Origin of the sequence: Pontibacter locisalis (assembly GCF_042684605.1) — a bacterium.
GTDB lineage: Bacteria > Bacteroidota > Bacteroidia > Cytophagales > Hymenobacteraceae > Pontibacter > Pontibacter locisalis.
The window spans coordinates 1-56,389 of the sequence record NZ_JBHULU010000027.1 but is presented as its reverse complement, the minus strand read 5'-3'; the positions used below and the strand labels follow the sequence as shown (position 1 = coordinate 56,389).

At 47.0% G+C, this 56,389-nt stretch carries 58 protein-coding genes (1 of these 58 cut by a window edge); 31 read left to right on the top strand and 27 right to left on the bottom strand.

All coding sequences use genetic code 11. The features are described from left to right. A protein-coding gene (locus tag ACFSRY_RS18955) for a hypothetical protein (RefSeq protein WP_377511812.1) crosses the window boundary here: on the bottom strand, positions 1-454 show its 5' end (the start). Its footprint begins 1,142 nt before the window's first position; the window shows 454 of its 1,596 coding nt (coding positions 1-454); it begins with the start codon at positions 452-454; its stop codon lies off the left edge, out of view. A gap of 442 nt (positions 455-896) precedes the next feature. On the opposite strand from ACFSRY_RS18955, the gene ACFSRY_RS18950 reads away from it, so the two are divergent. The 9 genes from ACFSRY_RS18950 (at position 897) to ACFSRY_RS18910 (ending at position 6,337) form a co-directional block, all read left to right on the top strand. Continuing rightward, the gene (locus ACFSRY_RS18950) at positions 897-1,439 is read left to right on the top strand and encodes a hypothetical protein (protein WP_377511809.1); all 543 of its coding nucleotides are present in this window, start codon (positions 897-899) and stop codon (positions 1,437-1,439) included. Positions 1,440-1,445: 6 nt separating this feature from the next. Next, positions 1,446-1,826: a hypothetical protein gene (locus tag ACFSRY_RS18945; protein WP_377511806.1), complete on the top strand. Its 381-nt coding sequence runs from the start codon at positions 1,446-1,448 to the stop codon at positions 1,824-1,826. A gap of 494 nt (positions 1,827-2,320) precedes the next feature. Then, complete coding sequence (locus ACFSRY_RS18940; RefSeq protein ID WP_377511803.1) at positions 2,321-2,497, top strand: hypothetical protein; 177 nt, start codon at positions 2,321-2,323, stop codon at positions 2,495-2,497. A gap of 61 nt (positions 2,498-2,558) precedes the next feature. After that, on the top strand, positions 2,559-2,750 hold the full coding sequence (locus ACFSRY_RS18935) for a hypothetical protein (RefSeq protein ID WP_377511800.1): 192 nt from the start codon (positions 2,559-2,561) through the stop codon (positions 2,748-2,750). Positions 2,751-2,976: 226 nt separating this feature from the next. After that, positions 2,977-3,267 carry a transposase gene (locus tag ACFSRY_RS18930; protein ID WP_377511796.1) on the top strand — a complete coding sequence of 97 codons (291 nt, stop codon included), beginning with the start codon at positions 2,977-2,979 and terminating at the stop codon, positions 3,265-3,267. 179 nt (positions 3,268-3,446) lie between these two features. Continuing rightward, positions 3,447-4,130, top strand: a complete 684-nt coding sequence (locus tag ACFSRY_RS18925; protein WP_377511903.1) for an IS3 family transposase — start codon at positions 3,447-3,449, stop codon at positions 4,128-4,130. Next, entirely contained in the window at positions 4,093-4,350 is a 258-nt protein-coding gene (locus tag ACFSRY_RS18920; RefSeq protein WP_377511793.1) for a hypothetical protein, read from the top strand. Before ACFSRY_RS18925 ends, ACFSRY_RS18920 begins: the two co-directional genes overlap by 38 nt. A gap of 237 nt (positions 4,351-4,587) precedes the next feature. Next, a complete protein-coding gene (locus ACFSRY_RS18915) occupies positions 4,588-5,082 on the top strand; it encodes a hypothetical protein (RefSeq protein ID WP_377511790.1) in 495 nt (164 codons plus the stop codon). A gap of 802 nt (positions 5,083-5,884) precedes the next feature. Further along, positions 5,885-6,337 carry a mechanosensitive ion channel domain-containing protein gene (locus ACFSRY_RS18910; RefSeq protein ID WP_377511787.1) on the top strand — a complete coding sequence of 151 codons (453 nt, stop codon included), beginning with the start codon at positions 5,885-5,887 and terminating at the stop codon, positions 6,335-6,337. Positions 6,338-7,046: 709 nt separating this feature from the next. Here ACFSRY_RS18910 and ACFSRY_RS18905 read toward each other — a convergent pair. Further along, a complete protein-coding gene (locus ACFSRY_RS18905; protein WP_377511784.1) occupies positions 7,047-8,060 on the bottom strand; it encodes a hypothetical protein in 1,014 nt (337 codons plus the stop codon). A 223-nt stretch (positions 8,061-8,283) separates the two neighbouring features. On the opposite strand from ACFSRY_RS18905, the gene ACFSRY_RS18900 reads away from it, so the two are divergent. Beyond that, positions 8,284-8,442, top strand: a complete 159-nt coding sequence (locus ACFSRY_RS18900; protein WP_377511781.1) for a hypothetical protein — start codon at positions 8,284-8,286, stop codon at positions 8,440-8,442. Between the two features lie 153 nt (positions 8,443-8,595). Next, positions 8,596-8,904: a hypothetical protein gene (locus tag ACFSRY_RS18895; protein ID WP_377511778.1), complete on the top strand. Its 309-nt coding sequence runs from the start codon at positions 8,596-8,598 to the stop codon at positions 8,902-8,904. A 356-nt stretch (positions 8,905-9,260) separates the two neighbouring features. Here the strand turns inward: ACFSRY_RS18895 and ACFSRY_RS18890 are convergent, their stop codons facing one another. After that, positions 9,261-10,883, bottom strand: a complete 1,623-nt coding sequence (locus tag ACFSRY_RS18890; RefSeq protein ID WP_377511774.1) for an alpha/beta hydrolase family protein — start codon at positions 10,881-10,883, stop codon at positions 9,261-9,263. A gap of 1,229 nt (positions 10,884-12,112) precedes the next feature. Here ACFSRY_RS18890 and ACFSRY_RS18885 point away from each other — a divergent pair. Together ACFSRY_RS18885 and ACFSRY_RS18880 are read left to right on the top strand one after the other, a co-directional pair. Further along, positions 12,113-12,616, top strand: coding sequence for a PAS domain S-box protein (locus ACFSRY_RS18885; protein ID WP_377511771.1), 504 nt, complete (start codon positions 12,113-12,115; stop codon positions 12,614-12,616). 86 nt (positions 12,617-12,702) lie between these two features. Next, on the top strand, positions 12,703-13,290 hold the full coding sequence (locus ACFSRY_RS18880; protein WP_377511767.1) for a sensor histidine kinase: 588 nt from the start codon (positions 12,703-12,705) through the stop codon (positions 13,288-13,290). A gap of 211 nt (positions 13,291-13,501) precedes the next feature. Here the strand turns inward: ACFSRY_RS18880 and ACFSRY_RS18875 are convergent, their stop codons facing one another. The 3 genes from ACFSRY_RS18875 to ACFSRY_RS18865 are packed head-to-tail and all read right to left on the bottom strand — an operon-like array spanning position 13,502 to position 17,377. Continuing rightward, the gene (locus ACFSRY_RS18875; protein WP_377511764.1) at positions 13,502-14,023 is read right to left on the bottom strand and encodes a GAF domain-containing protein; all 522 of its coding nucleotides are present in this window, start codon (positions 14,021-14,023) and stop codon (positions 13,502-13,504) included. Positions 14,024-14,052: 29 nt separating this feature from the next. Further along, entirely contained in the window at positions 14,053-14,466 is a 414-nt protein-coding gene (locus ACFSRY_RS18870; protein ID WP_377511761.1) for a response regulator, read from the bottom strand. A gap of 1 nt (position 14,467) precedes the next feature. Further along, positions 14,468-17,377 (bottom strand): PAS domain S-box protein, encoded by a 2,910-nt coding sequence (locus ACFSRY_RS18865; RefSeq protein WP_377511758.1) that lies wholly within the window; start codon positions 17,375-17,377, stop codon positions 14,468-14,470. 1,709 nt (positions 17,378-19,086) lie between these two features. Here ACFSRY_RS18865 and ACFSRY_RS18860 point away from each other — a divergent pair. Further along, the gene (locus ACFSRY_RS18860; protein WP_377511755.1) at positions 19,087-19,521 is read left to right on the top strand and encodes an STAS/SEC14 domain-containing protein; all 435 of its coding nucleotides are present in this window, start codon (positions 19,087-19,089) and stop codon (positions 19,519-19,521) included. A 194-nt stretch (positions 19,522-19,715) separates the two neighbouring features. Here ACFSRY_RS18860 and ACFSRY_RS18855 read toward each other — a convergent pair whose 3' ends face one another. Continuing rightward, positions 19,716-20,657, bottom strand: a complete 942-nt coding sequence (locus ACFSRY_RS18855) for a bestrophin family protein (protein WP_377511752.1) — start codon at positions 20,655-20,657, stop codon at positions 19,716-19,718. A 206-nt stretch (positions 20,658-20,863) separates the two neighbouring features. On the opposite strand from ACFSRY_RS18855, the gene ACFSRY_RS18850 reads away from it, so the two are divergent. Both ACFSRY_RS18850 and ACFSRY_RS18845 read left to right on the top strand, forming a co-directional pair. Continuing rightward, the gene (locus ACFSRY_RS18850) at positions 20,864-21,256 is read left to right on the top strand and encodes a hypothetical protein (RefSeq protein ID WP_377511749.1); all 393 of its coding nucleotides are present in this window, start codon (positions 20,864-20,866) and stop codon (positions 21,254-21,256) included. Between the two features lie 94 nt (positions 21,257-21,350). Further along, entirely contained in the window at positions 21,351-21,611 is a 261-nt protein-coding gene (locus ACFSRY_RS18845; RefSeq protein WP_377511746.1) for a hypothetical protein, read from the top strand. 395 nt (positions 21,612-22,006) lie between these two features. Here the strand turns inward: ACFSRY_RS18845 and nhaA are convergent, their stop codons facing one another. The 4 genes from nhaA to ACFSRY_RS18825 form a co-directional block, all read right to left on the bottom strand. Further along, positions 22,007-23,311 carry a Na+/H+ antiporter NhaA gene (gene nhaA / locus ACFSRY_RS18840; protein ID WP_377511742.1) on the bottom strand — a complete coding sequence of 435 codons (1,305 nt, stop codon included), beginning with the start codon at positions 23,309-23,311 and terminating at the stop codon, positions 22,007-22,009. A 323-nt stretch (positions 23,312-23,634) separates the two neighbouring features. Beyond that, complete coding sequence (locus ACFSRY_RS18835) at positions 23,635-23,865, bottom strand: transposase (RefSeq protein ID WP_377511739.1); 231 nt, start codon at positions 23,863-23,865, stop codon at positions 23,635-23,637. 32 nt (positions 23,866-23,897) lie between these two features. Next, entirely contained in the window at positions 23,898-24,575 is a 678-nt protein-coding gene (locus ACFSRY_RS18830; RefSeq protein WP_377511736.1) for an IS3 family transposase, read from the bottom strand. 764 nt (positions 24,576-25,339) lie between these two features. After that, positions 25,340-25,861: a hypothetical protein gene (locus tag ACFSRY_RS18825; protein ID WP_377511733.1), complete on the bottom strand. Its 522-nt coding sequence runs from the start codon at positions 25,859-25,861 to the stop codon at positions 25,340-25,342. Positions 25,862-26,697: 836 nt separating this feature from the next. Between ACFSRY_RS18825 and ACFSRY_RS18820 the strand changes: the two genes are divergently transcribed. Both ACFSRY_RS18820 and ACFSRY_RS18815 read left to right on the top strand, forming a co-directional pair. Continuing rightward, positions 26,698-27,864 carry a pyridoxal phosphate-dependent aminotransferase gene (locus ACFSRY_RS18820; protein WP_377511730.1) on the top strand — a complete coding sequence of 389 codons (1,167 nt, stop codon included), beginning with the start codon at positions 26,698-26,700 and terminating at the stop codon, positions 27,862-27,864. A gap of 6 nt (positions 27,865-27,870) precedes the next feature. Then, positions 27,871-29,856 carry a prephenate dehydrogenase gene (locus tag ACFSRY_RS18815; protein WP_377511727.1) on the top strand — a complete coding sequence of 662 codons (1,986 nt, stop codon included), beginning with the start codon at positions 27,871-27,873 and terminating at the stop codon, positions 29,854-29,856. Between the two features lie 253 nt (positions 29,857-30,109). Here the strand turns inward: ACFSRY_RS18815 and ACFSRY_RS18810 are convergent, their stop codons facing one another. From ACFSRY_RS18810 to ACFSRY_RS18800, 3 genes are all read right to left on the bottom strand, one after another. After that, positions 30,110-30,943, bottom strand: coding sequence for a DUF5602 domain-containing protein (locus tag ACFSRY_RS18810; RefSeq protein WP_377511724.1), 834 nt, complete (start codon positions 30,941-30,943; stop codon positions 30,110-30,112). Positions 30,944-31,160: 217 nt separating this feature from the next. Continuing rightward, entirely contained in the window at positions 31,161-31,700 is a 540-nt protein-coding gene (locus ACFSRY_RS18805; protein WP_377511721.1) for a cupin domain-containing protein, read from the bottom strand. A 76-nt stretch (positions 31,701-31,776) separates the two neighbouring features. Continuing rightward, on the bottom strand, positions 31,777-32,346 hold the full coding sequence (locus ACFSRY_RS18800; protein WP_377511719.1) for a helix-turn-helix domain-containing protein: 570 nt from the start codon (positions 32,344-32,346) through the stop codon (positions 31,777-31,779). A gap of 599 nt (positions 32,347-32,945) precedes the next feature. Here ACFSRY_RS18800 and ACFSRY_RS18795 point away from each other — a divergent pair. From ACFSRY_RS18795 to ACFSRY_RS18785, 3 genes are all read left to right on the top strand, one after another. Beyond that, positions 32,946-33,773, top strand: a complete 828-nt coding sequence (locus tag ACFSRY_RS18795) for a helix-turn-helix domain-containing protein (protein ID WP_377511716.1) — start codon at positions 32,946-32,948, stop codon at positions 33,771-33,773. A 61-nt stretch (positions 33,774-33,834) separates the two neighbouring features. Further along, positions 33,835-34,368 carry a cupin domain-containing protein gene (locus ACFSRY_RS18790; protein ID WP_377511713.1) on the top strand — a complete coding sequence of 178 codons (534 nt, stop codon included), beginning with the start codon at positions 33,835-33,837 and terminating at the stop codon, positions 34,366-34,368. Between the two features lie 287 nt (positions 34,369-34,655). Further along, entirely contained in the window at positions 34,656-35,729 is a 1,074-nt protein-coding gene (locus ACFSRY_RS18785; protein WP_377511710.1) for a DUF5694 domain-containing protein, read from the top strand. 242 nt (positions 35,730-35,971) lie between these two features. On the opposite strand, the gene ACFSRY_RS18780 is transcribed toward ACFSRY_RS18785, so the two are convergent. Then, positions 35,972-36,373, bottom strand: coding sequence for a hypothetical protein (locus ACFSRY_RS18780; protein ID WP_377511707.1), 402 nt, complete (start codon positions 36,371-36,373; stop codon positions 35,972-35,974). A 115-nt stretch (positions 36,374-36,488) separates the two neighbouring features. Between ACFSRY_RS18780 and ACFSRY_RS18775 the strand changes: the two genes are divergently transcribed. Then, the gene (locus ACFSRY_RS18775; RefSeq protein WP_377511704.1) at positions 36,489-36,728 is read left to right on the top strand and encodes a hypothetical protein; all 240 of its coding nucleotides are present in this window, start codon (positions 36,489-36,491) and stop codon (positions 36,726-36,728) included. On the opposite strand, the gene ACFSRY_RS18770 is transcribed toward ACFSRY_RS18775, so the two are convergent. The 3 genes from ACFSRY_RS18770 to ACFSRY_RS18760 all read right to left on the bottom strand — a co-directional run bounded on the left by ACFSRY_RS18770 (position 36,725) and on the right by ACFSRY_RS18760 (position 38,886). Continuing rightward, the gene (locus tag ACFSRY_RS18770) at positions 36,725-37,072 is read right to left on the bottom strand and encodes a hypothetical protein (RefSeq protein WP_377511700.1); all 348 of its coding nucleotides are present in this window, start codon (positions 37,070-37,072) and stop codon (positions 36,725-36,727) included. The genes ACFSRY_RS18775 and ACFSRY_RS18770 overlap by 4 nt on opposite strands. A 191-nt stretch (positions 37,073-37,263) precedes the next feature. After that, positions 37,264-37,392 (bottom strand): hypothetical protein, encoded by a 129-nt coding sequence (locus tag ACFSRY_RS18765; RefSeq protein WP_377511697.1) that lies wholly within the window; start codon positions 37,390-37,392, stop codon positions 37,264-37,266. An 807-nt stretch (positions 37,393-38,199) separates the two neighbouring features. Continuing rightward, entirely contained in the window at positions 38,200-38,886 is a 687-nt protein-coding gene (locus tag ACFSRY_RS18760) for a hypothetical protein (protein ID WP_377511694.1), read from the bottom strand. Between the two features lie 513 nt (positions 38,887-39,399). Here ACFSRY_RS18760 and ACFSRY_RS18755 point away from each other — a divergent pair. The 3 genes from ACFSRY_RS18755 (at position 39,400) to ACFSRY_RS18745 (ending at position 42,277) form a co-directional block, all read left to right on the top strand. After that, positions 39,400-39,978, top strand: a complete 579-nt coding sequence (locus tag ACFSRY_RS18755; protein ID WP_377511691.1) for an RNA polymerase sigma factor — start codon at positions 39,400-39,402, stop codon at positions 39,976-39,978. A gap of 95 nt (positions 39,979-40,073) precedes the next feature. After that, positions 40,074-40,778, top strand: coding sequence for a hypothetical protein (locus ACFSRY_RS18750; protein ID WP_377511688.1), 705 nt, complete (start codon positions 40,074-40,076; stop codon positions 40,776-40,778). Positions 40,779-40,810: 32 nt separating this feature from the next. After that, positions 40,811-42,277: a hypothetical protein gene (locus ACFSRY_RS18745; RefSeq protein ID WP_377511685.1), complete on the top strand. Its 1,467-nt coding sequence runs from the start codon at positions 40,811-40,813 to the stop codon at positions 42,275-42,277. Between the two features lie 295 nt (positions 42,278-42,572). On the opposite strand, the gene ACFSRY_RS18740 is transcribed toward ACFSRY_RS18745, so the two are convergent. The 4 genes from ACFSRY_RS18740 to ACFSRY_RS18725 form a co-directional block, all read right to left on the bottom strand. Then, positions 42,573-42,704 carry a hypothetical protein gene (locus tag ACFSRY_RS18740; RefSeq protein WP_377511682.1) on the bottom strand — a complete coding sequence of 44 codons (132 nt, stop codon included), beginning with the start codon at positions 42,702-42,704 and terminating at the stop codon, positions 42,573-42,575. 218 nt (positions 42,705-42,922) lie between these two features. After that, complete coding sequence (locus ACFSRY_RS18735; protein ID WP_377511679.1) at positions 42,923-43,759, bottom strand: DUF6671 family protein; 837 nt, start codon at positions 43,757-43,759, stop codon at positions 42,923-42,925. Beyond that, on the bottom strand, positions 43,719-44,045 hold the full coding sequence (locus ACFSRY_RS18730; RefSeq protein WP_377511676.1) for a hypothetical protein: 327 nt from the start codon (positions 44,043-44,045) through the stop codon (positions 43,719-43,721). Before ACFSRY_RS18730 ends, ACFSRY_RS18735 begins: the two co-directional genes overlap by 41 nt. Positions 44,046-44,062: 17 nt before the next feature. Then, positions 44,063-44,344 carry a hypothetical protein gene (locus ACFSRY_RS18725; RefSeq protein WP_377511673.1) on the bottom strand — a complete coding sequence of 94 codons (282 nt, stop codon included), beginning with the start codon at positions 44,342-44,344 and terminating at the stop codon, positions 44,063-44,065. Between the two features lie 138 nt (positions 44,345-44,482). Here ACFSRY_RS18725 and ACFSRY_RS18720 point away from each other — a divergent pair, with 138 nt between their 5' ends. Then, the gene (locus tag ACFSRY_RS18720; RefSeq protein ID WP_377511670.1) at positions 44,483-45,406 is read left to right on the top strand and encodes a LysR family transcriptional regulator; all 924 of its coding nucleotides are present in this window, start codon (positions 44,483-44,485) and stop codon (positions 45,404-45,406) included. A 94-nt stretch (positions 45,407-45,500) separates the two neighbouring features. On the opposite strand, the gene ACFSRY_RS18715 is transcribed toward ACFSRY_RS18720, so the two are convergent. Continuing rightward, the gene (locus ACFSRY_RS18715; protein ID WP_377511667.1) at positions 45,501-46,466 is read right to left on the bottom strand and encodes a sodium-dependent bicarbonate transport family permease; all 966 of its coding nucleotides are present in this window, start codon (positions 46,464-46,466) and stop codon (positions 45,501-45,503) included. A 108-nt stretch (positions 46,467-46,574) separates the two neighbouring features. Continuing rightward, the gene (locus ACFSRY_RS18710; protein WP_377511665.1) at positions 46,575-47,573 is read right to left on the bottom strand and encodes an L-threonylcarbamoyladenylate synthase; all 999 of its coding nucleotides are present in this window, start codon (positions 47,571-47,573) and stop codon (positions 46,575-46,577) included. Positions 47,574-47,962: 389 nt separating this feature from the next. Between ACFSRY_RS18710 and ACFSRY_RS18705 the strand changes: the two genes are divergently transcribed. Then, positions 47,963-49,402 (top strand): NADP-dependent isocitrate dehydrogenase, encoded by a 1,440-nt coding sequence (locus tag ACFSRY_RS18705; protein ID WP_377511662.1) that lies wholly within the window; start codon positions 47,963-47,965, stop codon positions 49,400-49,402. A gap of 138 nt (positions 49,403-49,540) precedes the next feature. Continuing rightward, complete coding sequence (locus ACFSRY_RS18700) at positions 49,541-50,893, top strand: dihydroorotase (RefSeq protein ID WP_377511659.1); 1,353 nt, start codon at positions 49,541-49,543, stop codon at positions 50,891-50,893. 110 nt (positions 50,894-51,003) lie between these two features. Here ACFSRY_RS18700 and ACFSRY_RS18695 read toward each other — a convergent pair whose 3' ends face one another. Beyond that, on the bottom strand, positions 51,004-51,201 hold the full coding sequence (locus ACFSRY_RS18695; RefSeq protein ID WP_377511656.1) for a hypothetical protein: 198 nt from the start codon (positions 51,199-51,201) through the stop codon (positions 51,004-51,006). A gap of 653 nt (positions 51,202-51,854) precedes the next feature. Between ACFSRY_RS18695 and ACFSRY_RS18690 the strand changes: the two genes are divergently transcribed. Continuing rightward, positions 51,855-52,046 (top strand): hypothetical protein, encoded by a 192-nt coding sequence (locus ACFSRY_RS18690; protein ID WP_377511653.1) that lies wholly within the window; start codon positions 51,855-51,857, stop codon positions 52,044-52,046. A 386-nt stretch (positions 52,047-52,432) separates the two neighbouring features. Here the strand turns inward: ACFSRY_RS18690 and ACFSRY_RS18685 are convergent, their stop codons facing one another. Beyond that, complete coding sequence (locus ACFSRY_RS18685; RefSeq protein ID WP_377511650.1) at positions 52,433-53,269, bottom strand: carbonic anhydrase; 837 nt, start codon at positions 53,267-53,269, stop codon at positions 52,433-52,435. Between the two features lie 950 nt (positions 53,270-54,219). On the opposite strand from ACFSRY_RS18685, the gene ACFSRY_RS18680 reads away from it, so the two are divergent. After that, complete coding sequence (locus ACFSRY_RS18680; protein ID WP_377511647.1) at positions 54,220-54,420, top strand: hypothetical protein; 201 nt, start codon at positions 54,220-54,222, stop codon at positions 54,418-54,420. A gap of 193 nt (positions 54,421-54,613) precedes the next feature. Then, positions 54,614-56,059: a hypothetical protein gene (locus ACFSRY_RS18675; protein ID WP_377511644.1), complete on the top strand. Its 1,446-nt coding sequence runs from the start codon at positions 54,614-54,616 to the stop codon at positions 56,057-56,059. 18 nt (positions 56,060-56,077) lie between these two features. Here ACFSRY_RS18675 and ACFSRY_RS18670 read toward each other — a convergent pair. Then, on the bottom strand, positions 56,078-56,389 hold a 312-nt coding region (locus ACFSRY_RS18670; protein WP_377511641.1), incomplete at its 5' end, for a hypothetical protein.

The window sequence follows — 56,389 nt, the reverse complement described above, 5'->3', positions numbered from 1 at the left end:
CAGGACTGTAGGCAAGTAGCACCCCCACATGGATCTCTGCAGCCGGTGTCTCCCCTTGCGCATCCTTTAGCTCATTCAGAAAGCGCCTGGAGGAGGTGAGCCCTCTGACGAAGGTAGTCGTAGTGGCAACCCGGCTCAGCTGCAGTACTCTAACAGCCCTCAGTAGGCGGAATGCCCTGAAAGCAGGGATGAAAAGGGCCACTATTGTCAGCCAATTTCTTTTCATGTAATCTACCTTACTGGCGGAGAGCACCAGCTTTATGCTAAACTCCAGCACAAATAGAATCCATATCAGCACCACCAGCTTTTCCTGTACGGGAGACAGGCCCCCTGTCAACTCCACGATGAAAAGGTACAGCCACACGATGGAGAGCAGGAACATCGGCCCCTCCAGCCAAGCCTCGAGCTTGTAGAGTATTCGGAATCTTTTTTGCTGAGTGTTCTCTGAGTTCATGCTGCCTGAGAATGGGTGAAGAAACAAAGCGCCCGCTGCAGGCTTTAGCTCACAGCAAAAAGGCTTTCTGATATTCCTGCTATACCTGAAGTCAAGGTGCTTTGTTGGGATGTCGCGGCTGAAGGCTTACCACCCTGGGTTTACACGATGAAGCACCTGCTTTGATAGCACCTTTTTACCGATACGCTTATTGGGGTATGCTACTGTACCCAGGCAAGAGTCGATGGCGGGTCCTGCGCGAAATGACATTGTACCCGGAGTAGGAGCTGGTGACCTTCGTCTTGTTCAGTAGAACGGATAAGGGGTGATCGCTTTCTGAACAAGGCTTTGAGGCTTGCGCGAGAACACTGAACATGTCAGCTCAGAGGAGAGTATACCAAAGAAAGGATACACCAAAGCAAATACTTTTTTTGAACGCCCTGAAAAAACTATCACCGCAGCTATGATACCACTCCTAGCTGGTTGTGGCCCGTACACGCACACAGTCCGGCAGGTGCCGGTTGCCGCCCAGGAGAAGGAGCAGATGCTAAACGACAGCACCATCCTGCTGGCGGCAGGCAAGCATTACCAGACCGGAAAGCTGCACACTTTCTTGTTTGGCAAACACTACCGTGATACGTGGGCCACGCCGGTGCCGGTCATGGTGCTGGACCTGGAAAGGGAGAAGGGCGGGCTCACCCCGGTAAAGCAGGGGGGGAGTAGGCAGACGCTCAACCGGAGCGGGCGTAACTTGGATGAGCTGCTGCTGGCGGAGTTCCCCCGGGAGGCATGGTTAACAGAGGCTAAGACTTTCAAGGCACTGTTGACGGACGAAATAATCGAGAACGCGTTCCGAGAGCTGCCAGACACCATCTACGCCCTGACAGCAGATCGAATCATAGAAAAGCTAAAGAGCCGAAGGGAGCAGTTGCCCCGGGTGGCAGAGGCTTACTTCGAGTCACTGTCCCGAGAAGCCGACATCGTCGGGTCGGACAAGCATGAGTAGTTCGCGGTGGAGTTTCTGGATGGAGGTCGCTTAGAGGTCACGGCTCACAAGCTGAAAGACGGTGTAAGGGAAAAGGTGATTTTCCGGCGCATCTTTTATCCGGAGAAAACAAAGCAAATCAGCATCTACGGGTTAGATGGGGAAGACAGGTTCCTCTTCACAGGAAAGGGAAAGAGTCGAATTAAGATAGATGTATTCGGCGGGGCAGGAGAGGATCTTTATGCCTTCAAAAGTATCAGAGGCAAAAAGAATAAGGTCCATATTCATGACTCTACCTATGGCAATGAATATCCTGCGGAAGACATGGTAAAAGTCAAGAAAGATGACAATCCGCCTGCGCAGACACTTGACTCGAACGGCAAGCTATTAAAATACTACCTTGATTAACAGGCATAGGATGGTCAAGCTGAAAGAAAGAGAACAGAAACCCAAAAAAATAACAGTTGCTTAGCACATGGTCCCAACCCTTCTTTTCATGGGCCTGGTCATAGGTTCGAACAACTTGGCTGCGGCGCTCATGCTCGGGACGCTGGAGCTGGGGTTGAGCCTGGACAACCGCTGGCCGGTTTTGATATTGGGTTGGGACCTGCAAACTTGCCGCCGGTGCTGCTTTTTGCCACCACTGCGGCCTTCTCTGTGCTGTATACCTGGCTAGGGCTGACTGTGGGCAGGAAGGTGGCTGTCAAGTGGCAGAACTACGCGGAGGCCAGGACAGGCGTGCTGCTTTGCGTGCGACGTTGAGTTGGTTTGACCTTGTCTGATGGAGATTTATGCGAAAGCAGGAAAGTGGCCGGCCTGCTGCTTTGTAACTTCCGCGCCCTGTAACGGGTACTCTTAAAGGTGGCATGAGCACTTCCATGTTTAATTTAAAGAAATGACCTATGAAAACTATCAACATACCTTGGCTACTTAACCTGCTGTTTATCTTGTTTGCCTTCACCCTCTCTGGCTGCGATTTGGTCGGAGATGTGCTTGAGTTCGGCTTCTGGACGGCCATCATCATCATAGCTGTCATTGTGCTGATTGTTTACTTCATCGCCAGGCTCTTTAAAAAGTGAGAAGAACAGTACTCTGCTCAGGCAACGTCATTGGATGTCTGCCCTGCACTAATTTGCCCATATGCTAGACTATGTCAAGACAGTGCTCAAGAAGGTGAGCATCAGCAGGGAAATGTTTGAGAAGGAGCTACACAAAGCCTTCAGGTTCCTCAGTGCCGAGGAGATAGGGCAACTGAGGCGCTGGTGCTATGCCCCCTTCAGAGGGAAGCTTCTACCGGTCCTGGACAGAGTATTTTCAGGGGCGCTCTCATAGGGCCCGTATGCGCGGCAGGGCCTTGAGTCCCGATGGGGACAACAGATGCGCGGCCTCGTCTTGTGACATGTGTTTTCCTTTGATGCCTGTTTGTCTATGCGCTGTGGTTGATCTCCCCCTGAGTTGACCACCGGCACTTACCGCTCGAGCACTTGACTGAAGTTGCTACCTTTGACTGGAGGGTTTTTGTTAGGCAGCTTTAGATAAATGTTTACATTTGACTATCATGGAAAAACGAGTTTATGACGCCTCCTTCAAGCGGATGGCCGTTGACCTCTCCTACGCGAGGGGGTCAGTGAAAGAGGTAGCCGATGAGCTGGGCATCGATCCGGCTCGGTTGAGCAAGTGGCGCAGCAAATCCCATTCTCCCGCCCAGCCTGCTGCGGCCTTAACCGAGGACCAGAAAGAGATCAAAAGATTGCAAAAGGAACTGAAGGAGGCGCAGCTGGAGCGTGACATCCTAAAAAAGGCCATCAGCATCTTCTCCAGGGGAGACGGGCGGTATTCGGATTCATAAATGAGCACCGGTGCCAATACCCCGTAGAGAAGATGTGCCGGGTGCTGCGTGTGAGCATCAGCGGATTTTACTACTGGCTCAAATACCCAGTGGGGCTCAGGGAGCGCAAAGAGCAGCAACTCGTGGCACAGATCCAGCAGGTCTATTAGCAGAGCAAGTGCCGCTACGGCTCTCCCCGTATCAGTTTTGCACTCAGGGACCAAGGCATCAGAGCCTCACGTCCACGTGTGGCCCGGTTGATGCAGAAGCATCACATAAAGAGCATCGTGCGCAGGAAATACCGGGTGCAGACCACGGACTCCCAACATGCCTTCATAGTGGCCAATAATTACCTGAACCGGGACTTTGCAGCAGAAAAACCAGGAGAGAAGTGGGTCTCGGACCTGACCTGCCTCAGAACCGGGGAAGGATGGCTTTATCTGACGGCTATACTCGATCCGGCAGACCGGAAGGTGGTGGGCTGGGCATTGTGCGAGACCATGGAGGCGGAAGAAACCACGGTGGCAGCCTTCCGGATGGCGGTGAGAAACAGGCCCTTGAGCGGGACATTGCTGTTTCACTCGGACCGGGGCGTGCAGTATGCCTGCAGCGCCTTCCGTCAGCAACTGGAAGGGATACCGGTGGTGCAGAGTATGAGTCGGAAAGGCAACTGCTGGGACAATGCCGTGGCCGAGAGTTTCTTTAAGACACTGAAAACAGAGCTGGTGTACCACTACAAATTCTCCACCAGGCAAGAAGCCAGGCTGGCTGTATTTGAATACATCGAAGGCTTCTACAACAGGGAACGGAGGCACTCAGCACTGGGCTACCTCACCCCTAGTCAGTATGAGGAAAGGCTATACAAGCAAAGAGTGGCTGCCTGAGAAAAACCCTACAGTAAACTGTTGCAATTCCAATCCGTTCCTGTTTAAGCAGGTGAACTTCACCAATGCAGATTATGCCAAAGAGCCAAAGCACAGCTTCGTAAGTTTGCCTGATTACACAACAGTATACACAGGTTTGTATAAGCTATTGCTGAGTGTGTTGCTGGTATTTGTGATGGGAATACTACTGTTCAGGAATGTGAAGGCTAGTGTGAAGTAAAAATATTTTACCCGGACAATTTTAAGTTTGACATTGGAAAGACCTGTCATGGCAGGTCTTTTTATTAGTATAAAATTAAACTAACAGATTCTTAGTTGTCAGCGCAACCTTTATGCCATAGGTATAGGCACTTCTTTTTAAAAGTGCTCATGTTGTAGGCTGCTATTGTTCAAAGAGTTATATATAACTTTTCTATTGCTCTCACGTTTCCAATTAAAAGAACACAAAGCAGAGCTTATGAAACTGAAAATCTACTTCCTCTTATTTATCAGCGTATTATACAGCTGCAATTCATCAGATCAAAGTGCAGTAGACGAAACAGAATTACAGTCGCTTCGTGAAAATCACCAGAAAATGGAGCAGATCCATCAAGAGATGGAAAATACCCACAATCAGATGGAAGAAGAGCATCAGCAGTGGCTAACCGAAAATGCTAGTCTTTTTCAGGATGAGAACCAGCAGACTCTTGACAGCATTAAGGAACAACACCAGCAATTGATTGACAAACACGCTGCCATTCTCAAAGAGCACAGCAGTGTTATAGAAAAGCATGGCTCCTTTATCGATAACCCTGAACAATCAAACCTTACTGAGGAGCAACAGCAGAGTCAGTTCACACAGATGAAAGAAGAACATGAGCGCATGAAGAGTGAACACAACAAGATGATGCAGGAGCACGAGCAAATGAAGCAAGAACATCAACGTATGGTTGATGAAAGGCGCAGTAATTGATGAATTAAGCATACATGCGTATGATCACTGTTACATGGACCTTGAGCAATCCGAAGAGGTCAGTGGTAAAGTAAACAGTGTTTGATTTAGGGCAGGTGTTACGATTACTTCTTGTCTTCCTTGGAAAGTGCTAAACACGGGAGTAGGATGTTTAAGGAAAAAGTAGAGTATAACAGTTCAAAGAATACTTTTTGTTACTTTTTTGTTACTTTTCTGTTACTCTACAATCGAAAAAGCGGCTTATTTTGATAAATAAGCCGCTTTTTGCTGTTTACTTTGTAGCCCGTAGGATGGAAGTATCGAACCATTTCCACAAAGATTTTGTGGCTGTAGATAAGTATCTGCAGATGGGAGAGGGGCAATAAACTTCCTCTTCTACAATAGCAAGTGATTGCCTGTTCATCATAAAAGCTATTATGATAGAAACAGCCTTGCCTACAATAGAGAGGCCAATGATTAGGTAGTCTTTCTTTTTTTGTTAGCCGGCCCCGGAGCCTGACGCCTTCGACAACGTCGCTAATACCTGTATTAACGTCATCGCCTCCAGCTAAAGTGCCACTTAGAAGGTTTTTTGATAGGAGTAAAACTTCCCAACCATGCGGGTTGCTTTTCCCTTTTTTTTAAAAGAAATTACACGCATTAATCCGGGAGAAAAAGGAAAAAACAACCCCGGCCAACACCACCCAAAAGACACTGAGTCAAGTCTTACAAGGTTCAGCGTCTTCTGGCTTAGATCGTTAGGTGCAAGCGACGAAGGCGGCACGTTAACCAAAAGAAAAATTAGTGTCAGAGAAGAAAAAATATGAACGTGCTAAAAATACAAATATTAGAAACATTGGTAATCTTGTTTCTGTACGCAATTGCCTTCTATCTTACGAAGAATATAATTGATAATACCTTAAAAAAAGCACAACTCCATAGAGCCAGAAGAAAGATGATTATCAAAATAACTCATCTTTTTATTTCAATTGCTGTGGTTACTTTACTTTCTGGTATTTGGGGTTTAGAACAAAAAGAAATTGCTGTATTTGCAAGTACAATACTGACAGTTTTAGGTATAGCTTTTTTTGCTCAATGGTCACTGCTATCCAATATCACATCGAGCCTTTTACTTTTCTTTACTCACCCTATAAGATTAGGAGATACTGTTAAGATTTTGGATAAAGATTACCCAATGGAAGGGGAAGTTAATGAATTGAATTATTTCTTTGTTCATCTAAAGACAAAAAAATGGCCAGACTATAACCGTTCCTAACTCCATGATTTTTCAAAAGTCGGTATCAATTATTGTAAACCAAGATGAGAAGTCGTTCAAAAAAACATTACCCAATAAACTCGTTTCGACTGATATAAAAGATAATTATAGCAAAGCAAATGATAAGATATAGACTTATATTATAAGTGAGAAACAAACGCCAGCACCTCGCAATATTTAAAAAGGAGCAGCGGGTATAGTGTTAGCGGAGGATTCATTTTTTTCACTGCTGCGGTTGCGGGGCATATTTAACTGCTGTTAAATCCGCTGCTCTTTTTTTATACTCACGTTAATGAAACAGGATGTGTAAAAGAAAGCTCCGGGAGATACAAAGAAACTGTCGTGGTGTCCGAATAGTGTCCGAAGTGAAATGAAAAAGGCCTTCCGAGTTAACTGAAGGGCTTTTCAGTAGACCAAAGGATGGAATTATCGAACCATTTCCACAGGGATTTGGCGGTATTGGATAAATACTTCGAGTTAGATTAGATGCGTTTACACTACAAGCCTCATCTATTTTACTATATGTCTATTAAGTATACTAACGAGACGAAGTACATTTGCTTCCTCCTGATGAATAACACAATAAAGAGCAGCAAAAGAATGCTTTAGCGGAAACAAACTATTTGTAACGGATGCCCCGGTCTCCTAGGCCTTGGAAGCAACGGGCAAACAGTGCCAGGGCTTCCACAAATGCCAGGGTTAAGCATTACTAATTCCCAGGTGCTTTATCCTTTCTTTTGAAAAGCTCAGTAGCTGCCCCTAGGTTAAGCGGGTCACTGATGAGTCCTACTTTGAAGACACTGAGGTTTCTCTCAAAGCGAATGTTGTAGTAGTCCTGCCCACGGTAAAACTCCGTAAACAGGGCTATGTCCCTTAGCCATTCCGGATAGTACATATACCTCAGGGAGAAGAGCAGCCGTTCTTTTATATCGCTCTTCTCCGCTTGTCCGATGGGGCCAAAGATCCAGCCAGCCTGGCTAATGATCCTGGAGCTGGCAAGAAACTTGGAGGGCAACTGCTGCCCTTTTTTACTTAGGTCCAGGTTGCTATATTTCACCTTGAGCCGGTTTAAACCATAAATGTCTTCAAGGTGCCTCGGAAAGGGACCGTTCTCTAAGCTTAGCCAGGGCAGGTGACGCTCGTAATAAAGCTCAAGCAGGCTGAAACCGGATAACCCTTCCCTGCTTATCCCCTGATAAAGAGTAAGGGCAAAAGAAGCGTAGTTCGTTGAAAAGCTTCCATTTTCCAGGTTAATACTCCCGTCATTCTTAAAAAAAGGTCCTTCCTGACCATTGGAGTGGTGGGCTAGGCCCACTGTCGCGTAAGCACGGGAGTAAATAAACTTGCTCTGAAAGATCTTGTCCCAAAAGCCTAGCCTATGATGAAAGTAAATGGGCGCAATGTAGCTGGGGTTCTCTACCGGCAAAGACTTTGTCCTTTTCATCCGCAGAACAATGTGCGGACTGAATTGCAGGGTCCATTGACTTCTCTTGCCGGTGACATAAAAGCTCGATGCGATCTGTGCCTCAAAGAGCAGTGGCTCCAGGTTGCCAAGTCCCTCTCCAAAGGTTAAGTAAGACAGTGGCCTGTTTACCCTGGTAAGATCCCTGAAGGTGAGGCCATCGCCTTTCAGCGAATCCTGCACCTGACCAAGTGCGGCTGTTGAGAATAAGACAAAAAAGAATGTTGGTAAAAGGTAAAAGTTTACTTTCGGCTGTGGCATCTGATTCTGTTGTTTTGTTAATTTAGATAGTACTTATAGTACTTGAAGAGGGTGCTTTTGTTCAACAGTTTTTTTCATGCCGGAGCAAGACACAAAGATTACTTCGCCTGACTCATCAAAATAAGCCAGCTGAAGCGACAGGGGCAGTCTAACCACATCGCTTAGAAACTTTGTGTGTACTATTCTATGGCTTATTTAGGAAGAAAGACATGTTTCGCGACCCATGGCTGAAAAGCTACCCGTGCTCCGTATACTGACAAACAAGAGCAATCATTTCTTCTTCTTCTTGGGTGCCGTGGATTCAGCCTCACACATGTGTGAGAAAAGAATGGTGCTGTCGAATCTGCGCAACCAGTTTACCTTGTTGGCAGAGTTTGACTGAAATAAAAGTCTAGAGACAAAGTGCACTTCCGGAAGGTTCCTGTATGATTACCAGAAGGTTTTTTTAGGTGAGAATGCGGAAAACGAGGAGGAGGGTGCTATTGATAAGATTGAGCCGGCAGCCATTGCCGGCATCCTATACCTGACGCCTTACATGTTCAACCTGGACCTGCGGGTAGACAACAAGTTGCGCCCTGAGAAAAGGTTAGGAAGGGAAGTACTAATCTTCCCGCGTACTTTCCTGTTTGGCGAGTATGAGTACCAGGCTGACTTAGGCTGGGTGAACGACTTTGAGCCGGAGGATGGCACGGGCAAGGGGGGCAACTACAGACGTGAGACAACCTGGAACGTGGGGGTTGTGTATCTCGTTTCTAAGACTTTTTCGCTGATGGGCAGCTACGACATCGGATTCAGTACGGGGGAGGTGCCGAAGGGCCATGCTTTCAACGCCGCCGAGCCGTAGTGAAACACCGGCAACGGGAAAGGTGCCTTTGGTTCTTTAGGAAAAGATAATATATAGAAAAAACTCACAGATGGTTTAGAACATGTGACTGCTTCCCGAATAGTTCGATAAGCCTAACCGAAGGGGAAACTTATCGAACCAAAAAAGCCACTCCGTTTGATGTGGAGCGGCTTTTATACTATGGTAGACCAAAGGATGGAGTTGTCGAACCTTTTCCACAGGGATTTGGCGGCTTTGGGCAAGTACATGAATTTAAGAAACGACCGCCCTTAATCAGCTCTTATGTACTAAGAAAGCATATTGAAGTATGGGATCATAAATAAATGTAAAACCTCATCAGTCTAAGTGATATTTTTTCATTGGGCTACATTTGTAACTTTTGCGACCCAATCTACGATGGGCTGTATCACCTCGGGACCTACCGTGAAAGATTTAAGGTTCTGGTAATTCTGCTGATGCCCATTTTCATCCTTTAAAAAAATGTGGTTGTACCCTTCCATCATCTTAAGTGTGACATTTTTATTTCCGGCTGCTTTAAAGGCTCCTGCTAACTTTTTTGCATCTCCCGGTGGAACATTGTTGTCAGTAGTACCCTGCATAATGAGCACAGGAACTGATTTTATCTGCCTGGCCGTTTCTAAAGGATTGTAGTTAAGGAAATAGCGGAGCCAAGGGTTACTGTCTGCTTCTTTTAAGTTTTCCTGTAAGGCCTTCTTAAATGCTTTTTCTCTTTCTTCAGGCGTAAGGTTCTTCCCTTGTTCCAGGCTGGTTCGAATCTGATATTCCAGAAGTTCCTTTCCCGGGCTGGCGGGCCCTGCCATTAGTACAATACCATTCAGAGCCTTATTCGTTTTGGCAATCATAGGAGCGATCATGCCCCCTTCACTTAGACCTACTAGTACTACTCGGTCTTTATCTATCCTTTTTTGCTTCTTGGCAAATGCAATTCCTTCGCGTATGTCATCTGCTCTTTCTGCGGAAGTAGCATTTTCTAAGTTTCCGGTAGATTGTCCCACACCCCGATCATCCATGCGCAGCACGGCTATACCATTTCTGCCAAGTTCGTCTGCCAGTTGCCCGAATAGGTGATATGGGCCTCCGAAAGGAGTATTGTTATCCCGGTCCTGCGGACTGGAGCCAGTGATGGTAACTACTACGGGTACAGGCTTAGATGCATTTTTAGGAATTGTTAAGGTGCCAGCTAATACGTGACCTGCTTTTGTTTGTATCCGTACCTGCTCAGCGGTGTAGGGTGCATCTGCAGGAGCAGAATAGTCAGGGGCTTTTGTGGCCAGAGCTGCATCAGGTACACTTTCCAGTCTTTTAATAGTCTGGCCACCAGATGTTTTTCCACCTAAAATCTCACCGTCTTTATTTACCTTCAAGTGAACAGTAGTGTTGCCCAAGGCTACCCGTGCTGAGTCATTACCGGAAAAGTTTATAGTAGCATTAATGGTTTGCCCTTTTGTGCTAAGTAAAAATACCGGAACGGTTACCTGCTGCCCGCCTTTTACCCTGGCCCGCATCACAACCTGCTCCAGCAGCGAAAGCATGGGCATCTTTGGATGATAGGCCATTGCACCGGGTGTTGTTTTGATGGACTCTTTCTCTTTTGTGTCGCCTTTTACTGACACAGTCATGATACTGTCTCCTCTAAAGGTTAATACGCTTTCCTGTTGCGGGGGCGTGCCTTCAGGACTTCCCGGTTTAAGCACCTGTATGGCTAACTGCTCCAGTTGTTTTTGTTCGTTTATATTTGCTCTGTAAACGATAGGAATCTGATCCTTAAACAACAAGCGTCCTTCCAGCTTATTTCCAATCCTTGAGAAACGTTCTATAGTAAGCGTGTCAGTTCCATTCTGAAGCATAAAGCCTGATGCTATCTGCTTTTTGCTCTGTGAGTGTACTTCTGGAAGGACAAAAAAGGCAAGTAGTAATGAGGTGTAGCAAAGTTGAAGTATCTTCAATTTAAGAGGCATAATTTAAAATATTAAAAAGTTCAACTTTAAATGTGGCTAACGTTAAGCAACTGAAAATGTTGAACGTTTATCTGTTAAGGACTCTGGGCCATCTATTTAGCCTGAACAAGTATTAGATTTTCCAGAAAAAAGTATAAGGAAAAATTCCTTTGATCAGCATTGTTTTAAATAATTAGGATAAGGGTAGTGTAATCTCACCTGAATAGAATCATTGCAGCTGGTTAACACAGAGCAGATGCTATATAAGCAGGTAAGGTTGCCTGAGGCAATTATTATGTTTTGCTGAGTGTACGCTAGGGGAATGAGATGTGTGGCAGTGGATAGGAGAGACCCAACAAATGCTGTTAGCAAACTAGGAAGGTGAAACTACTTCTTATTATAGGGGCACTGTGGCTCAATGGAATGAAAGATTGGGTAATTACTAACAGGAGAGTAGGAGTTGTTAAGGAGTGAGCGTTATATTTCTATCTGCACTAAGACTCCCTGATTCATCGAATGTTCGATAAGTCTCCCCTTCAGTTAAAAATATCGAACTAAAAAAGCCGCTTCATTTAATGTGAAGCGGCTTTTTCATAGTAGTAGACCGAAGGATGGAATTATCGAACCATTTCCACAGGGATTTGGCGGCTGTGAGCAAATATCTGGAGGTAGGAGAGGAGCGGTAATTCCCTTCTCATCAGTAGCATTAAAGAGCTTGGTTATCATAAAAGCTGTTATTCATCAAAACCATGCCATATGAGTGGCCTTAATTTGAAGTCTCTTAGAATGCTGGCGCCATTTAAATTGCTCCTCTACTTTCAAAAGAGGTAGAGGCTTGTAACTCTTGCTTACTATGTTGACCATAGAGTACCTGGCGATCGGAAACTTGAGAATCTAATCTAGTTGGATACGGTGGTGAATTGCTTGAGGGGCAGTAGTTCACTGTGGCTTCTGACAAAACAGCTTCTAACGAGTAGGGGGGAGGGATGGAAAGCCCGTAGAAGAAGTGTTGGTCGGGAAGCGGGGGAGCAAGCCTTGAAATAGTACTAATGGGGTACAAATTAAGGCTTTATTTGTCTGATGGAGAGGGGGTAAACTGTCCTATGTGGAGAGCCCTACTCTAAGATGATTTCATCTGAATTTTACTTCCTGAAATTTTATTAGAAAGTACTAAAAATTGTTTTGATATAGGAAATAAGTCCTATTTTTGCCAATTTTATAGTCTATTTATATTAGAAATTTAATAAATATTGATCAGTAAATTTAAGAGCCTTCTTCTCTTTGAGTCCCTTTTCAAGAACGCGGGAGTTGGTATTGCGGTGGTTGACGGTGACGGGGTGCCAATAAAGGTCAACACTAAGCTTTGCGATCTGCTCGGCTACTCGGAGGAGGAGCTGTTGGTGATGCCTTTCAAGGACTTCACCCATCCGGAGGACATGGAGAAGGACCTTGGGCTGTTCTCCGAGCTGCTCTCGGGTGTAATTGACTCCTATGAGATGGAGAAGCGCTACGTCAGGAAGGACGGCAGGGTGTTTTGGGGGATGCTGACGGTTTCCATGGCGGGGCAGGCTGATGGCACAGCCACGGTGATGGGGATGGTGCAGGACATTGACTCAAAAAAGAAGGCTGAGGGAGAGCTTCTTGAAAGCCAGATGCTGCTCAAGCAGCACAACGCCTACAAGGACAAGATCTTCTCCGTCATTGCCCACGACCTGAGAGGCCCGGTTAACAGCACCGCAAGGCTCTGGAGATAATCGAGAAAAACAGTGGCTCTTTCCCAAAGGAGAAGATAGTTGACCTCATCTCCAAGCTGAGGCGAAGTGCCCACACAACGGCAGAGATGCTCGAGAGCCTGCTGGCTTGGTCCCAGTCCCAGTTCAGGCAGTTGAGGTTTGAGCCTGCGTCCCTGGCGCTGGGAGAGGAGGTGGAGAAGGTGGTCGGGCAGTTGCAGCAGCAGGCTTCCGACAAGAGCATTCCTGTCCAGGTTGACGTGCCTGCCGGGCTGTGGGTCCACGCTGACAGGCAGATGCTGCACCTGATCCTTCGAAATCTCTTGTCCAATGCCATTAAGTTCTCCGAGGCTGGTAAGGCAGTGCGTTTAGAGACTGCCAAGAGCTCCTCTTTTATCCACGTCTCCGTCAAGGATGAGGGGGTGGGCCTGAGCCCGGAGAGCATCTCCAGACTGTCGGGCCGAAATGCGGACGGCTTCACCTCCTATGGCACGAAAGGGGAGAAGGGAACAGGCCTTGGCATCAACCTTTGCATGAACTGCATTGAGATGCACGGGGGCAGCCTCCTGATTCAGAGCGAGGAGGGCAGGGGGAGCCGGTTCACTTTCTCTCTCCTCGCCTCGGCCCCAGAGAAGAACTCTGGCGCCCTCTGTTCCGAGGGATTAAAGGGATGCAAGTCAGCCTTGGGATTAAGCTAAAAGCAGCCAGGGCTGTCGATGATCCGCCACTTTATTATTCAGCAGCTGTTTTGAGGAACAGCACTGTTAAGGGTATTTTCAAGTAATGGAAGATAGAAAGAGGGCGGCATTTAGTCAGTGCCGCCCTCTTTCTATCTCATGGATGACTTGCAATGAGGTGTGAAAACGGTTAAAGTTGGACGTGAGTGCTTTGATGCACTCACGCGCCTTGTTACCTGGCAATCTTGTTTCTTTTCTCCTCCAGCTCCTCCATGACAACGGCAGCCAGTCCTTCCAGTAATGTCTTATCCTCAGAAGAGAACTCCCTTGGCTTTGTGTCCCCAATACCAACGACCCCTATGTTGAAGCCATCCGGTGTTCTCAGCGGCGCGCCCGCGTAAAACTGAAGTCCGAAATCACCATGGACAAAGGGGTTTGAAAACAGGCACGGCTCCTGTTTTGCGTTCTCAAACACAGTCACCTCGTCCCTGAGGATTGCCTGCGAGCACAGGGTCACCCCCCTGTCAAGCTCACAGAATCCGTCCATGCCCATGCTGGAGTTTACCCTTGTGACTTCCCTGTCCACAAAGTTCACAAACGCTATCGGCACGTTGAAAACATGCGCCGCCATGCTCACCACATGCTGGAATGTGCCTGTTCTTTCATACTCATCCAGGCTTTTGTAGCCGACCAGCCTTCTTAGCCGACGCTCTTCTTTCTCTGAGATGGGCGGAGTCTTTAGTGAATTTTCCATGAGTAAAATGGTGCTACTAGTTTTGTGTGCTACTGAGTAAAGCTTTGATCCAGTAAGGGGTGTTGAGAAAGAACAAGTTTGATGTCTTCGCTCTTGATAGGCTTGTGTATGAGCCCTGACACAAGCGGATATTCCTCTGTTCTCCATGTGTCTGCCAGATCAAGGGAAGAGGTAAGAATGTAGATGCTGCACCTTGCTTTTATCTTTGGGTTAAGCTGAGCCGCCGCCAGTGCGTCCAGAAAGCCCCATCCGTCCATGACAGGCATGTTCAAATCCAGAAAGATCAGATCAGGGACAGCATCGTCTCCCCCTGAACCCAAGGCCTCCAGGGCCTCTGCGGCAGACAAAAAATATTTGGTTTCATGTGTAAAGCCTTCTAAGGCGAGCATGCTCTCTGTCAGGAATATACTTAGCTGATCATCGTCTATGAGGAAAATCTTCATACTACATCTTGGGTAAATAAATCAAAAACTTAGTGCCTTCTCCAACTTTGCTTGCCACCTCCACATGACCGCCTATGGCTTCTAGATGGGTTTTTACAAGGTAGAGGCCTATTCCCCTGCCTTTTTTATCTGTGTGGAACCGCTTGTAGAGCTTAAAGACACTATCCCGGGCCTTTTGCAGATCAAAGCCACACCCGTTATCGGCAAAAGAGAGAAGCATGCCTTTATCAGAATTGCTGAAGCACTTGATGGACACAGCAAGGACACGTTCCTTGGATCTGTACTTGATGGCGTTTGACAGCAGGTTATAGAATATGCTGTAGAGGTAGGCTTTGTTTGCGCTGACGCTAAGTCCCTCTGCTATGTCATCAGTAACAACCCCGCCGCAATCATTAAGCGAAGCACTCAATGAAGACACCACCTGCTGTATGACGAACTTTACACTGACTTGCTCTGTCTCCAGGTTCCCTTTGCTGTCCCTTATGCTAAGGATGGTGTTCATGTCCTTCATGACCGTGTCGAGCCGGACCATGCTCTCCTGCAGGTTAGCCAGAGACTTGTCGAACATGTCTGTACGCCTGTCGATCCTGGTCAGCAGGTTTGCAAGCCCGAGGGCATTGGCCACTGGTGCCCGGAGGTTGTGCGAGACGATGTAAGTGAACTGCTCCAGGTCCTTGTTTTGCCTGTACAGGTCCTTTGCCAGCCTTGAGAGGTCCAGCTCCTTGTCCTTTAGCAGGGTGATCTCAGTCTGGACCTCAATAAACTTTGACGGCTCCCCGTTCTCACCAAGAATGGCTGTTATGTCCACACTCACCCATGCCTCCTCCCCATTTTTCTTTCGGATGCGCTCCTCAAAGGAGATCGCCTCTCCCTTCAGAAGCTTTTCCTCCAACACCTCAAAAGCCTTGTTGCCCTTGCTGTGATGGTGCAGCAGCTTAGAAGGGGTCTTGCCTGTGGCCTCTGGCAAGGTGTAGCCTGTCAGTTTTGTGAAGCCCTCGTTCACCCACTCGATCCGCCAGTCTCGGTCGGCTATGATCACGCTGTTGTTCGTCTTGCTTGCAACCAGCGACAGTTTTTCTAGTTCCTGCTGTATTTCCTTCCTTTCAGTAATGTCCTTTTGGATGGCAATAAACCTTACAACCTGGCCTGAATCATCACATATAGGTGTGATGTCCATGGAGAACCACACTTTTTCCCCCGTCTTTTTGTAGTTGATGATGTTGGTGTTGAAGGGAACGGCTTTAAGGAGCATCTCACGCATGAAACCAACAGTCTTTTTGTCTGTTTCGGCCCCCTGCAGAAGCGTGCCGGGCTTTCTGCCTACTATCTCGGAATGTGAGTAACCGGTGAGCCTTGTAAAGCCCTCGTTCACCCACTCCGTAAATCCGTTTGCACCTGTAATAACAACCCCATGAGCTGTCTTGCTAGCCACCAGGGAGAGCACCTCAAGCTCCTGCTGGTGCTTCTTCAGGTCTGTCACATCGGTCTGTATGCTTACAAAGCCTGCTACCTCCCCGTCTTCCCCAAATATCGGGTTCACTTTAATGGACAGCCACAGGTCTTTTCCGGCTTTTGTCTTATTTAACACCTCAAAGGCGGCAGGCTGCCCATGGATCATCTTCTCCTTCACGGAAGCCAATGTGGAACTGTCTGTCTGGGCGTGCCCGAGCAACTCGATCGGCCTTTTCCCCACTGACTCCTCCAAGAGGTAGCCTGTCATTTCGGTGAAGCCCTCGTTCACCCACTCTATCCTGCGGTCCGTCCCCATGATAACGACGCCGTTTGTCGTGGTGCTTGCCACAAGCGAGAGTCTCTTTGCTTCCTGCTGTGCCTTGACTTTGTCTGTGATGTCACTGAAGTAAACAGATAGCCCTTCCGTTGACGGGAACACCTTTACCTCGAGCCATTTCCCATGTTCAGGGGAGTAGGCATCGAAACGTGCAGACTTCCCTGTCTCCATTGCCTGCCTGTAGTTCCTGAAGAACTCCGGATTGCCCTCATCTGGATACAATGAAAAGAAGGATTTGCCCAGTACATCCTCTCTCTTAAAATGCGTCAGGCGCTCGAATTCACCGTTGACGTAGGTGTACTTCCAGTCCCTGTCCATGGTGCAAAAGGCATCCGTGATACTCTCCAGAATAGTGTTCAGCCTTTTTGCCTGCTGCTGGATGGTCTCATAGGACTCCACTAGGGGTGTGATGTCTGTTACCACTGTGTGAGCGCCGATCACTTCATCCCTGACGATGATAGGGTACTTCGTCGTGTCGTAGATCCTTACCTCTCCCCCTTTCTCCAACTCCAGGTCAAATCTCGTGGGGTTTCCCAGCAGCGCCTGCTCCAGGTACTTGTTGTTGACAGTGGCCGTATCAGGAGAGAGGAAGCAGGAGGCGGGTGATCCGATTACTTGCTCTTCACTTTTTCTGAAGGCTTTAAGGAAGCGCAGGTTAGCCTCCGTGACCAAGCCTTCCCTGCTTTCCACAAAAACGATTTCAGGGCTGTTGTCAAATAAAGTCTTATAGCGCTGCTCACTTTCTTCCAAACGGGCTTGAAAGGCTTTCTGCTCTGTCACATCACGACCCACATAGTACAGGAACCCGTCTTCTTCCGACCAGACTCCCATCCAGTGCATAGGCACTTCATGCCCCTGTCGGTGGATGTAGCGGTTCTCCAAGCTAGCTTTAGTGCCGCTCTTAAGTGCCTCCTGAATAACCTGTTGGGTGCTGGCCAGGTCGTCTGAGTGCAGAAACTCCGCAAAGTTCCTCCCTTCCAGTTCCTCCCGCACATAGCCCAGGACATTCCTGCACGCCTCGCTCACATACAGAATAAAGCCATCTTTATCTATGATCCCAAAAATATCCGGGGAGCTCATTACTATCTTCTCAAAATCAATCAGGCTTCGCTCCGGTTTCATCCTCTAAAGTTTACTTAGCCAACATTACTAATCATGTCGAATTGGGGGTGGATAAAAATAACTGATTTCAAATATATGAATATAATAAGTTAACAAACAAGCTTAACAGGTTCTTTTTCTGTTTTCTTTGTGTATTGACTATGCAATTATTACCATACTGTTAAACTAGTGATTAAACTTCCTACGCCGTTCCAGGGCGACCCTTGATCTCCTTGCCGGAACGCTTCCTTCACCCTCTGTTAGGAGATGGATGTGTTTCTGCCTTTTTTTCTGCTGGCTCCTGATTCAGGCCATGCACCAGAGAGCAGAGTTTAGGATGTGGTAAGGATACCATCAGAAATTGTCTATTGGGCTGTCTGAACATAATTAAGAGGAAGTAGTCGCTACCACAGGGGCTCAGGCCCAGGGGGACAGAAGCAGAGAGGCTGCCAAAGAAACTAGCTTCAGGCGCAGAAGAGCTTCTACCCCCGCCGCAGAGGCATGTGGCGTTCTTCACCCTCTCTCTGCAAATTCAGAGCTAGACATTCATATAGTACACTATAAGGGTGGTGGTGATCAAAAAAAAGCAGCCAGTAAGAAGAGCCTTCCTTCTTATACCGGCTTCTGTATGCTTCCTGGTATAGTTTGTTCATCGCATGCCTTTGCAAGGGAAAAATTAGAGCTATGGAATTATCAAGCACCTGTCGTCAATGCAGCATTATCCAATTCAACATTCATGGAGGCTTTGGGAGTCTGAAAACTGCCTTTTATAAATAATCAAAGAAAAACCAGTACAAGGAAAACGTTCTGATTTGCTTTAGGCAATGAAAGTTAAGAATAAAAGCCCAGGTACAGAAGACAAGGTGAAGAAGCCTGTCCTTTTCATGTGAAGAAGTGCTTTAACATTTAACAACAGTCATTGCTTGCTGGTCCGCTTCCCCCTCAAGCGGTTTCTCTTGAAGCTATACATGGAGTACCAGCTCCGCATATCCGCTACAGTCAGGTAAAGGCAATACAGGAAAAAAGGTACCAAAATAATAAGAGCGGCTACAAGCATTGTGTTCTTAGTGAATTTCGCAGCGCAAAATAGCACACCTGCTCAATAAAAAAAACATCCTAATGAGCCGTATATGGGACCCTCGCAAGCTCTAACAAGAGATGAAGCGATTTCTCCCTGTAGGAGGGACACAAGCCGATCAGGTCTTCTCCTGGCATAAGTTGGCAGCTCTTGACGGGTAATATCTGTTAAGGGCAAGGTCCGGGCACTACTTAACCGTGTCTATTCCCTGGTTCAGACATCTCAGGGAACGGCAATCAAGTGAGACGGTGCTACCGTGCCAAAACCCATCCTATGTGAAAACCACCTCTTGCCTTTCTTTTTAGTGAAGCTACACTTGAGGCATGTAAAGGCATTGGCGGCGCCCTTTGCTGCACTCATTTGTACTACGGTCCCAAGGCTGAACTTGGATGAAACTGGCCAGCACAGTGTGCCCAACCATTTTTTCTTTACATGCTGGCTACAGCACAGTGATGTGGAGACTAAAAGATTACTCTTATGGATATGCCTCTGGCATATTTCTTATGGCTGCTTTTCTGTAACTCTCCACTCTCTGTTTTTAAATACCAAGTCTCTCAAAAAGAAAACAATGGACTGCGCGCCAGGTAGCCTGATATACCTAAACCCTGCGCTGATAATATCAGTATGTAGTTTGTTTACACGATTCCCAGAGATGAGGCAGCAACTTTCAAACGCTTTCGGCAAGGTTTTCATTACCATTGAGGCAGACACAGAAAACAAGTGGGTACACACCAACTGGGTCGGCTATTTGACGCAGGAGAACATCAGGGCGGGCGCCCTGGCCTATACGAGCATGGTCAAGGAGCATGGGTTTAGCTGTGTGCTGAATGACACGAGCGAGGTTCTTGGGACTTGGGACCACTCCCTTGACTGGGTGGTAAACGAATGGTCATCGCAGGCAGCCACTGCCGGAATAAAGCACTTCGCTCTTATCACCACTCCTGAGTCTTTCGCGGGGGCTACGGCATCTAATTTCTCCTCTACCAACAAAGCTTTTGAGGTAAAGATATTTGCTGATGCACCCACTGCCGAGGCGTGGTTGCGCCAGCACTCCTTAGGAGCAGGGGTTAATCTGCGTTGGTCCTGATGCGTGGGCTGAAATATTAAAAGACGATGGAACAGCAGGTCGAGCTAAAGAAGCTGTTTGGGGATGTGTTCTTCACAGCCAAGTGGGTCAGCAACGGTACCTTTTTCCTTCCCGGAGGGCACACTTCCTGACTCTCCCAGGCTAAGCTCCGGCACTCTGCACTCCAGCCCGACGATGCGGCTTGAAAATGGGTGTCATAAAACAATGCCCTCCTGCGTCGTCTGCTTAACAGGAAAGTCTTGGTCGCCCCACTGCTCCTTGACGTTGGTTTCTATGGTGAGGCTGAGGGCGGTGAGCGGTACATCCTCCAGCTTGTTCTCGAATGGGTCCTCAATACGCTCACCCACCAAATCCAGCGCTAAAAACACGAAAGAAATCATAACGGAGACAGGAATAGTGGCCATGCCCATCTCACTCACGAAAGCGAAGGGCAACAACGAGGCATGTATGAACACAAAAACCCGGGAGAAGAAACTGTACTGGCGCGGGAAGGGGGTATTCTTGATTCGCTCGCTCATGCCCTGGATGTTGTTGAACTCCACCAGCGTGTCCTCCAGCTTTACAAACCGGTAATCCGAGACCCAACCTCTCTTGAAGGCCTGCCGCAAGTCCTCGCCCTGCAGCTCAAGTAGGAAGTTGGGAGGGTTGTTCTTGTGGTAGAAGGCCTCAAACTCATCTTTCTGTAGGAAAGCCTGTATATCGGTGTATATGTTGGTCTCCTCGTATATTTCTTCCTGGGCCGTTATGTTATAAGCATGCTTTAACCGCAGGAACACGCGCAGCGCATGCACAAAGGCAATGTGCCTGTAGACCATACGGCGTTGCAGTTCTTTTACCGCTGCGGCCTCCGCCTCTTCACTTGGAATGACCATCGTAATCACCTGGCGGGTCCAGGCGCGGCTGTAGTTAACCAGCAGGCCCCATATCTTGCGGCCTTCCCACCACCGCTCATAGGCACTGTTGCTCTTGAAGCCCAGAAAGATAGCCAGTGCCGTGCTCAGTGCGGTAACGGTGTTGAAAGGAATGCTCAGGTAGGCCACCTCAAAATGGTCATGGACAAGGTAAACAGCGACTGCCAGCAACAGGTAGTAAAGCAGGCTTTTCCATGCATAATGGAGGATTCCCCTCCAGCTCAAATTTCTCCGGACTATCATTTAACAGTATAAAGTATGAAGCTTTTACTTCAGGCGAGGGGAAAAGTTTTGAGATTTGACCTGTTAGCCTGACCTGTCTTAGCGACTGGCACCCGCTGTATCATACCGGCATTAGCACTTCGTCAGCCGGTACATTGGCAAGCGTCTGTTAGCGGCAGATCACTACCAATGGTATATTATGCGTTTTTATGTTCCAATGGGAAGCTAGGTCTCTCAATTTTTTCCCGTTAAGTTTAATTCCGAATTTTGGCGTGTGTTTTAACTATGGCAAGCTCATAAGCGAAAATAGAAAACAAGACAGCATTCCGCTACACCACCTCACAAGTTCCCCCTTTCTTGCATTTACCACAGAAAGTACGGATGACGAAACATTTGATGGACTTCACCGCCATGACTTTTATGAGATTATTTGGTTTGCCAAAACTGTCCCCAATGAGTCCGTTGAAATTGACTTTGTACCCTACCAGCTGAAAGAAAACGAAGTTTATCTTTTAAGGACAGGTCTTTCAAGTGAGAAAAACAACGCAGAAGGGCTATGTAATGGCCTTTGCAAAAGAGTTGTTTTATCAGTTGGTGGATAGACATTCCTTTGCCAGTAGGAGTGCCCAGTTAGGGTGGATTGGAAGCCATTAAAAGCCTGTTATCACTTATCCTGAAAGAATACAACCACCAAAAATGAATGGCACTGCTAAAGCCTTATTTAGTTTAGGTGCTTTTCTGTTTCATGCTGTGGCTGCAACGAATGGTGAGGAAAAAACAGGCGATAGCAGGATTAATGAACTGCTTCAACTGGTTGACCGGCACTACCTGCAACAACGTGAAGCAACATTCTATGCAGACCAGCTAAACAATAGTGTAAAACATCTGAACGCTCTTGTCAAAAGGAAAAGGGGCGCTAGGGTGAAAGAATGGGTTTTGCAACGGTTGATACTGTAGGCAAAACGTGAAATCCATTTTGGTAATCTGACCTCTAAAGAAATAGCTTATAGGCTGGGATTCTGTAAAGGATGTACTCAGCTAGCCAAGGGGGAAAAAGGACTACCTGCAGGGCTAGGATTGTAGGCACCTGCTGTTGATGATTAGCGCACGAGGGAACGAGGGGAGTGCGCGTAGCGCTGCAGTGTAGATCTGACAGGAATCGGAGGAAGAAATTTTAGCTTGCCTAGAAAGGTCGTATATGTCGGGAACAGGGAGAAACCAGCAGAGGGCATAGTAGCTGAGGATAATAAGCTGCACCACGAGGACTACGGCAGAGTTTGGCAATCTGAACATGCCTCTTCTTTAATCGGCATGGAGGTCAGTCCTTCTTGGGCGAAGGTGCACAGTTTACACTATTCAGCACTTCTAAGGGTCAAAACCCCAAGCGTGCCTGAAACAACGGATGCCAAGAGTATGCCGTATTTCGCCTGTTCAATCATATGTGGGTCTTTGAACGCCAGGGCGGCAATAAAAAGGGACATAGTAAAGCCCACACCGGCTACAAAAGCAATGCCCACAATATGCCTCCACGTAACTGCCTCAGGAAGGGGTACCACCCTGAACTTTACCAGCACCCAGGTAAATAACAGGATTCCAACCAGCTTTCCTAATACCAAACCTGCAAACACCCCTATGCTGATGGGATGTAAAAGATCGGAGAAGAAAGTTGAACCGATTGCAACACCGCCGTTAGCAAGGGCAAAGAGGGGAATAACCAAAAAAGTGACCCAAGGGTGTAGGGCGATTTCTATTTTCTGTAAAGGCGTCTGAGCTTCGGCACTCTTATTTTTTACTTTCTCAATTACCTGATGTTGCTTTTGAGTCATCAGAGGGCCCTGGTTCGGGATCTCCTCATCAAATTCTGCCACCAGCACTTCCAGACTAGCGGAATAAGCTGACTCATCTATCTTCGTACGTGCCGGAATAGCGAACGCTACCAACACCCCTGCGATAGTGGCGTGCACGCCGGAAAGCAAAAAGGCAAGCCACACTCCTCCAATGCCGATCAAAGCATAAAACAGCGTATTTCGGACTCCTGCACGGTTCGCTACCCAGAGAATGCTTAACAAAGCAAACCCGTAAGCAAGACTTTCAAAAGACAAATTTGAGCTATAAAAAAAGGCTATAACCAGTACAGCCCCCAAATCATCTATAGTGGCCAGAGCAACCAGGAAAACCTTTGCGGAAACAGGTACTTTTTTGCCTGCAAGGGACATGAGTGCCAACGCAAAGACAATATCAGTTGCCATGGGAATGCCCCACCCACTTAAGGAAGTTCTGCCTATATTGATGATAAAGTAGGTTAAGGCCGGAAAGATCATGCCTCCCAGGGCGGCAGCCATCGGCAATAGCGCTTTGTTGAAAGATGACAACTCACCAGCAATAATTTCACGCTTGAGTTCCAGCCCCACCACAAAGAAGAACATAGCCATAAGCCCGTCATTTACCCAATGGTGAAGCGAATAGGTTAAAAGGTAACCTGTTAAACCTATGGTAAACTCTGTTTCCCATAGCTGATGGTAAGCCTCACTCCAAGGCGAATTCGCCCATAGAATAGCAACAAGCACTGCTAACATCAAAACCGCACCTCCAGAGTTTTCATAGTGCAGAAACTTATTAATAGGCTCTATGGAGCGGTCAAGTATTGTTTTCTTCATCGTATGGATCTTTCTCCTTCGCCGTGTCTGCAACTAGAAGCAAAGCGCTCGTATAGTAAATCTGGATTCTACTAGCGTTATTAACGCCAAAGCGGGCTGCCTTTTGCTTTTACGTGATAATACCATGAGCCCGTAAAAGGAAGGTAAGAACAAGCGTCAACTCCTAGACTGGGTCCACCTTATTCGCCCCAGATAAGCAAGAAGCTGCACATTGCCGCATAGCAGACAGCAAATCAATATTAGGGCTCATGTTTTTTATCAGTTCCACCAGTATTTTGCTTACGCATATTCTGGAATTGCAACGGTTAACTGTAGGGTTTTTCTCAGGCAGCCATTCTTTGTTTGTATAGTCTTTCCTCATACTGGCCGGGTGTGAGGTAGCCCAGCGCTGAGTGTCTACTTTCCCGGTTGTAGAAGCCTAAGATATATTCAAAAACAGCCAGCCTGGCTTCTTGCCTGGTGGTGAACTTGCGGTGGTAGACCAACTCTGTTTTCAATGTCTTGAAGAAGCTCTCGGCCACGGCATTGTCCCAGCAGTTACCCTTGCGACTCATGCTCTACTACATACAGGTAATCCCTTCAGTTGTTAGCGGAAGACACTGCAGGCGTACTGCAGGCCCCGATCCGAGTGGAACAGCAGGTTTTGAGTCACCGGCCTGTTTCTCACGACCATCCGGAAGGCTGCCACTGTTGTCGATTCGGCCTCCATGGTCTCGCTCAATGCCCAGCCCACTACCTTCCGGTCTGCCGGATCGAGTATAGCCGTCAGATAAAGCCATCCTTCCCCGGTGTTGATGTAGGTCAGATCCGAGACCCACTTCTCTCCCAGTCTTTCGGCGGCAAAATCCCGGTTCAGGTGATTCTCAGCCACTGTGAAGACATGGTTGGAGTCAGTAGTCTGCACCCAGTGTTTCCTGCGCACGATGCTCTTTATGTGATGCTTTCGCATCAGACGGGCCACGCGCGGGCGAGAGGCTCTGATGCCTTGGTCCCTGAGCTTAAAACTGATGCGGGGAGAGCCGTAGCGGCATTTGCTTTGTTGGTACACTTCTTTCACAGAGGCAAGAAGCTGTTGCTCTTTGCGCTCCCTGAGCCCCACTGGGTATTTGAGCCAGTAGTAAAATCCGCTGATGCTCACACGCAGCACCCGGCACATCTTCTCGACGGGGTATTGGCACCGGTGCTCATTTATGAACCCAAATACCGCCCGTCTCCCCTGGAGAAGATGCTGAAGTCCTTTTTGGCGATGTCGATGCCCACGCACTGTCTTGTAGCTTGTTCCATAGCATGAGTGGTTATAGTTAGCGACCCTTCTTTCTCCTTCGTCTTGCCTTTTGTCTTACACTTGCTTATCCACGTTGATAGCCTTAAGTACTGTCCAGACTCTTAGAGAAAAGGTAGGGGGAATGGAGCTTCCTTTTTTACGGTATAGTACTGCTGACTTACCTGCCGCTCCATCTCTCATTCCCCCTGGTCAATGCACCTAGTCTAACTACGGTGAAAGGACCATTGTAAAACTTTGTATAAAGGTAAAAGCCGCTCCATTTGACGTGGAGCGGCTTTTTTACTGTGGTAGACCGAAGGATGGAATTATTGAACCTTATCCACAGGGATTTGGAAGCATTAGAAGGTTACCTGCAACTTTAGAACTCCATCTGATTCACATAGCTGAGGCAAACCAGAAAGCACACCTTCTGGAACATCGGGATACTGATTTGTGATAGCCTATCTTGAGTCACGAAACCACTCCTGGGCAGATCAGCAGGCTGGAATTTTTATATCATACTTCAGGTCAAAATCAAAGGCCTGACTCAAAGTAAATTTCTAAAGTAATATTCGAAAACCAATATATTTATGCTTTGAACATGATACCTTTGGCCTGTTATTAATCCAAATTTGGGAAGAGGTAAAATGGGAAAAAGGTTTTTTGTGTTTTCTTAGTGTTGACTGCATTAGTGGTTTTTCATCTTAGTAGTTCTAAGGAAACCGACTTAACTCTTAGATAAGCCTTTCCTTTCAGCAACAGAACTAGAAGCTTATGCCTACGCTTAATCCATACGGAGCATACAAAATGTCTTCTGTGTCTAAGCCTGTGAAAGGAACGCTTCCGTATACCCTGAGATTTACCTTTTTGGATCTTAAAGGCTGCAATCTGTATCCTACAATAGGGTAAGCTAAGTATTTTTCATTTGTGTTTCCATTTATCAAGGTACCTCCCAAACCGAATTCAGCAAAGTGTCTCCCTTTTCCTAAATTCCCTGTTACATGGTGCGTGACTGTTATGAATTGCTCTGGGGAACAACCTTCAGAGGAGCAAATGCTGAATTCTTCATTGTACCCTACACCTACCTTACCTGAGAAGAAAAAGCCTTGGCTGATGAAAAGCAATCTGTCGTAGTTTAAGGAGACAATAGAAGCATCCCCTAATAAGTTTATGTAGATATTATTTTGTGGTCTTATCTCTGGTTTGTCAGTTAAGCCTGCTTTACTCTGAGCAAACAAGCTTAGGCTGGATGCGGTAAGCGCAATCAACAACACGATTTTTTTCATGAGATTTTAGGTTGGTTTCTTAATTAGTTCTGGCTTTACATGAGTTGTGTCAGGCTTGTATAAAAGCCTGATACTGCTTCTTTAACGTTTTTAGTTTATTCCTCGTCAATCTGTACTTACTGTAAATGCTTATTTGTTTTTCCATGCTTTTACAATGGTGTTCTCATTTTTATAATAAGGTTGCTTTGCCCGGAAAATAAAATTTTGGTTACTTGTAGAAACAGCGTTAATAGCAGGTGAGTGATATTAGCACCCCAAGCAAAAAATAATTATTTTTAGGCTTTTTAATAACTTTAGGGCGCACAGCATCTAATCTCGATTTATATTTATTGTAGGAGAAAAGTTGATAATAGGTAAAAATGAACCAAAAACTATAAGTTGCTGCAGAGGAGTTGACTATCAAGTAAAGGAGGAGGTGGTAAATGCTGTCTGCACACAAGTATTATAAACGTGAGATTTTTCTCCAACAGCTTTTGAAACCGAGAACTTTATTATATATTAGCTTAAATAAATGGAAAAAGCACAGAACCATACAGCGTATTATAGCTACTACTTTAATAAGGGAGGCTAACCTGTGTGCTAAAAACAGATAAATTGTAAGCCTCCTGAACGGAGGCTTTTTTTATGCATCATGATGAACAGGAATTTAAATAGCAGCTTTTCTTTTTACTATTACTTCTATCTATGGAAGAAGAGGGGATTTCTATGGTAAAGAAAGCTGTGGTTTATTTACAAGAGTCCCCTCCGGTGGACTCTTTTTTGTTTAAAGAGCCTTTCAAATGGCAAAGGGCAGTCAGGAAGTTAAGATCAAGGATACTATAAATTAGCCAGTAAATATGATTATCATCGCAAAGAGGCTCCAAAGTGTTCAGGAATATTACTTTTCAAAAAAGCTCGGAGAAATAGCGCTGCTTAATGCGGAAGGGCGGGACATTATTAACCTTGGCATTGGCAGCCCGGACATGGCTCCTCCCCAGCAGGCGGTAAAGGCATTAAGCACATCAGCAAACAAGGCGGCCGAGCATGGATACCAGAGTTACAAGGGAGTGCGGGAGCTGCGGCAAGCGTTCTGTGATTGGTATGCTGCTTATTATAATGTGTCTCTAAATCCTGATACGGAGGTGCTGCCGCTTATGGGTTCTAAAGAGGGGATCACTTACATTTCGAACACATACCTGAATGAGGGGGACAAGGTGCTGGTACCAAACCCCGGCTATCCGGCCTATGCGGCCGCCACAAAGATTGCAGGAGGGGTTGTTAGAGAGTATGATTTGAAGGAGGAAAATAACTGGTTTCCGGACCTGAAGGCTTTGCAGGAGCAGGACCTGACCGGGGTAAAGATCATGTGGGTTAATTATCCGCACATGCCCACCGGGGCGCAGGCCTCCCGTGCCCAGCTAGTGGAGCTTGTTACTTTTGCTGAGCGTAATGGTATCCTGCTTTGCCACGATAACCCTTACAGCTTCATTTTGAACAATACCCCTCTTAGTATCTTCTCTGTAATGGGTGTAGCTGAGCATGTGCTGGAGCTGAATTCCCTTAGTAAATCCCATAATTTGGCCGGTTGGAGAGTGGGCATGGTGGCTGGTCACCCGAAACACATAGAGAACATCCTCATCGCTAAAAGTAATGTCGACTCCGGTATGTTCTTGGGTATACAAAAGGGAGCTATAAAGGCTTTAGAAATGCCCAGCGGTTGGTACGAAGGTTTGAACGAAATTTACAGGGAAAGAAGAAAAATAGTCTGGCAGATAATGGAAGAGTTAAAGTGCTCCTACAGCAGAAATCAGGCTGGACTATTTGTGTGGGGAAAGGTGCGTGATGAGGTAGAGGAAGTGAGCTGCCTGGTGAATGACCTCCTTTACAAAGCAGGAGTTTTTGTTACTCCCGGTTTCATTTTCGGAACAAATGGTAACAGGTACATCAGAGTATCCCTGTGCTCTGACACTGAGCGCTTAAAAAGTGCATTAAACAGAATAAAGACATTAGGAACAAAATTGTAAACAGTTATGAAAGTAGGAGTTATTGGTTTGGGACTAATAGGAGGCTCTATGGCACTCGACCTGCAGCAAAGAGACTTTGCGAAGAAAATAGTAGGTACAGACAACAATCCAGATCACATTGATATAGCCAAGAAGGCAGGTATTATTCAGGAAGAAGGCAGTTTGGCGGAAATAGCCCAAACGTGCGACCTGATTATCTTAGCCACTCCGGTAGATGTAGCCCCTGGTATACTGCTGGAGTTGCTAAGCCAAGTTAACGAAGAGACAGTCATACTTGATGTAGGGTCTACTAAAGAGCATATCTGCAGAGCAGTGGCCAAGCACCCCCGAAGAAGCCAATTCGTTGCATGCCATCCCATTGCAGGCACGGAGAATACCGGTCCTGGTGCTGCACAGAAAAAGCTGTTCGACCACAAGGTGAGCATCATCTGCAACTCCAATGACAGTGATGCCAGTGCGGTAAAGAAAGCGGAAGCACTGTTCGCTGCCCTGAAAATGGAGTCAGTACACATGGAGGCACGTGAGCATGACCGGCACATCGCCTACGTATCGCACCTGTCACACATTACTTCCTTTGCGCTAGGGCTTACAGTGCTGAACATCGAGAAAGACGAGAAAAGCATTTTCAATTTGGCGGGCAGTGGGTTTGCCTCCACTGTCAGGCTCGCCAAAAGCTCACCGGACATGTGGGCTCCAATTTTCAGTCAGAATGCGAGCCATGTTTCTGCAGCACTGGGCGCGTATATTGAGCAACTGATGCTATTCAAGGAAACAATTGATGAGGGGCTGATGACAGAAACCTATGATATGATCTCCACAGCTAATCAAATCAGCCGCATACTGGATGGCATTGAACTAAAAAACCGGCAGAAGTCTTTTGTTAAGTCTGAATTCAATAGTGGTGAAGTTAAAATTGCTCCGATTTCTGACTGGGTTTCTAACCTGCAACGCCCTTTGGTGATCAGTGGCCCTTGCAGTGCGGAAACAGAGGAGCAGGTGATGCAAACGTGCCAGCAATTGGCCGCAACGGGAAAGGTGGACGTGCTTCGGGCAGGTATCTGGAAGCCGCGAACAAGACCGAATAATTTTGAAGGCGTGGGCACCATAGGTCTGGAATGGCTTAAAAAAGCGAAGGAAGCCACAGGCTTGATGACTGCAGTAGAGGTAGCCAACAAGCAGCACGTAGAGGAAGCTCTGAAACATGGCGTAGACATACTGTGGATTGGTGCGCGCACCACCGTAAATCCTTTTTCGGTGCAGGAAATCGCCGATGCCCTGCAAGACGTTGACGTTCCGGTTCTGATAAAGAACCCCATCAATGCTGATCTGGAGTTGTGGTTAGGAGCAATTGAGCGTATAAGCGGTGCAGGAATCACAAAGCTTGGGGCCATACACCGTGGCTTTGCAAAGTATGGTGAAACGAAATACCGCAATGCGCCGCAGTGGCAGTTACCGATAGAGCTGAAAAGAAGATTACCCGACCTGCCTATGATCTGTGACCCGAGTCACATCTGCGGAAACAGGGAGCTTATTGCTGAGGTTAGCCAACAGGCGATGGACCTTAACTACACCGGCCTTATCATTGAAAGCCACATCAACCCTGACAAGGCCCTAAGTGATGCAAAGCAGCAGGTAGTACCTGAAAGGTTAGCGCAGATAATTAATGAGCTTGTGCTTAGAGACGGCTATTCTGGGAAAGTAATAACAGACGATACCCTGCAGGCGCTTCGCGAACAGGTGGATCAGTATGATAGTGAAATACTTACAATAATTTCTCAGAGGATGCAGGTAGTGGAGAGCATCGGGCAGTACAAAAAGGAAAACAACCTGACCATTCTTCAAACGTCACGGTGGAACGACATACTGAATCACTCGTTTGCTAAGGGAGAAAAGTTGGGACTTAGTAAGGACTTTATAGAAAAGTACCTAAAGGCAGTGCATCAGGAATCCATCAATCATCAGAGCGCAGTTATGAATCAATTAAAAAATTAAATAAACATGTAACACCAGTAAATTTGTCCTGTTTCAGGAATGATTTAGAAGGGGGAAGAGCTTGCAATTCTAAAGGGAGGCGCTGCTTATTTGAATTTATGGGTCCCATCTCAAAGCACATTCACCACTCTTTTGTTGTTGCCTAACATGAGGCAGAAAGCTCCTGTTAAGAAAACAGCACGGCTTCCTTGTTACATGGAAGCCGTTTGTTGAACAAGTCCCCCCTGCCAGGTTGTGACAGGGGGGCTTGCTGTTACCTGTTTCTGTTGTGCCACTCCAAGTCTGTGAGGGCTATGGTGTAAGTGCCGTCGGCACTGCGGCTAACCGTGTAGGATGCCGGGTAGTAGCCAGGGGTCTCATGTATCAGTAAGGATGGAACGGGTAACTTCACTGACTCACCTGTTTTAAGACTCATCAGGTACTCAAGCGTGATCATCGGCTCCAGGAAAGTTATCTTATCCTTGCTTGAACCGTAGATGAAAGTCCTGGAAAAACCCGCAGGGGAGAACTCAGGTGATCTGATGTCGCTCCAGTGGACACCCATTTGAGGAACGGCGAATGGCACAGGGCCAAACGTGTACACGGATGGGAGCACACCTTTTTCTATTAGCGTGTATGCCCCTTCGTCTATGCCACCTTCTATCCGCTTTAACTGCCCCTCTGTCATCATGTAAAAGTGGAAGTCGAAGTGGGGGCGGGAGTACACACCCTCCGGTTCGTGGCCCATCGGGTTCCAGTCGAAGGCGATAGTCTTTATCCCGGTGGCGCGTGCCTGCCCAGGCATTTCCAAAACATACCCCTGCATCATATGCGGCAGGTTTTGCAGTGCCTCCCTCGAAAGGTCTACTCCGATGGCGGAAGGTTTGCCGCCTACCATCTCCACCCAGGTACGGGCAGTGCCGCCCAAAGCTAAAGTTGTGGGGCCGTAATAGGTAGTTGTCTCTGCTTTTCGCAGCTCTTGCTGACTTGTAGCCTGTAAGGCATTAGGCTGTACATCCTCCTGGCTCTCGCAGCCAAACATGGCCAGGGAGGAAAGTAAAAGAGACGTTGCCAGCAGCTTATAGCTGCCAGATTTTAACTTGATCATAGTTTTGTGGTTAAAAATTAATAATAGGATGTATTACCGTCTGTAAGGGCTAGACAGCACGTTATTAAGGAAGCGGGATTAGTAGCTGTAAATTTAGTACATTATATTATTCTACAAAATAATATAATTAAATTCTTAGCACCTGTTTAGATGTCTCTGTTAGCCTTCAACTTGTAAAGCTGAATTCATGTGATCGAAGTGCTTCTGCTCACAGGCGTTAAACGAATCTGACCCCATACCGCCCGCAAATCTCGGTCACTTTAGCAAAGTCGGGAGGGCCTGCGGGAAGTTGTCCCAATTCCATAAACATATTTTCTAAGCCGGCAGGGAAAATACTTAAATCTACCCGCGCTTTTTGAGTTCCAACCACTCGCCAAGCGTGGGGTACCCCACGAGGCCCAAAGCCTATGTCACCGGCTCGCAGAACTGTTTTTGTGTCTCCTACCTCCATCTCTATTTCTCCTTCCAGCACTTTGAATATTTCATCTTCGTGCTCATGAACGTGTAAGGGCACGCCCACACCTGGTTCATTGTACTCCTGCATGAGTGAAAACTGACCACCAGTGTCTTCTCCCGTTAATTTGAAGGTCATGTTGTCTCCGATCACATTTACTTTTTTACCCTCGGCTGAGCGTATGACTTTAGCTGCCATTTTGGAGATTTTGCTCTCGGAGGATGTGGAAGCGAAAGCGCTTGGTGCTATCAGGGAAACACTAAGACCGATGGCTGACCTCTTGATAAATTCTTTTCTTTTCATAGTTTTTTTATGCAAAGTAAGGGCACAGCTATTCCAGTCACCATAGAGAAAGGTAAGGAAAGAATGTAAAAATGTCTTATTGCAACCGATAGTCTGAGGGAGAGATACCTATCTGTGTTTTAAAAAAACTACTGAAATGAAACGGCTCAGGAAATCCTAACTCATAAGATATCTCTTTGATAGTTTTATGAGAGAATTTCAATTCTTTTCTAGCCTGAATGATTAACTGCTCCTGAATGATGGATTTTGCCGTAACTCCCAAAATAGTTTTAACTGCCTCATTTAAGTATTTAGGTGAAATGTTGAGGAGAGCAGCATAATATGATACTTTGTGCTCTTTGGTATATTGGCGGGATACATGGTCTTTGAACCTGCTTACAATATTCACTAATGTATTAGAGCCATCCAAGTGCAGTTTTAGGTTGCACTTACTGTCGCAGTACACTAGCAGGGTCTTGATGAGGGAGATAATGGCTGATTCCTTATTTGGGATAGCAGAGCCTGAGAATTCATCAATCATCTCAACAATGCTCTGAACACGTTCAATGATTCTGGGACTGAGAACAATGTTGGGAATTTGATTAAGGGCGTTAAATAAATCTACATTCTGAATAGTGAATTCTTTAAAATGGTGGTCCTTGATCAACTCTTTGGGAAAGGTGAGGATCTACCCTTTGGGTTCTGAAGAAAACTGGAGCGCATATGTACTGCCTGGGCAGAGGAAAAAGATAGAATTTGTATCAACATAGAAATTTTGTGGCCCCACAGATAATTTCTTTAGTCCTTGCTGGACTGATAAGAATGCATAGTGAGTATTGCTAAAATGTGCAGTATAGTCTCTACTGACTCTGTGAACCGCTACCATATTTGTTTAATAAGTATAAAATCACCTTTTCTACCTGAAATGAACTGCTGTGCAGGGTCATTCATCTTCTTTTAAGAGGCCATTACTCTAACAGTAAATATAAGTAAAAAGGTTAAAATTTAAACTAAGTGAGCATGGAGTATGGTCATTCTTTTAAATGACCATAGAACTGGTTTTTTTACCTATTAAGGAAGCTTAGTTGAAATTGTTCAGGTCACGGTTCAACCGGAATACCAAGGGAAGGTATCGGAGAAATATAATTAAGAAGACTCATCACGGATTCATCTCTAACAGTACGAAGCGTTGTAAGGATTATCTATAACATTATCTTTTAAGAAAGTTAAAATAAACCTATATTAGGTGACAGATAATGATTTGAGATGATAATTCATTTCTACAAGCCACATGATCAACTTAAGAGTATTGTCAGTAATCTGATGATCTACAATGCAGAGTTGGACCCAGAGCAGCCTCCGGTTATAAGCGTTCATCCTCCTGTTCCCGAACACTGCCTTTACTTTTACCCCCGCACGCCTTGCGTTAGCCACAGCCAGCAGACAGGGGAGAGGAAGGAACACCCGCATTGCCTTATCGTCGGTCCAGTTATTGAAAGGGTAAATCTCTCTATTGGGCACGATCATATTGTAATTCGCGTTGGATTTCACCCGGGAGGTCTTTATCGCCTACTGGGATTACCCACCCATGAACTTTTTAATCATCCTCTTGATGGCTATGACTTGTTTGGTCAGCAGATAAAAGAAGTTAATGAACAGCTGGCGCTTGCGCAGGATTATGAGACCATGAAGAACATTGTGGAGACCTTCCTACTCATAAAAGCCATGCAAGGGAAGGTAAAGGAGAAATTTGATGACTTGATGGCGGTACTAATGAGGCAGGAGGCTATCCTGCGCGTTGAAGAGGTTGCCGATGAAGCCTGTATGAGCTTTCGCCAGCTTGAACGCAAATTTAAGGAGCGACTGGGCATGCCCCCCAAGCTTTTTCTAAAGCTTATTCGTTTCTCCAAAGCGTACCGTATGCACGAATCTCAGCCTGCACTTCGATGGACTGACATCGCACACATCAATGGATATTTCGATCAGGCTCACCTCATCCGGGATTTCAGGCAGTTTACCGGTGTGGCCCCTCGCGCTATTGAAACGGAGCTGGCACAAACACCTTTGCGCCTTCAGGCACATTACCTCTTCTAATTTGTCGGGTTTGTACAAGTTTCCAGATGAGTAGATGCTGACCTTTGAGAAAAAAGCAATTATGTTAGTAGCAGAACAAAAGTTAGATCTAAGTCCTATTGGCATGGTTTTACATGTGGTGAAAACAGCCAAAGAAACCAAAGGTGCATCACTGGAAATGGAATGGGAACTCCTGCCCAAAGCAGATGGAACACCCCTCCACATTCATCCCAATGCCCAGGAATGCTATCATGTACTGGAAGGGCAGATGGAAATCAACGTTAACGGTAAATGGATGGTTCTGAAAAGTGGTGAGTCATTTACAGTGCCTGAAGGGGTTCCTCATACCTTCCGGAACCCTACCAATGAAATTGTCAGGGTATATAACACGCATACTCCTGCCCTTATGTTTGATCAGTATTTTGAAGGATTAGCGACTGTGGTAAACAAACTAGCTGCAGGAAAACAGGAAAGACTAAAAATGAACTTCAACGCCGCCAACCATCTGGCCATGCTGATGAAAAAATATAAGGCAGAGATAGTTTCTGTTAACCCGCCAGCTTTCATCATCAACCTGTTAAACATTATTGGTAAAATCAGGGGACTGCATGTGTAAGGTGATACCTATTCAGATTAGACTACTTCTGATTAAACTACCTTAAGGTTTAACTGACCGTTTCAACCTTCAACAAAGTATGACGGTAACTTTATAAAAATGTAAGCTGCTGCTAGCACTCCTTCCAATATTACCTACTTACTCAGGTGATGTTGAGTACTACAGGTGTCTTTACAAAGCAAATGTCATTCTTATTAAAGTTTTATATTAATGTATACTTAGATGTGGCTTTCCTTTTATAAAGTGACAAGCATCCATATACTTACAAACTACTAAATCAAAATACTATGAAAAAGTCGATACACATTCTTGCGGTACTACTTTTCTTCTTGTACACCTTTAAGGGCGAAGCTCAAATTGCCAATGCCGAAAAGACTAAAGTGTTGGTGTTAGGCAGCTATCACCTGAATCAAATCAAAGGATTTCAACCTGAAATGCTTGAGCAGGTTATTGAAAAATTAGACGGATATAATTTCGATGTAGTATGTATTGAAAATATGCCCGGAGAATTGCTCTATGACATCAGGTCCAGAAATGACAGCGCCTATCTGGAGGTTTTGAAACGCTTTGGGGGTTCCCGGTTGGAAGTGGCTGAAATAGCCCAAAAACAACTAATGATTGATCCCTCCACAGCTCAGGGGAGGATCAACAGGATACTGGAAAAAGATAAACTCACAGATGCTGATCATAAGGAGTTGATTGGCTATTTTTCTGCTCTTACAGAAGTGGCTTCAGCGGCTTTGCATTATCAATATCTAGTTCAAAAATCTTCTATTCTGGCGGATGAGGCAAACATTCATACGGATGTCTTAAGCAGCATCAGGAAAAATTTAACTAGTGCCAATGAAATTTATACCCTGGCTCTGAAAGTGGCGCAAAATCAGCAGCTGCACAAGCTCGAATATATTGACAATTTTCAGGATGAAGCCCTTTTACTGAAGCACTACCCTTCTTTTATGCAGGAATACAATGCAAACAAAGACAATTTCAAAGATGTGGGCAACAGTCCTGTTTTTATGAAAATAAATACGCTTGTAAAAACAGGGGTAGCTAAAAATGATTTGTCAGAGCTGTTTCTGTTCCTCAACAGTCAGGAGTATATGCAAGAGGACGTGCAGGCTCAGTGGCATATATGGCTAAAAACAAACTTCTCGTCAGGATCAGATAAGGCAAGGCTGGCCTTTTGGGAGATGCGTAACATGCAAATAGCAGCAAACATAGCAAAAGTGTCAGCCCTTTATCCAGGCAAACGCTTACTGGTCGTCATCGGGGCTTCGCACAAATCATTTATTGAAAAGTATTTAAGGCAAATGATAAATATTGAGCTTCTAGACTTTAAGCAAAGTTTAGCTTCCAAATAACTCCTTAATGTTAGTTGCCTGTACAGAGAAGACAGAGTGTTACAGCACCGGTTAGAAGGCCTGCCGGACAGGGAGAGGCGGGAGGAGAGAGTGAATCTAATCATTGCTCTTGTGGTAGTTATGGTTGCCGTAGGTATGTTCCTCTGCTCCCAACAAGGGAGCGAGTTGCTTGCAAAGTTGCTCAACTGGTAAAAGGCAGTGCTTTCTGCTGCTATGCGCCCTGCGTTGCGCGTGCGGCCTCCTTACCACAGCAGCCACTCCTCTGCCTCACTTGCGCCAAGAAAGTTCTCCATCCGCACCCTGTTATGGAGGACCGGCTGTGCCTCGAGCTGTATCCGCTCCGCCACAGTCTGCAGCAGCACGTCCTGCGGCACCAACACGGCAATCTTTTTCAGGGCCGTCTGCGCCAGCAGGGGTCCCAGTCCCCATAGCGTCCACTGCTGGTCGGACATGTCCGGGGTCGTGAAGCGGGAGGCGTCGTAGAGCCAATAGAGCGCCTGCCGCTCCTGGATGACCTTCTGCATGTGCAGCATGCCCTCCCGGTACATGGTGCTGTCCACGTGGGTGAGCCACCGGCTCCTGACCAGCCTTTTGTCAGGGTGGAGGGAGTAATGCAGGAAGTCCTTGTGCACGTGCGCTTTCATATTCCTAATATAGGCGTTATTCTACAAATAAAAGAATGCCGGCAGAAACATTCTGCCCTTACAATATTTGTCGTTTTAAACTGTTAGGTTTGCGGGCCTTAGAGGGCTTTCGATTATGAGTGAGTTAACAGATTTTTTGAATAAGTTGAGTGCCTGCAGCCTTATCGTCCTGACAGCGGCCAGCGAGGAGCGCCTCTACTGCCGCTTCTTCCTGAACGGCGTGTATATGGACGGGATGTTTGTTTCTGCCCCGGCCTTGGTGGCCCAACTCCGTCAGTTGCAGGGGGAGGGCGAGGAGATAGATAGCCGTGGGATTGTCCTGCTCAAACAACTCCATGGCGTCCCAGTATCTTAAAAAGCATCTACTGACCAATGCTGCTTTACAGTGATAACCTTGTGGAGTTGAATTACGCTACGGCGCAGAATGTGCTGTACGTGGAACCGCTGAACCGCTCGAGGCTTACTGCCCCGGAAGTCAAAGCCATTTTCACCTCCATGGTGGTCTGCGTCAGGGAGCATGGCATCAGGCGGCTGCTGGTAACCTTCGACAAGAGCGACATCACCATGTCCAGTGCCGAGTACTTGTCCGTGCTGGCGCAGCTGGCAGTGGGCCTCCTCCCTGCCTCCGTGGAGAAAATAGCCCGTGTGGCAACGGGTGACACCGCCCGGGAGGAAAGGCTGGATGCTATCTACAAGCACATAAGAACGGCTGTTGCATTGCCTTTGGAACTTCGCACTTTCCCCACTAGGGAGGAAGCCCTGCGCTGGCTAACGGCGTAACCAACCATTAAGTGTTTAGATGCCTTATATGGTGATGAACTGGCAGAGCAGCCGTTGTGCTTGTAGAGAGCCTGTAGGGCCGTCACTGCCGTCCTTTTGGGGTTCGGTGTTCACCAGTAGTTCTGAAAGCCGCAGCCCTGCCCGATACGGCGCACGAAGTTCTTTGCCTCTATCTCCCTGACTATCCCAAACTCCCTTGCCAGCACCACGTGCTTGAGCTGGGCCTTTACCGCTGCCATGTCCTTATAGGTGGCGAAGGAATAGAACCGGCACAGGCTGCTTAAGTCGAGGTGGTGAAGTGTTATGGCAGCAAGTGAGTCATTTTACTTTAACAGCAGACATGCTGAAAGAAAACAGATAGCAAATGCTTGCCACCAGCTATAGAGCATGAACATACTAAACGAATGATCAGGAAGCTGGACATGTAAAAGAAAGCTCCGGAAGATACAAAGAAACTGCCGTGGTGTCCGAATAGTTTCCGAATAGAAATAAAAAGGTCTTCAGCATTAACAGAAGGCACTTTGTTTAGACCAAAGGATAGAATATTCGACCTTATCCACAGGAATTTAGTGGCTTTGGAAAAGCACTTTCAGGTGGGGGATACGTTTTAAAATCCTTTGTCACAGCAATGACCGATCTCCTGCTAAGCATGAAGACTTTTATAATTGAGCCTTGCCTCATGCGTAGTGCTGCCGACAGGTAATGGGTGTCTTGCTACCGGCCAGCAGCAGCAGAAAACCGCACTGTTAGCAAGCGACTGCACCTGTATATTTTGTTAATTATTTAGTACCTGCAGGGGACTTTCGAAGAACAGGCAGTCCCTAAAAAACCAAGGCCATCAAAGGCAAGCGCTGACAAAGTACACAACGATGTTGATGGTGATCAGGAGGAAGAACAGCCAAAAGGAGGGGCCGTCCTCCTTGTAGCGGTCCCTGTAGGCTCTGTGGAACTCTGTGTGCATCACACCTCATTTTCTGATGCCCAGGTACCAAAAGTGCCCCGGCCTTACGGTCCGGAGCGCTCCTGTCTTACCTGTGGCTTGCTTGCTAGTCTATCTCAACCTCTGTGGCCAGGTCCAGGCCGTCGGCCACTATGTCGAAGATGCCGGCGTTCTGGGTTTCGCTGATGACGATCACCCCTTGCGTGTTCTTGGTCGCTGCCGATAGCTGTGCTGCCGTCACGCCCGCAAACCAGGCGGTGGGGTCGAATGTCACCTGCGCCACGGCGCTCTGCCCTTCTGTGAAGGTGATGGTGCCCTCGCGCTCCACCTCGAACGTCTCGGCCGAGTTGAACTCGAAGCGCACCGGGTGCTGCTGCCCCTGGGCGTCAGTGAAGGTGCCGTTGAGCACGACGGCCGGCTTGGTGCCCTCATCCTGCAGCTCGAGCTCTACCTCGATCTCCTCGTAGGTGCCCGGCTTGAAGCCGACGGCGCTGATGTCGGGGGAGGTGGCCCCGGTGGCGAAGTCGATGGTCACGTCCTGCTCCAGCTCAAACTCCACCTCCAGGGAGTCGGCTTCGTTCTCGCCCTCGAACTGCACCTGGCTCAGCACGATCGTGCCGGAGGTGAAGGCCAGGCTGCTGGTGGTGGCCAGCCTGCCGTTGAGCGGGGCGGCGGTGTTGACAGTGGCGAAGTTCAGCCCTACCTGGGCCGTTGGGGAGGCGTTGTCCTCTGAGTCGCAGGAAAATAAACCAAACGCCAGGGCGCCTACAAGTAACAAGGGTGAAGATTTCATAAAAGAGTTGTTTAAGATTGTTTGAGGGTAAGACCTTGCCCGGCTGCCAAACGTTGGAATGGTATCAGAAAAAAAACATCATGCATCCGCCTGCTCCCGGCAAAGGGAAAGCATAAGCGGGTAACAGGCAGAAGGTTGCGCCTCCCCGGCGGCATGAAAAAAATATTTCACAAAATCAGCTCAGGCCCGCACCTTTCTTTCCTGGAAAAGCCTATTTTTGGATGATTCTGATAAAGAGGCTGGCTAGCGGCATTGTTCCCTTTGGACGGATTTTATGCATACATTCCCCATACCCCCTGGAAGGAATGCTACTTAGAACTAAAAGCAGAATGGAGCAGCTTTGCTATGTCAGGCTATTTTGTATTATCCCATTAATAAACAGCCTTATCCCAAAACAGCAGGAGGCGTGGGGGAAATTCTTCGCTTTTTGCACGGCCCATTCCAACGTTTGGCCAGTCACGGCAATCTTAGGGTTGTTTTCGTGCCTGCTGGCTTTATAGTACTCCGTTAACCATGTTTGAGAAAGAACTCATCCAAAAATGCATCGCCCAGGAGCGCCAGGCGCAGGAAATGCTCTACAGGAAATACGCCGACAAGATGTACAATGTCTGCCTTGCCTATGCAAAGGATGAGGACGAGGCTTGCGACGTGCTGCAGGAGGGTTTCATAAAAGTGTTCCGCAGCCTTGCCTCCTATGAGTCTGCCGGCTCCTTTGAGGGGTGGGTCCGGAGGATCATGGTCAACACGGCGCTTGCCTCCTTTCAGAAGAGACAAAGGGAGAAGGAGCACCTGGACACCTACCACACTTTCCTGGACCCTGTGGCCGACAATGTTCTCGACAGCCTGCATGCCGAGGAGCTGATTGCCATGGTCAACGAGCTGCCGGCAAAGGCAGGCATGGTCTTGAAGCTCTTCGCCATCGAGGGGTACGACCACCGGGAAATAGCAGAGCTGATGGGCACTTCCGAGGGCACCTCGCGCTCTCAGCTAAACAGGGCCAGGTTCCTGCTCAGGGAGTCCATGACAAGGCGGGAGGGAAAAATGATTCCCTTCCCAGAGCGTGGAGGCGAGGGGAAAGTCGCAGAGGGGTAAACTGTGATAAGTAAAAAAATAAAATAAATTGTGGTTATCTTCCAACATTTACAGCCTTAGGGGAATCTATACATCAAAGGTAAGGGTGCATTCAAATGAAAAGAATAACATACTTCGTGCTTTTTCTTTCCTGTTTCCTTCTTTCCTGCGAGAAAGAAGAGGAGTTCAAAATACCTGTGGATGTCAGCTTTACGGTGGACATGCAACGGGAGAAGACCTCTGACAGCCGTATCCGCTTCACGGAGGGCCATGTTGTGCTCGCCTCCTTTGAGTTCGAGGGAGAAAGGGAACAGGCGGAGGAGGTGCGCTTCGAGAAGGAGTACGAGCAAGGGCTGCATGTGCCTTTTTCCCCAAACCAGGCGGTGGGTGAGCTGCGGTTCCAGGTCCCGCAGGGGAGCTACAGCCGCATTGCGGTGGCCATTGAAACCGCTGACGGCGATGAGGAGGATGGCGGTGGAAGAAGCGGCCTTGCCGTAAGAGGCGTGTACCGGACGAGCGGGGGCAAGGAGCTTCGTTTGCTCTTTGAGCTCCAATCCTCTGAGGAGATTGAGGTGGTGGCGGAAAGCCTGTCAGACGGCAGCCAGATCATCCTGAAAAGAGAGGCGCCGGCCACTGCCTCCATTCGGCTGGACCCGCACTACTGGTTCCAGGCCGTGCCTTACTCTCTTCTGGACAACGCGGAGACAGTTGACAGAAACGGCGTGGCCACCATTCTCATCAGCGAGGAGGTGAACGAGCAGATCTATGAGATCATAGTAAGCCGGATCGGCAAAGGAGCCGAGGCAGTGTTCACTTACTAAGGCACAATTTTAAATATCAGGCAGTCCAGGCAATGGAGGAAAAAGACGACAAGCTAAGAGAGAAGGTAAAGACCAGCTTTGGCCAGATGGACAGGAAGGCCCCTGACCTTTTGTGGAGAAGCCTTTCCGCCTCTTTGGATGAAGCTGCATCCACCCGTGCCGGGAACACCCCGGGTGAGCTGAGCCTGTACCAAAAGATAAGGGAGAGCTTCTCGGCTCAGGGCAAGAAGGCACCCTCCCACGTCTGGCAGTCCATCAACAGGCAGCTCAACATCGACCTTGTCTGGACAAGGATCGACAGGGAGCTTGACGGAGCGGGCAGCGTAGAAAGACATTGGTGGCGGTGGGCAGCGGCGGCATCCGTGCTCCTGCTGCTGGCCGGGTTCGCAGGCGCCTACTTTGTAGAGTGGGAAAAGGCCGTTACCCTGCCAGGTAGAAAAGCAGAGACCGCAGTGGCCGCAACCAAAACTCCTGTGGCAGGCGAGCACGTTACAGGCTTTGGTATAGAGAATGGCCACCCGAATGCGCCACACACCAACGACGAGCAGCAAAAGCTCCCACAACCAAGCATTGGGGAGAGCCTTGCAGGACACCAGGCAAAACGCCAGGAGGAAGGCATGATGCGCAGTAAGGTCCGGGAGGTTATTCCAGCACCTGCCCCTAGAATATTTGACAACACGGGGTTGTCGGATACAGGTATTGCATCTTCTTTTGCCGAGGAGGGCGGGGAGACTTCCACAGGCGGCTTAGGAGAGCATGAGTTTGCCCCACTGCTGGAGACAAGGCAGGCAGCGCTAAGGCCGATCACCGGACTGAATCCTGTGGCCTTCGACTCAGTGGAGTACAGGCACATGGCCCAAGTCGAAAGCGATGCTGCGGCCAAAGGCCCACGGAAAAGGCTGATGCTTGCCAGGGTCAGCCTTGGGCTGGCTGTTTCCTACAACAGCAGCTGGCTCCTCAACAATGAGACCCAGCGAAGCTTCGACAAAGGCAGTCTCATCTCCACCAGCCCGACGTTCAAGGAAAGTGCGGGCCTAACGCTCGGCTACCACCTGGGCCACAGAAGCTTTGCCTCCGCAGAGCTCCACATGGCAAAGGCCGGGCAGGAGTACAAAACCTTCAGGGGCGGCAGCTACACCAAAAGGGGGCTGGAGCTGACCTACTACAAAGGGTATGTTCAGTACCAGCACAGGTTCCTCCCCGACAGGAAGTCCCTGCTCTCCAACATCACCCTCAGGGCCGGCCTCTTTGCAGGGCTTCTGCATGAGAGGCGTGGCGAGCTGCGGGACACGGAAAGCAGCTACAGCCAGTATGACTACGGCGTGCGCGGGGCCTTGGGCCAGGAGAGGCGGGTTGGGGGCCTGACCATCGGCTACGGGGTCAGCGTGGAGAGAGGCCTCAAGAACATCTTCCTGGGCAGTGAGAGCATGCCCGGCAGGTTTAACCGGACCTACACCCTGAACGCGGGACCTTACCTGAGCGTAAGGCTTGGCCGTTAACAACAAAGAAGCCTAAAGGAAGTCTCCTGCCACTGTCATTCCCGCAGGCTCTTGGAAAAGGTAGGTCTTGAGTTACTGCTATATAGAAATAGCGCTATCTTTCTATGGAGAACTCCCGTAAAAGGAACCGAAACTACATTTCAGCTATGGTGGAAGACATTCTAAGGCGCCCCTGGCGGGAGGTCCCGCCCCGGAACGGGGGAGAAGACAGCATTGTCTCGTCCTAAAATAAGTTTACAGGTTTAGGTATTAGTCCTGTTAAAAGGTTACAATTTTTCTTAGTCCTGCTATTGCTTTACAATGGTACGTTTTTTGTGTAATAGTTCTTCCACACTTTTTCTGTTTGCTGATTGTGCTCATGCAGCTGTGCCGGCATCCTGTTGCCAATGCTCATGTGCGGACGCTGTTGGTTGTAGAGCTCTACCACCTGGCTGATACCTGCATTTGGACAATCCTGCAGGTTTGCTGAAGTTATTATGACTATCTGAATTATGTTTACCTACGGAATATAGCAGAAACCAATGGATAAAACGAAAATACTATAAGAACTAAAAGAGGCTATCTGCAAATAATCGCTGATAGCCTCTAGTTACCATTTGCTTATATCTCACCTTAAACAAACGATTTTGTATTGGCTGTGGGATGTTAAGGATTACATAGGTTGCAATACATTGGATCTTCAGCCAGCTTGTTATGAGGATATTTTTCTTCCTTCGTGAAACTGCACCTCTGGCACTTATAGGTATAACTTAGAGTGGATTGCGTCGGAAAACTACACCATTCACAGGGTAGGCCCGGCTTGGCTTCAGTTACACTAAAACCCGGAGCACCACAGGAAGCACATTTGCTGTTTATTTTTTCTACCAGCTTCAGGGCAGCTTTCTCGATCACCCTCATACGGCTGGGGTTATACATGGCCCTCATATCCGTCTCAACATAGGCAGTCTTATACTTTTTCAGAAGCTGACAAAAGGCTGTTGTTAACTGATCCCAGTCTGCAATTCCTTTTACTATGTCAGCATTGCTGTTCTGCTGTCCCCGCAGAATCAAGCCATGCGTTGGAAATAAAGCCTGTTCTGCAAAACTTACTAGTTGCTCTTCAGAACTTACTTCCTCGCCTCCAAAATTTGTTTCTGTACTTAACTCTCTGGCCAGGATTTCAAGGTTATTCTTCTTGTCAATGAGGACCAGTATCTCCTCATCGGCATACTGAAAAAAATAAGTAGGATGCGGGCCAAAGGAGCCTTCGCTGGCAACAGCAAGATCACAATCATATAGCTCCATGGCCTGCAGGCACTTAGAACGTACAGTTGTTATGGGGTCTGCCAAGCGCTCTGTTTCTCCTGTAAAAGTACCGAGCGTATCAGTGTCAAAATCTTCGGTTACAACACACTCAACTTCCAGTGCCTCCTGCAGGAGAGGAGCAAGCACGTTTTCTTTCTTATGCTTCGTTGCTATAAGCAACTTCCTTCCCTTGAACATGATCTACTGCATAGGACTCTCCTTCTATAGCTATGTTAAGTACAGACTCAACCTCTACATCAGAGTTGCTTTCAACTGCTTCCTGGATAAGGCTAACAATCTGCGCTCTTATTTCCATAAGCTCCTTGATTCTTGCATCAGATCCCGCGTCGGGCATTTCGTATTTGACCTGTGACTTCAGGTTCTTTATCTTGTGAAAATTTATTTTGATGTCCACCAGTTTCAGGAGCACTTCATTCGCTTCAGATGGGGTATACTTGCCTGAAATAAGATTTAGGATTTTCATAAAGGTTATCTTTAAATTTAAGAAATTGAGAATACACGAATAAGGTTCAGGATACCAACTATCATCAGCGCCTTGAAGCATTCAACCATTAGCACATTATGATTTTTTACTGCAATCAATAAGCCACAAAGAACCAGCACTACCCCCAGTACACTAGCGTAGAGGTATAGCGTTTTCAGACATAGACCAAAAAACTGGCTCTTCTGCTTGGCTGTAGATGGGATTTGCTTTGGCCTTTGTACTTGGAGGCTCTCTTTTTCCGGCGCCGCTGCGCTTCTTTCAGCTGTAGTTGTTAACATAAGATGTATCTGGTTTGAATTCCATGTTACAGGTGCTTTTGATACTTACCTGCCTATGAACTTTTGCTGCTTCAAAATTCCGCATTTGCTTCTATAAATAAAAATATATACTTTTAATGTAAATCATAAGCAATATTTATGAATTACACACTTCACCAATTACAGGTATTTCAAAAGATCACTCAGACGCTCAGTATAACCAAAGCCGCCGAAGAGCTGCATTTAACGCAGCCAGCTGTGTCCATTCAGCTCAGAAACTTACAGGACCAGTTCGACATCCCCCTGACGGAGGTGGTGGGCCGAAGGATTTTCATAACCGACTTTGGAAAGGAAATAGCCACCGCAGCCGAAAAAATTCTTAATGAGGTACATGCCATCAACTACAAAACGCTGGCCTATAAAGGGCAGCTGATCGGTCGGTTAAAGATCACGGTGGTGTCTACTGGTAAGTATGTAATGCCTTACTTTTTGTCTGACTTCCTGAAGCAACACCCCGGGGTGGAGCTGGTGCTGGATGTCACAAATAAGTCCATGGTGATCGAAAGTTTGAAGCGTAATGAAGTGGACTTTTCGCTTGTTTCGGTTTTACCGGAAAACATGCAGGTAGAGAACACTGAGCTTATGACAAACAAGCTATTTCTGGTAGGCAGCAGAGAGCACCAGTACACGGGAAAGCTTCATGATAACAGCATATTGGAAGAAGTACCGCTAATCTACCGTGAAGCCGGTTCAGGCACACGCTACGTGATGGAGAACTTTATTAAACAGCATAACATGCGTGTAAGCAAAAAAATGGAGCTTACATCCAACGAAGCTGTAAAGCAGGCTGTAATTGCAGGACTTGGCTACTCCATCATGCCCCTGATTGGCATCAAAAATGAATTATACAATGGCGACCTACAGATAATCCCGATCAAAGGCTTCCCCATTCAGTCAACCTGGAACCTTATTTGGCTAAAGCAAAAAAGCTTTTCTCCTGTCGCAACAGCCTATCTGGAGTACCTGCAAAAAGAAAAGAGCAAAACGATAAAAGACTGGTTTGGCTGGTTGGATATGTTTTAACTATGGCGCAAATGACACTGCCTCCATTTCTTAAACATACTGTTTTTTCTTTCAACTGCGACACATCTTTACAGTTAATGAGTCGCCTATTTGCTTATAAGTAAGGGCCTATAATGGACAGGTACACCGGCATACCAAGCGTGATGTTGAACGGAAAGGTTACGGCAAGCGCCATGGGCAGGTAGATTCCCGGATTTGCTCTTGGCACTGCTATTTTCATGGCTGCCGGCACTGCTATATAGGAAGCACTTGAAGCCAGCACGGCAAATATAAATCTGTTTCCGATGTCCTCTGTTACAAGACCGCTAAGCACCGCCACTAAGCACCCATTTATAAAAGGGATGGCGACAGCAAAGACTGCTGTAAACCAGCCGCTCTTAAAAAAATCACTTAGTTTCCTGCCACTCACGATGCCCATGTCAAGCAGGAAGATGGCCAGAAACCCTTTAAATATGTCCGTGGTGAAGGGTTTTATACCTTGTGCCTGCTGATCGTTGGCAAGCAGGCCAATCAGCAGGCTTCCCAGGATCAACATTACACTACCATTGGTAAACGAATGCGTAAGTATTTTCCCGATCTTTGGCGAGTTCTCCTGGTCTTCACAGTAAAATCGAATCAGTATTACTCCAACTATGATAGCTGGAGCTTCCATTAGCGCCATAACCGCCACCATATGCCCGCTGTAGTCCAAATTCTGAACCTCCAGAAATGACACGGCCGTTACGAACGTCACAGCGCTTACCGAGCCGTAAGCAGCTGCAATAGCTCCGGAATTTTCTATGCTAAGTTTCTTTTTGAGAATATAGAAACTGTACAAGGGAATGAGCAGCGAGATAAGAATCCCGAATAAAATTGCCCAGATGATTTCTATCGTAAAGCTACTGTGTGCCAGCTCCTGTCCACCTTTGAAGCCAATCGAAAAGAGCAGGTACAGTGAAATAAACTTTGAGGAGGAAGGAGGAATTTCCAGATCGCTCTTAAACCTGACAGCCAAAACACCAAGTGCAAAAAATAGCAGAGCCGGACTTGTCAGATTATCGATTAAAAGGTTGAGGTTCATGAAAGAGATTTCAATGTTAGGTGTCTCTATGAAGACTTTTTTTGTAGTAGGTTAACACAGCGCTGTGATTCTCTGATCACCCTGCTACAACTGGAACTGTTATAGTTTTTATGAATTTGATGCTTCAACTTTAGGAGCGCTTCCCGTTGTTTTACCGGCAGCTTTTTTCAATCGCTCATTTATAGTCAATCCCAATCCATGCTCCGGTAGTTTCTCCGCAATGATGTGGCTGAGATTTAGCCTATCTAAGTAGTGCAGGGAATCATAAAGTTTGCTGGCAGCTTCCTGCATGTTGCCTGCAGCTGACAGCACAACCTGGTGTTCAGCAGGCACTCCTTCAATCATTCTTTGAAATGAGATGACACCAGTTTTTGTCAGATCATACTCCTGCAGCAGCTCATTTATCTGATCTGTGAAGTACAGTGGCGTTCTGGGTGAATAATGGAACGGGAGCATCCCCGGCCCCTCCGGCTGCTTACTAGATTTCTGGTTTATTAACACCTGCCCCGCCACCTCCTTAATCTCTTCCGGCGTGATGGCACCCAAGCGATAAACCACAGGAACACCCTCTTCGAAGCCTACGATAGTAGACTCAAGCCCCTGCTCACATGGCCCACCATCCAATATATAGGGTATCTTGTACCCTATCTGCTGCTGCACATGCTCGGCCTTGGTGGGACTGATGTAGCAGAAAGGGTTCGCGCTTGGTGCAGCCAATGGGAAGTCCAGCAGCTGTAAAAGGTTGAGTGTCAGTGGGTGGTCAGGCATGCGTACAGCCACACGTGGTAGCGAGGCCGTGATAAGGTCAGGCACAATGTCTTTCTTAGGCAGCAGCAGGGTTAAAGGGCCTGGCCAAAATGCTTCAATCAGCCGCTGTGCTACATCCGGCACTTCCATTACATACTTGCTTAGGTCGCTCTTGGACCCAATGTGAATGATCAGCGGGTTGTAGTGTGGTCTGCCTTTGGTGAAGAAGATCTGCTCTACGGCTTGTTCGTCTAATGCATTGGCTGCGAGTCCATAAACTGTCTCTGTTGGTATGGCTACTAATTTCCCGCCAGCTAAAAGCCGACTTGCTCTCTTATAACTCTTGCCAGTTACAGCCATCTGTTGATTTAACTTAACGATTTTAACTATGAATAATGTGCTGCAAAATTAATTCTCTGATACATAAATTTTTATTTATAATATTAATAAGAAACATAAATATTGCTTATAAATCAGATTCAGTTCTATTTAAGAGGAACTGAATCAAGAAGTTTAAGGTAGATGAACCTTCTCCGTTGCTTTAGTAATGCCTTGCGTTCAGGTTGATTATAAAATCAAATACAACTGGCGTTAAGTGAATCCATAAATTTTATTTATGATTTACATATAAACTATATATTTTTATTTATTTATCTAATGCAGCACTTTTGTACATCAAATAAAGACTTATGTTAGAGCAGACACAAACTAAAAGCAATGAAGGCTGCCAAAAATCAGCGGCCAAACCTGTGGCAAGAAGAATTACGGTTGCAAAAGGAGATGGTATAGGCCCGGAAATTATGGGGGCCACCCTAATGATTTTGGCGGCTGCAGGGGCTCAGCTTGATATTGATGAAATTGAAGTAGGAGAAAAGGTGTACCTGGCTGGGAACACTTCCGGCATTTCACTAAATTCCTGGAATTCCATCAGAAGCAATAAGATATTTTTAAAAGCTCCCATCACCACTCCGCAGGGCGGCGGTTACAAAAGCCTAAATGTGACAATGCGAAAAATGCTGGGCCTCTACGCCAATGTACGTCCCTGCACAAGCCTGCACCCCTTTGTAAAGACCAAGCACCCGGAAATGGATGTGGTTATCATCAGGGAGAATGAAGAAGATTTGTATGCAGGCATCGAGCACCAGCAGACTGACGAGGTGGTTCAGTGCCTGAAGCTCATCAGCCGTCCTGGCTGTGAAAAAATTGTGCGGTATGCTTTTGAATATGCGCGCCAATACAAGCGCAGGAAAGTAAGCTGCTTCACAAAAGACAACATCATGAAGCAAACAGACGGTCTCTTCCACCAGGTTTTCAAAGAAGTTGCCACAGAATACCCTGATATTGAGAATGAACATTGGATTGTAGACATCGGAGCCGCAAGACTTGCCGATACACCCGAAGTGTTTGATGTCATCGTCATGCCAAATCTATATGGCGACATACTCTCCGATGTGGCAGCACAAATTACCGGCTCAGTGGGTTTAGCCGGCTCAGCCAACATAGGGGAGGGCTGTGCAATGTTTGAAGCCATTCATGGCTCTGCCCCACTCATCGCGGGCCAGAACCTGGCTAACCCCTCCGGGCTGCTTCAGGGAGCCATTATGATGCTTAACCATATCGGGCAGGCTGACATTGCGCAAAAAGTGCAAAATGCCTGGCTGAAAACCATTGAGGAGGGTATTCATACGGCAGATATATACAAAGAAGGGGTAAGTAAGCAAAAAGTAGGCACCCGGGAATTTGCACAGGCCGTTATTGACAACCTCGGACAGCAGCCTGACTCTCTAAAGTCGGTTGCCTACGTAGAAGGCTCCTCCTTTAAGCTCCCTAAGTACCAGCGGAAAGCCGCTGCTAAAAAGGACCTGTTAGGAGTTGATGTGTTTGTTCAGTGGGACGGCAACAGCGCAGAGGAAATGGGTGAGTTAATGCAACAGCTCGATACTGCTGAGGTGAAGCTCAGCATGATCACCAACAGGGGCATAAAAGTATGGCCGGAGGGATTCGAAGAAACTTTCTGTACCGACCACTGGCGCTGCCGTTATCTGCATGTGGAGGGCAAATCCATAAGCAAGCAGCAAATCCTGGATATTTTAGCCCGGGCCATGGAAAAGAACATTGATACAATCAAAACAGAGAATCTCTACGCCTTTGATCATAGAGTTGCCTTCTCTCTCGGTCAAGGACAGTAACTTTTTTCTAAAACTAGCTCTAAAGCGAAACAGATTCGCTTTTCATTAATGTGAGAAAAGAGCCACATAGAACCCATGCATTGCGGCATAGGTAACCTGTAGGCAGGCTAGCAAATGAAGTAATGGCTTAAAAAGAAGATGAAGACAATAATCCGGAGTGCCACCATAGTAAATGAGGGTAAAACCTTTGTTGCTGATGTTCTTATATCAAAGGGAAGAATAGAAAGAATCTCCTCTGAAATCACTACCAACAAAGAAGGTAACTATCAGGAAGTAAAGGCTGAGGGTTTGTACCTTTTTCCTGGCGTGATAGATGACCAGGTCCATTTCAGGGACCCGGGCCTGACGTACAAAGCAGATATTTGTTCAGAATCAAAAGCGGCTGCTGCAGGAGGCATCACCTCTTTTATGGATATGCCCAACACCATTCCGAATACGCTGACGCAGGAGTTGCTTGAAGAAAAGTACAGTTTAGCATCCCGGAAGTCTCTTACTAACTATTCTTTTTTTATGGGGATTGGAAAGGATAATTTAGAAGAGGTTTTAAAAACAGACACAGAAAATGTCTGTGGAATCACTGATGATGGTCTTTACTTTCATAATGATAAAGGGATATTGGCCAATTATCCCGACTTTTTAGAAAAGCTGTTTTCACGTACAAGCACCTTAGTTGCCCTGCATTGTGAGGATGATAACATCATCAAAAAGAATACAGAAATATTCCGAAAAAAATATGGCGACGATATTCCTTTTGATTGTCACCCATTGATAAGGAGTGAGGAAGCCTGTGTGAAGGCAACAGAAAGGGTGTTGCAAATTGCACGTAAACATAATAATCGCCTTCACCTTTTCCATATTTCCACTCTGGCAGAAGCTAACCTTTTGGACAACAAACCAGTGGTCAAAGAGAAGCGCATAACAGCTGAAGCATGTGTCCACCATCTTTGGTTCTCAGACAAGGACTATGAAAATTTAGGGGCGAAGCTCAAATGGAATCCTTCCATCAAAAGCGAAACGGATGCTAATGGCTTGTTACAAGCTCTTTTAGATAATAAGTTAGACATTATAGCTACTGATCATGCTCCGCATACTAATGAAGAGAAGTCCGGTAACTACTTTCAGGCTAGCTCCGGGGGACCTTTGGTACAGCATGCCTTAGTGGCTATGCTGGAACTGTGTCATCAGGGAAAAATCAGCCTAGAGAAAATAGTAGAAAAAATGAGCCACAATGTGGCTGAAGCATATCGAATAAAAGAAAGAGGCTACATCCGGGAAGGGTACTTCGCCGATTTGGTTTTGGTCGAAATCAACAGACCATGGAAGGTAAGTCCGCAGAACCTGCTGTATAAATGCAACTGGTCTCCCTTTTCAGGACAAGCCTTTAAAAGCAGCGTCATCAGCACATGGGTAAATGGAAATTTAGTGTATGCAAATGGTGAAGTTGCCAGCGAGGCTAAAGGCAATAGGTTAAAGTTCGAAAAGATAAGGTAAGCATAAATATTTGTTACGGGTATTGGTACTGCACCACCTTTCACTTTCCTGTTTTTCTTAACCTTTACAATAGTACCGCACACCTCATACATTTCCTTCTCTACCTGTTCTTAAGTGAGTTCATTTTTACCGGTATAACCTGATATGAATTTAGAACCTATGTACTCATGGTTTACCCATAGCAAAGCTTCATTCATCTTCTTACCAAGTACCATCGCAATATAAACGTTGTTAAACCCGAAATGATCTTTCTGGGAAATGGCGTCTTCCCACTTTAGCAGAACGTCGTACTGCAGGCCGTCTGCCAATAAAAGCTCATTTGCCGAGGAAGGGGCTAATGCTTATAGTAGCTTCACTTCCTTAGAAGAAGCAAGTGCTTCAATCAACTGTCCTTGCAGCACAACAGCTAAAGAGCTCTTTCCAAGGAACTCTAAAAATTTCTTCTCTTAAGCTGAGTCTGCATCTAAAGATATGTTGGTTAAGAAATAATGGTTATGTCTTTGACTGGTGGATATGTTTTTACTCTTCCTTTACATTTGCAACTGCCAGGTTAGAGGCAAGAGTGAGGATAAGGGGTAAAATCATAGCTTTAAAATCAGGCAATCGAACAGGCATCTATAGTTGCGATAGGCCATTCATCAGTAGCCGGGAAAAGCCCCTGCTGCATAGCTTTTGTTTCCAAGGGATTGAATTATCGAACCTTATCCACAAGGATTTAGAAGCCTTAGGCAGCTTTCTGCAGGCAGGGGAGGGGTAGTATCATGTAGGCTAATGTTTTTGCATAAGATGTGTTCTTAGAAAACGAAAGGCCCTTAACCACCTTTTGTTGTACGTCTACGATTAGGTTACAGAATGGGATAACGCACCGGCAAACTTCCTGAGTGTTGAGGACTGGAAAGGATCATCAGCACACAAGCACAAGTGCCAGATCATCTATGACAGGCCACTTCCTGCCTAGATTGTGTCCGACAACAGCGAGACATTGGATCTGAAGGAGCAAAAGTGGATGAAGGAGAACCATGCGGAGGTTCTGCTGGTGGATGAGCTGTACCAGGTGCACCGAGCTTCTTTAAATAATTTCAACCATTTGCAGTTGATGACTTACGCAACTACGATCGCTTTATTTCCATGCACCGGGGTACATCTGCTTTGAGGGCATCAATGCAATATTATCTATAGGCGAGTCAAAAGAGGCGCACCTGAACGAATTCCCCACTACTTTCCCGGCACTGACCGGGGCCAAAGTTCTTCAAACCAAGAGCAAAAACACCTTTCTTGAGTATATTGACACGTACTTTTAACATCACAGATGTTAAACCCTGGTGGATGTTGGAGGGCATTCCAGCATAAAAGGAGCCTGAAGTAGCATCCTGTGGCGCCTAATCATGTGCTCTGGCTGATGCATCGCCAGAGCACAGACAAATGTAGCAAGTTCAGTTATACGCTTTAGAGGCGGACACAACCAACTTAGGAGCATAGGGGACGTTTGCCTAATCCGTGGCGGCTTACACTCTCCTGCACCCTCCTCATCAGGGAGAATTACTCTTCTGTCTTCAGCACCCTTCTGTTGTTGAGAGGCTGCACAGGCCGCGCGTTATTGGCATACAAGGCAGAGAATTTAGCTATTTGTTCCTCTGATGCCTGTATGGGCTCTCTGAAGACAATCCAGTCCACGCCCACTGTACAGGGGGGCGTAGTCAGGGAGCCGATATAGGTATAGTGCATCTGGGATGGCGGGATGTAATCAGACAGCGTCAGCTGCACTTCTGTCTGCACCTCCTCCTCCTTTTGAACCGGTATCTGCGTGAACACCTTCTCCAGGAATGGATTGGCAGTATTTGCTTCTTCTATGAAAACTGCCAGCACAGCCAAGTTGCTTGTTCCCTCCTCCTGGTGCACGAGGTGCATCTCCAGCGGGTGCCGCTCGCCGTTGATGGTGTGCTCAGAAGGGTAGTGGAAGTGAAACTGCTTAAACTGATACCGCTTGCCCTCTACCGTGATGAAGCTTCTCTCTGTGCCGTATACCTGCACCGTGTGCCCGTTGTCCACAATCTTCATGGGGAAGGGCTCGTACTCATACCGAATGTCCGCGAGCTCCGCCTCAATCACCTCCTGCGTGTTGATGTTAACGGGTGACTGCACGCTGGCCCTGCACTCGGTGCCGGAGATTTGCTCCCAGTTGGTGTTCTCATAATCCCACTCTATTGTCTTGGCCGACCCGGCATCGGCTTCCACTGCGGCCGGCTCATCTGACACTGCCTCTGTCTCGGTTTCACCGCCGCAGGCAGACAGGCCTGTGGCTAACATCAGGAAGAGGCATAACCTGTTCCTTTTCTTCTTGTAGAGGGACGGGGTATCCGTTTTGCTTCTTTTCATATATTGCGATATAGCATATTTATGTTCTGGTGATTGTACTATTTTAGGGGTTGAAATGTTTTGGGGCAGGCAAAGGAGCAGTTCCTGCAGAAGCAGTATCCCGGACTTGGGTTACCAGACACTTTATTGTGAAATCAGCAGGACTAAATGGCCGGCATACAACAGCAGGAGGATAGCGCCTTCCTGCTGTTGTATCAATTTATATAGAAGTAAAGTTATGTAAAGCAAACAGCTTTTAGTGTGGCTTTCTTCCAAGAGCACTTAACTAATTTAAAAAAGCGATTCCCGGCACTTCGCATCTTGTGCATGGTTAGATGCTGACTTGATTGCCATTACCCGATATTCTTTATACTCTGCTTCAATTCAACCTGGTATACGTGATGACTCCTAATAGCATATGAAGCAGTTGCCGCTCAACAATCCATTTTTTTTAGAGCTTCAAACCTGTTTTGCCGAGTGGCTGTTGGTCTTGGGCTGCTCGGGGAGCAGCCTAAAGGGCCTTCCACTGCATTTACAAGAATTCCCACACTTTTTAGAGCAGCTAGGGGTGCACAGTGTGCAGAAAATACAAAAGGAATAAGCAAGCCTTTCTGCTACTGCGCAAAAGTCCTTAGTATTAGTGACTCAAAAAGTACTAAAAGAAAGTCTCAAGAGATAACAAGTAGCTGTTGCGGTGTCAGAATAGTGTCCGAAGTGAAATAAAAAAGGCCTTCAGCGTTAACTGAAGGCCTTCCGTGTAGCCCGTAGGATGGAATTATCGAACCTTTTTCACAGGGATTTAGATGCCTTAGGCAGCTTTCTACAGATAGGGGAGGAGTAGCTTATTTTTCCATGTATGGCTGCCAATTGACGATGAGCATCTTCTCCTCCTCAAGCAGCAGATAGCAGAAGTGGTAGGTGTTGCCGCTCCTGGCGCGGTAGAGGTGGGTGAAGTGGCGGAAGTCGAAGCCGTGAAGCTCAAGTGCCTTTCGCCTTACGGTCGTCTTCCCCAACGGGCTCGCCTGCTTCAACAGGTGCCTGTTCCTGCGCAGGGTGGCGTTCACCTGGCGCATCAGCTGCTCGCCCTCATCTTTGAGCTTACGCCTGTTGCCAGCCGCTGCCCGACACTGGTCGGAGCAGAACTTCTTGTCTTACCTTCCCGCCATGGCTGAGCCACATTGTCCGCATTCCCTGTTGTCTTTCTCCATGTTTTGCTTTATTAGCGTGCATATCCGGGTATAAAATTTATGTTACTTCGGATAGGGTACCAGAAGCCTGTACTCCGTAGCGCCAGTAAATTGCCTTTATGACTTTTTTGTATAAATATGTTGTTGTAGGCCTAGAAACGATACAGGAGGAAAGCTCATGAACAGGATGAAAGCTTGTACTACTTTTCAAATAGGCGTTGCTGTTGCATTATGCCTTAGCCTGCTTGCAATGTCTGCTTCTGCACAGGATATGGAACGGGGCAAGCTGCTAGAGCAAATCGAGGCAATGTCGGATTTAGCGCAAAGCTACTCCCTATATTTACCATCCAGTTATACCCCTTCTAAACAGTGGCCTATTATCTATGTGTTTGACCCTGCTGCCCGAGGAGCTTTGGCTGCGGCGCACTTTAGATACGCTGCAGAAAAGTATGGCTATATCATAGCTGCGTCTAACAACTCGAGAAACGGAGACTGGAGTTTTGTGATAGACGCGATGAACGCCATGACCGAGGACACGCAGAAACGGTTTGCCCTGGATGAGCAGCGGAGGTACAGCAGTGGTTTCTCGGGGGGAGCGCGGGCTGCGGTTTACATGGCACTGAAGACAGGGGAAATTGCCGGTGTAATAGGTTGTGGAGCTGGCTTCCCACAGACGATAGGGGGACCTGCCTATCCTAATTTTGACCATGTCGGAATAGTAGGCAACCAAGACGCTAATTATTATGAGCTTAATTTGGTTTATGAGGAGCTGAGTAAAATGCCTCACAACGAACTGCTCATCACCTTTAATGGGGGGCATGTGTGGCCGGATAGCATGTTGATCGAGCAGGGAGTAGCCTGGTTAGAGCTGCAGGCGATGCGGCGGGGGCTTACACCTGTGGACCAGGAGCTCATCTCTGCCTACAAACAGTCTGAAATGAAGAGGATTGAGGATGCGAAAAACCCTGCCCAGCAGTATTTCCTTGTAAAGCAGCTTTACAACTCTTTAAACGGACTTACATACGTTTCCGCCCTGCAGCAAGAGATGCTACGTCTCGAGAAAAGCGAGGAACTAGCCCTGGCTTTGAAAACAAGGGAGAAAATAAGGACTCTGGAAGAGCAGTTTTGGAAGCAGTATGGTAGTGCCCTTGCAAGTATATCTTCTACAAATACTGCTTCTGGTTCGGTTCCTGTAAACAGTCTGTATACTTCCGAGAAATGGTGGGCAAAGGAACTAAAGAAGGTTAAGGAAATGGCCCTGCAGTTGGATGAGAAGGAGGGAAGCCTGCTTTACGACAGGATTAAAAGCTATATCTGGATTACAGCGGTGGAAAGCTTTGAACGTGCCTGGCAAGCAGAGGAATTTGATCAGGCTGCAAATTACCTGCAGGTGCTCAGCGTGGTGAAGCCTGAGAGCCCCGAGCCGTTCTTTTATCTAGCCAAAGTGAACAGCAAGCAGCGAAGGTACAAACTTGCTATGCAAAATTTAGAAGAGGCTGTGCAAAGGGGGATGTCCCGGTATGAACTTGTCACGGAGGATGCCCTTTTTGAGCCGCTGAAGAAGAGAAAAGGGTTCAATGAGCTAGTCGTTCAGATGAAAGAAAAAAGAGAAGAAAGTAACTGATGTCCTTGTTCTCTATTTCTAGTGATGGTCTTCTGATTTGCTGTTGTAGTTGGTTACTTTTCTGTTACTCTGTAGCCCGGAGGATAGACTTATCGAACTCATATCTTTACCAAGATCTATTAGAGTACAATTCGTACTTAAAAAGCCTGCTGCCGGAAGGTAACTGGAATCGAACGACATACACCTGGTGATATGGCGATGAAAAGGGACATCCTTCCGGTAGTGCTTCTTCCCAAAAGGCTGAACAGTACTTACAGGTATCTCCCCCGTGTCGAGGTAACCTTGGATAAGATGATGAGTGAAGTTAGGGGAAGAGCTACTGGTTTTGTA

Excerpts from the sequence above, each read along its gene's own strand:
- ACFSRY_RS18950 (WP_377511809.1), top strand. The coding sequence starts at position 897 with ATGATACCACTCCTAGCTGGTTGTGGCCCGTACACGCACACAGTCCGG.
- ACFSRY_RS18940 (WP_377511803.1), top strand. The coding sequence starts at position 2,321 with ATGAAAACTATCAACATACCTTGGCTACTTAACCTGCTGTTTATCTTG.
- ACFSRY_RS18935 (WP_377511800.1), top strand. The coding sequence starts at position 2,559 with ATGCTAGACTATGTCAAGACAGTGCTCAAGAAGGTGAGCATCAGCAGG.
- ACFSRY_RS18930 (WP_377511796.1), top strand. The coding sequence starts at position 2,977 with ATGGAAAAACGAGTTTATGACGCCTCCTTCAAGCGGATGGCCGTTGAC.
- ACFSRY_RS18920 (WP_377511793.1), top strand. The coding sequence starts at position 4,093 with ATGAGGAAAGGCTATACAAGCAAAGAGTGGCTGCCTGAGAAAAACCCT.
- ACFSRY_RS18915 (WP_377511790.1), top strand. The coding sequence starts at position 4,588 with ATGAAACTGAAAATCTACTTCCTCTTATTTATCAGCGTATTATACAGC.
- ACFSRY_RS18910 (WP_377511787.1), top strand. The coding sequence starts at position 5,885 with ATGAACGTGCTAAAAATACAAATATTAGAAACATTGGTAATCTTGTTT.
- ACFSRY_RS18905 (WP_377511784.1), bottom strand. The coding sequence starts at position 8,060 with ATGCCACAGCCGAAAGTAAACTTTTACCTTTTACCAACATTCTTTTTT.
- ACFSRY_RS18900 (WP_377511781.1), top strand. The coding sequence starts at position 8,284 with ATGGCTGAAAAGCTACCCGTGCTCCGTATACTGACAAACAAGAGCAAT.
- ACFSRY_RS18895 (WP_377511778.1), top strand. The coding sequence starts at position 8,596 with ATGTTCAACCTGGACCTGCGGGTAGACAACAAGTTGCGCCCTGAGAAA.
- ACFSRY_RS18890 (WP_377511774.1), bottom strand. The coding sequence starts at position 10,883 with ATGCCTCTTAAATTGAAGATACTTCAACTTTGCTACACCTCATTACTA.
- ACFSRY_RS18880 (WP_377511767.1), top strand. The coding sequence starts at position 12,703 with ATGCTCGAGAGCCTGCTGGCTTGGTCCCAGTCCCAGTTCAGGCAGTTG.
- ACFSRY_RS18875 (WP_377511764.1), bottom strand. The coding sequence starts at position 14,023 with ATGGAAAATTCACTAAAGACTCCGCCCATCTCAGAGAAAGAAGAGCGT.
- ACFSRY_RS18870 (WP_377511761.1), bottom strand. The coding sequence starts at position 14,466 with ATGAAGATTTTCCTCATAGACGATGATCAGCTAAGTATATTCCTGACA.
- ACFSRY_RS18865 (WP_377511758.1), bottom strand. The coding sequence starts at position 17,377 with ATGAAACCGGAGCGAAGCCTGATTGATTTTGAGAAGATAGTAATGAGC.
- ACFSRY_RS18860 (WP_377511755.1), top strand. The coding sequence starts at position 19,087 with ATGAGGCAGCAACTTTCAAACGCTTTCGGCAAGGTTTTCATTACCATT.
- ACFSRY_RS18850 (WP_377511749.1), top strand. The coding sequence starts at position 20,864 with ATGTTCCAATGGGAAGCTAGGTCTCTCAATTTTTTCCCGTTAAGTTTA.
- ACFSRY_RS18845 (WP_377511746.1), top strand. The coding sequence starts at position 21,351 with ATGAATGGCACTGCTAAAGCCTTATTTAGTTTAGGTGCTTTTCTGTTT.
- nhaA (WP_377511742.1), bottom strand. The coding sequence starts at position 23,311 with ATGAAGAAAACAATACTTGACCGCTCCATAGAGCCTATTAATAAGTTT.
- ACFSRY_RS18835 (WP_377511739.1), bottom strand. The coding sequence starts at position 23,865 with ATGAGTCGCAAGGGTAACTGCTGGGACAATGCCGTGGCCGAGAGCTTC.
- ACFSRY_RS18825 (WP_377511733.1), bottom strand. The coding sequence starts at position 25,861 with ATGAAAAAAATCGTGTTGTTGATTGCGCTTACCGCATCCAGCCTAAGC.
- ACFSRY_RS18820 (WP_377511730.1), top strand. The coding sequence starts at position 26,698 with ATGATTATCATCGCAAAGAGGCTCCAAAGTGTTCAGGAATATTACTTT.
- ACFSRY_RS18815 (WP_377511727.1), top strand. The coding sequence starts at position 27,871 with ATGAAAGTAGGAGTTATTGGTTTGGGACTAATAGGAGGCTCTATGGCA.
- ACFSRY_RS18810 (WP_377511724.1), bottom strand. The coding sequence starts at position 30,943 with ATGATCAAGTTAAAATCTGGCAGCTATAAGCTGCTGGCAACGTCTCTT.
- ACFSRY_RS18805 (WP_377511721.1), bottom strand. The coding sequence starts at position 31,700 with ATGAAAAGAAAAGAATTTATCAAGAGGTCAGCCATCGGTCTTAGTGTT.
- ACFSRY_RS18795 (WP_377511716.1), top strand. The coding sequence starts at position 32,946 with ATGATAATTCATTTCTACAAGCCACATGATCAACTTAAGAGTATTGTC.
- ACFSRY_RS18790 (WP_377511713.1), top strand. The coding sequence starts at position 33,835 with ATGTTAGTAGCAGAACAAAAGTTAGATCTAAGTCCTATTGGCATGGTT.
- ACFSRY_RS18785 (WP_377511710.1), top strand. The coding sequence starts at position 34,656 with ATGAAAAAGTCGATACACATTCTTGCGGTACTACTTTTCTTCTTGTAC.
- ACFSRY_RS18780 (WP_377511707.1), bottom strand. The coding sequence starts at position 36,373 with ATGAAAGCGCACGTGCACAAGGACTTCCTGCATTACTCCCTCCACCCT.
- ACFSRY_RS18775 (WP_377511704.1), top strand. The coding sequence starts at position 36,489 with ATGAGTGAGTTAACAGATTTTTTGAATAAGTTGAGTGCCTGCAGCCTT.
- ACFSRY_RS18765 (WP_377511697.1), bottom strand. The coding sequence starts at position 37,392 with ATGGCAGCGGTAAAGGCCCAGCTCAAGCACGTGGTGCTGGCAAGGGAG.
- ACFSRY_RS18760 (WP_377511694.1), bottom strand. The coding sequence starts at position 38,886 with ATGAAATCTTCACCCTTGTTACTTGTAGGCGCCCTGGCGTTTGGTTTA.
- ACFSRY_RS18755 (WP_377511691.1), top strand. The coding sequence starts at position 39,400 with ATGTTTGAGAAAGAACTCATCCAAAAATGCATCGCCCAGGAGCGCCAG.
- ACFSRY_RS18750 (WP_377511688.1), top strand. The coding sequence starts at position 40,074 with ATGAAAAGAATAACATACTTCGTGCTTTTTCTTTCCTGTTTCCTTCTT.
- ACFSRY_RS18745 (WP_377511685.1), top strand. The coding sequence starts at position 40,811 with ATGGAGGAAAAAGACGACAAGCTAAGAGAGAAGGTAAAGACCAGCTTT.
- ACFSRY_RS18735 (WP_377511679.1), bottom strand. The coding sequence starts at position 43,759 with ATGTTCAAGGGAAGGAAGTTGCTTATAGCAACGAAGCATAAGAAAGAA.
- ACFSRY_RS18730 (WP_377511676.1), bottom strand. The coding sequence starts at position 44,045 with ATGAAAATCCTAAATCTTATTTCAGGCAAGTATACCCCATCTGAAGCG.
- ACFSRY_RS18725 (WP_377511673.1), bottom strand. The coding sequence starts at position 44,344 with ATGTTAACAACTACAGCTGAAAGAAGCGCAGCGGCGCCGGAAAAAGAG.
- ACFSRY_RS18720 (WP_377511670.1), top strand. The coding sequence starts at position 44,483 with ATGAATTACACACTTCACCAATTACAGGTATTTCAAAAGATCACTCAG.
- ACFSRY_RS18715 (WP_377511667.1), bottom strand. The coding sequence starts at position 46,466 with ATGAACCTCAACCTTTTAATCGATAATCTGACAAGTCCGGCTCTGCTA.
- ACFSRY_RS18710 (WP_377511665.1), bottom strand. The coding sequence starts at position 47,573 with ATGGCTGTAACTGGCAAGAGTTATAAGAGAGCAAGTCGGCTTTTAGCT.
- ACFSRY_RS18700 (WP_377511659.1), top strand. The coding sequence starts at position 49,541 with ATGAAGACAATAATCCGGAGTGCCACCATAGTAAATGAGGGTAAAACC.
- ACFSRY_RS18685 (WP_377511650.1), bottom strand. The coding sequence starts at position 53,269 with ATGAAAAGAAGCAAAACGGATACCCCGTCCCTCTACAAGAAGAAAAGG.
- ACFSRY_RS18675 (WP_377511644.1), top strand. The coding sequence starts at position 54,614 with ATGAACAGGATGAAAGCTTGTACTACTTTTCAAATAGGCGTTGCTGTT.